Here is a 57,671-nt window from a genome sequence, read left to right as displayed (position 1 = left end):
CATCGACCTGGATCCACAGTTCTGGAGCGAAAAAGAGCCCACCATCGGCGTCGCGATCACCACCCTGCCTGCCTCGCAGCTGGTATTGGGTGGCAACCAAGGCTTGCTCGACCTCGCCATCAACACGGGCATCAACAGCAAGCTCAGCGCACAGGTTGCCAGCTGGAAGCTGCAGGACGCCGCCACATTGCCCGACGAGATCGTCGCCAAGCTGCAGGCCAAGGGCTACAAGGCGAAGAAGATCGACGACGTGATCGACCTTGCGCAGTACAAGGAGGCCAAGTTCCACGAAGGCTTCTACGCACGTGACCTGACCCCGCTGCAAGCCAAATATGGCGTGGATCGCCTGCTGCTGATTTCCTACACCGCCAGCGGCGCATACCGCACCTACTACAGCGTAATTCCTACCAGCGTACCCACGCCGCAAGTCGGCGGGATCGGTGTGATGGTCGATCTGCGGGACAATCACCTGCTGTGGTACAAACCGTTCGCCGTGACCCAACCGGCTCAGGGCGAGTGGGACCAGCCCAACTACGCGAACCTGTCCAACGCCTACTACCAGGCCGTGGACAGCAGTCGGCAGATGGTCATTACGCCTTTTTCGAAATGAAGCTCAGGTGCTCGATAGCGCTATTGACCGCGCTGACCTTGACCGGCTGCGCGCAAAGTCCGCCGCCCGAAGCCAGTTTCAATGATCCGACTGCATTGCCTTATGTCACTGCCCACGGCGTGCAAGTTCAGGTGCAGGTGCCAAAGGACGGTTTTGTCAGCGCGCAGATGGTGATCGATGCCAAGGCGGCCGAGGCTGCTGCGCTCACCACCAATAATGTCACCCGCAGTTCGGTGCAGGCGGGTGGGGTAGTGGGGCTGCTGGTGGCCAGCGCAATCAATACCCAGACCGGCACCGGCGTGCTGGAGCGAGACGCCCGCGCCGCAGCGCAAAAAGATGCCCGGCCAATGGCGGCGCTACTGAGCAACCAGGCGGCGGACGACAAGCTGACCCAGCGCTTCCGGCAGGCAGGCATGACCGCAGGGCTGCCTTTGGGGCAAGGCGCCGTCACCGCGCATTTGATCGTGGAGCCGCAACTGGTGCTTTCGGCCGACCGGGGTAGCTTCACCCTGGTGAGCCGCGTGCAGGTGCAGGACATCGCCGGTAGCGCCTTGTACCGCCGGCATATCGAGGTCGTCGGCCAGCCGTTCCGCCGCTGCGGTACGCAGTGCGTTGATGATGGCCAACTGGATATGGCGTTGGTGGATGGGCAACTGCAGCAGTGCATCGACGAAACCCTGCGCGTGCTCGCCCAAGACCTGCACGCCGGTGACGGGCAAGCGCTCGGACAGGAGCAGACGGTACGCTATGTGCTCGACGGGCAGCGGCAGGTAGAGCGTGGGCGGCTGCTGCCGGGAGGAGGGATTTATCACCGGTATCGGAATCTGAATGGGGCGGTGAAGTCAGTGCCGGTGCCGTTCGAGGGGATGGCCGTGCAATCCGTAAATACGCTTGGACAGTTTATAAAAGCCGAGGATTAGAAAAGCGTACGCAAGGGTTTCTTCTGGCCGAGCGAGTTACGCGTCCGCGATGGCAACCCCGACGGGGAGGGGCGGCTCCAAGCGCCCCCCTCCGGCACATCAGACGATATCGTCGACCACGCCGCCGTCGACCCGCAGCGAGGCGCCGGTGGTCGCGCTGGCTTGAGGCGAGCAGACGTAGACGACCATGTTGGCCACTTCGTCAGTCGAAGCGGCGCGCTGGATAATCGAACTCGGGCGATGTTCCTTCACGAAGTCGGCCGCGACCGCTTCCAAGGATTTGCCGCTACGCTCCATTTCGCCTTGCAGCATACCGGCCATGCCTTCGGACAAGGTCGGGCCTGGCAACACGCTGTTGACGGTCACGCCGCTGCCGGCAACGCGTTTGGCCAAGCCACGGGCCAAGCCCAGCTGAGCCGTTTTGGAAACGCCGTAATGGATCATGTCCGCCGGAATATTACGGGCCGACTCCGAGGCGATGAATACCACCCGACCCCAGCCCTTGGCGACCATGGCCGGCAACAGTGCGCGGCTCAGGCGCACCCCCGACATGACGTTGGTGTCCCAGTACTGGTCCCAGACGTCGTCGGCGGTTTCAAAAAAATCCTGGACGCCATAGACGCCGGCGTTGTTGACCAGCACATCGATCGCCCCCGCACCGCTGACCAGCGCAGCAACGCCTTGCGCATTGCCCAGGTCGGCGACGACGCCCGAGATCGACGCGTCAGGCACTTCGGCTTGCAGACGGGCGACGGCGCCATTGACGGACTTGTCGCTGCGGCCGTTGACGACGACCGTGGCGCCGGCCTCAGCGAGGCCTTTGGCAATGGCGTAGCCGATACCGCCGGTAGAGGCGGTGACCAGGGCGCGCTTACCGCTCAAATCGATTTTCATGGTGACTCCTGAAAAATGGGTGGGAAAGGTTCGAACCCTATTCATACAAGCCGTTCCTTCCCGACTGATGCTGGGGAAACCTCTCAGGCGTGCCACCTGACAGCTCGGCGGCGCCTGCCCAGTCAGACGGGGCGATGTCTTCGAAGCGTACCACGGGACTCCAGTGTGGCCGCACGTCTCGCATTTTCAGCTCAAGGTTCGCTACGTAGTCAATGAGCGGGGCAAGGTATGCCAGGGCGGGGCCTGGTGCAATCGGTTCCCGGCGCAATGTTGGGTGGTTCGCGTATTGCTCTCGACGCCAATGCCGTACATGATGCTCGTCTTTATAGGGTAGGGGGGTATGCCATGTCGCACACCAAGGTGGGAAAAGAGGCGTTGCTTCAGCGGGTCAAGCGCATTGCGGGTCAGGTTCAGGCGATCGAGCGGGCCTTGGAAGGCGACGCAGATTGTGCCAAGACCTTGCACTTGGTGGCCGCCACTCGTGGCGCCATGAACGGCTTGCTGGATGAAATCATCGAAGACCACGCCTGGGAGCACGTCGCCAAGGCGGGCTTGTCCGATGAAGAGCGAGCCCAAGGTACCCGCGAGCTGCTCGAAGCCATTCGCCGCTATGGGAAATGAGACCGCTATGAAAACCACAGCGTTACACCACGTCCATAGCCACAACTTTCTGGGCATCGATCACGATCAAAATGCGCGCCGCACCCTGTGGGTCGTCGTATTGACGGTGGTCATGATGGTCGGTGAGATTGCTGCCGGGTACATCACCGGCTCCATGGCGCTGCTCGCTGATGGCTTCCATATGGCCACCCATGCTGCGGCCTTGGGCATCACCGCGGCGGCCTATGGATTTGCGCGTAAACATGCGACCAGCGACGCCTACAGCTTCGGGACCGGCAAGGTCGGTGATCTCGGGGGATTCGCCTCCGCGCTCATCCTTGGCTTGATCTCAGCGGGCATAGGCGTGGAGTCGGTCATGCGCTTGCTCGAGCCGACGGCGGTTCAGTTCGGCACCGCCACGCTTATCGCCATTGTTGGCTTGATCGTGAATATCGTCAGCGCGTTGCTGCTATCCGGTGGTGGGCATGCGCATGGGCATGCACACAATCATGATCATCATCACGACCACACCCATGGCGCGGATAACAACCTGCGGTCGGCGTACGTGCACGTCCTGGCGGATGCGGTCACTTCCGTGCTGGCCATCGCCGCGTTGCTGGCAGGCAAGTTCCTGGGCTGGGTCTGGCTTGATCCGGTGATCGGCATCGTCGGTGCTGTGGTAATCGCCCGGTGGGCGTGGTCGCTTATGAAGGACACGTCTGCGGTGCTGCTGGACAGGACCGACGAGCACGTGGCCAAAGAAATCCGCGAGTTGCTGGATCAAAGCGGAACACTCGCCATCACCGACTTGCACGTGTGGCGCGTTGGCCCGCAGGCCCGAGCTGCCATCGTCAGTGTGTATGGCAGTGCCGAACTCTCGGCGGATGACGTGCGGGCAGTCTTGAAGCCGGTGCATGAGGTCACTCACCTGACGGTAGAATACCGGGCAGCATGATCACTCGGATTGATCCACCGTGCGCACGAAACTGATCGTCTCGGGTGCCGCCAAGAACAAATAGTCCTTTTGCGCCGCTCATAACATGGGATTGGTGTTGATTATAGAGCGGCCCAGGTAATAAGTATTTGTAGGAAGCGCAACAATCGAAACTGTGATTTTTACCGAAGGGCGTGGCAAACTATTACGTCAATATTAAAAGTCCAATGTTGATGTCTGGGATGTTTAGATCAAGCCCTGACGCCAGCATCACTGTTGCTCAGGTGCTTATCGCCTGCAGGTCGATAACTAAAAAAGGATTGATTGTTTATGCCATATGGCTCTCGCGCCGCCGCTCGTCCGCGCCCCGCGTTTCTGGCAATTCTTTCATTGTGCGCCGCCACCGGTTGCTCGCTTGATGTCCAGGCGGCGGATGCATTCGCTGCCGACTCTCCATGGATGACCGGGGATTGGGGCGGATTGCGAACTGAGTGGCTGAACAAGGGTATCGACATTCAGATGGGCTACCTCGGCGAGTCTGCTTCCAACGTCCACGGAGGCTACAAGAAGCACGATAAGGTGACCCGCTACGCGGACCAGTTCAATCTGGGCGCGAATATCGATCTGCAAAAACTCATGGGGTGGAGCGACACGGCTTTCAGTATCTCGCTGACCAATCGTAACGGCGACAACATCAACGACAAGATTGCCGATCCCCGCGCCACGGGCATGAGTTCGACTCAGCAAATCCAAGGTCGCGGCAGTGTGACCCGACTGAGCGAGCTGTGGTTGAGCAAAGGCTGGTTCGACGATCGTATCAACATCAAGGCGGGTCGGTTCGCGGTCAGTGACGAATTCGCGGTCGAGGATTGCGTGTTTCAAAGCCTGGCATTCTGCGGCTCCCAGCCGGGCAACTATGTCGACAGCATTTATAACTCGCCCATCAGCCAATGGGCGGCACGCATTCGTTATCGCGTGACCAATGAGGTTTACGCACAAATCGGCGCATTCAACGTCAATCCGTCCGACCTCGATAATGACAATGGCTTCAAGCTGAATGGCTCCGGCACTTCCGGTACCTTCGTGCCCGTCGAACTGATCTGGACACCAAAGGTTAACCAGCTGCCTGGGGAATATCGCCTGGGTTATTACCACAGTTCCGCCAATGGCACCGACGTCTACAAGGACGACAACAACCGTGTGGCGGCCATCACCGGCGACGCGTATCGCAGCGATTCGAGCCGGCACGGTTTCTGGCTGATCGGCAAGCAGCAACTGACCTCAGTGGGCGGTGATACCTCCCGCGGCCTGACGTTGTCGGCGAGCGCCACGTTCCAGGACAAGGCCACCACTGCGGTCGACAGCTACCAAAAGGTCGCATTGACCTACAAAGGTCCGTTCGACGCGCGTCCGACGGATACTCTGGGGCTGGGTATCGCGCGCATTCACGCCAGCTCGCGATTCTTGCGCAATGCCAAAACAGCCAATGACCAGAGCGGCGCCAGCTACGACGATGCAGCCTACGTGCCTGAGCAGCACACGGAATATGCGGCAGAGCTCAACTACGGGATTCAGGCGACCAAGTGGCTAAACATCATGCCGAACGTGCAGTTCGTCAAGAACCCGGATGGCGTGCGCCAAGTGGATAATGCGTTGGTACTGGGACTGCAAGTGCAGTCGCAGTTCTAATCGCTCGTTCTGCAACTTGCCTGATGGCGCCATGTGCCGCGAGGTGGAGGCAAAGGAGGCTTAACTGGCCCAGGGTTTGTTGACCCTTATTCCCTGGCCAAGGATTGGCCCGGCGGTCGAGACTCCAGCGCCAGGTCCTGATCAGTCTGGTGCCTAGACCGCCGCTGTCACGATGATCTCCACCAGCAAGTCCGGATCGTCGAAGGCCACCTGGCAGGTCGCGCGCGCGGGGCGGCCGGCATCGCCGAGCCATTCTACCCAAGCGCTGTTCATGGCCTCCAGGTCGCGCGCCATGTGCCCCATCCATATTTGCACCGACAGCAAGCGGCTGCGGTCGGTACCGGCATCCTTCAATAATTCGTCGATACGCGCCAGCACCTGGCGCGTCTGACCGGCGGCGTCCTGACTACAGTCGCCGGGGGCGACGCCGGCCAGCCAAACGACGTTGTTGTGAATGACCGCGCGGCTGAGGCGGGCGTTGGGTTGCTGGCGGATGATATCGGTCATGGTGTGTGTCCTTCGCAGTCGATGGGAGATGGCAGGTAAGGGCAATTCATTGTTCGTTGGCCAGGTCGCCCAAGGTGATGGGCTTGAGGGGAGGGCGGATGCGGTAGTAACCCACTTCGGCCGGGCTGACGCCGAGGGCGTCGGCCAGCAGGCGCGTCACTGACAAGCCGCATTGACGACCCTGGCAAGGCCCCATGCCGCAGCGTCCATAGGCTTTGGTCTGGTTCGGCCCCTGGCAGCCGAGCGCCGCGTACTGACGGATGGCGCCTGCGGTAACGTCTTCACAGCGGCATACGATGGTCTCGTCGGCGGGGGCCAGGTAGTCGCGCTGCGGTGGGTACAGGGCGTCCAGAAACGGCCGCGCGCTGCGCACCTGGGCCAGGCGCTTGCGCTCGGGCCCTGCCAGGCTCTGCGCTTGCTCGGGTGTGAGCCGTTGCAACGCCAGGGCAATACCGATCGCGGTGATCCTGCCCTGTATCGCTGCCGCTTCGGCACCTTCGATACCACCGCCATCGCCGGCTACAAAGCAGCCGGCCACGCTCAGTTCTCCCCAGTCGCTCTGCTCTGCGACCCAGCATTGACGTTGCTCATCCCAGCGATGGGCCGCGCGCAGTGCCAAGGTCGGCTGAGTATTGGGTACGACGCCTTGATGAAGCAGCACCAGTCGGCTGGAGAAACGATGAGACCGGCCGCCACTGACAAAGCTGACCCCTTCGGCGTGGGCCTGACCTTCGATCCGCACGCCACTGGCCGCACGAAACCAGGGCACCGCAGCCCGGCGCAGGGCGTACAACAATTTCAGGCCCTTGCCCAGTTGCCGCAGATTGCCCAGCGCCCGAGGCAAATGGCGCAGCGCCCGCAAAAGGTCCAGGGGGCTGGCGGTGTCGACCAGTGCTTCGATGCGCACCCCGGCGCGCAAGAATTGCCACGCCAGCAGGTAGAACAATGGGCCGCTGCCCACCATCACCACGGGGCAGGCCGGGATCTGGCCCGCGCCCTTGAGTTGGATCTGCGCAGCGCCTGCGGTCATCACCCCCGGCAGCGTCCAGCCTGGCAACGGCATCGGCCGTTCATAAGCGCCGCTGCACAGCAAGACCTTCTGCGCCTTGACCCGGCGCAGTTGACCGTCCACGCGGTAGTGCACCTCCCGTTCTGGCGTGATCAACCACACCGAGGCAAGTGCAACATAGTCGATGCCGCTGGCCAGAAACCGGCGCACCTGGCCGATCCCTTCCTGGTAGTCCGCACCCAGTACGGCACTGCGTTTGCCCGAGGCTTGATGGACACCGCGATAGATTTGCCCGCCCGGACCGGCCTGGTCGTCCAGCACGCGCACCTGCACGCCCAATGCGTGCAACTGCAGCGCTGCCGCCATGCCCGCCGGACCGGCACCGACGATCAGCACATCGATCGATTCACTCATCGCTTGCCTCCTCGGCCGGATGGATAGCGTACCGGCTGACGCACAGCCCGGAGCGCGTCGGGACCTGGCAAGCCTGCTGCAAAACCCCCTCGATCGACACCAGGCACTCGAAGCACACCCCCATCATGCAATAGGCGTTGCGCGGCGCGGCGCTGACCGGGTGGCGGCGGGTATATTCGACGCCAGCTTCGAGCAATGCACTGGCCAACGGCACGTTATCGAGCACGCTTATCGCTTGTCCGTCGAACTCGATGTTGACCCGCACCTGATCATCGCCATCGAGGCTGGTAAATAAAGGCTCAGCGCCCATGGCCATGCTCCTTGAACCGCTGGTCGTTGAAAGCCGCTATGGCGTGCGGAGCAGGCCCCCCGGCCAGCCACGGCGACAGCACGAATGCGTGCGCGGCGGCGAGGGTCACGCCGCTGTGGCACGTGGTGGCGAATACACCGGGTGCTTCGCGGGACTCTTGATAAATCGGAAAGCCATCGGGGCTCAGTACCCGCAATGCGCTCCAGGTGCGGACCACCTGAACCTTGGCCAGCAGGGGGAAACAGCGCACGGCCCGCTGCGCCAGATCGGCCATGACGCCTCGGCTCACACCGTCATCCAACCCCACGGCTTCATGGGAGTCGCCCAGCTGCACGCTGCCTTCGGCGGTCTGGCGGACGTAACTGGTGGGGTAGTGCAGGAACGGTGCAATCCGCTCGGTGACCAGGATCTGTCCGCGGTTGGGTTGCACCTCGATGTTCAGCCCTACCTGCGCCGCCAGTGCACGGTTGCCCAGCCCGGCGGCGAAGATCACGCGCTCGGCGGTCCACTCGCGCCCCTCGCCCGACAGCCGATAAGCGTCGCCAGCGCGTTCGATACGCTGCACGTTGGCATGGGTATGCAAGATCACTCCGCGCTTTTGCATGGCGGTGCTCAACGCCCGTAACAGCAGCAATGGATTGACGTGGCCATCGTCGGGGCAATAGCAGGCACCGGCCAAGGTGGGGCCTGCGCCGGGCAGGCGCTGGCGCAGTTGCACGGGGTCGAGGACCTCGAAGCGGTAGTCGCTGCCCACTGCTTCGCGCAGCCAGCTCAGGCGCCGTACTTCCTCTTCCAGCTCGGCGGCATCCAGGCATAGCTGAAAGCCGCCGGGTTGGTGCAGGTGTACGTCAATGCCGGTGTCCGCCATCAAGTCCTGGGCCAGCCGTGGCCACAGGGCGGCCGAGGTCCGCGTCCAGCGTGCGTAGGCAGGCAGGCCAAAGCCCTTGCCCTGTACCCATACCAGTCCGAAGTTGCCGCGCGCCGCACGCCAGGCGACATCGCCCTGATCCAGCAGGCACACCGACTCGCCGGCGCAGGCCAGGCCATACGCCAGGGCCATGCCCACCAGGCCGCCGCCAATGACACAAATCCTCGGCGTCGTCATCGAGCTGCGCTCCTGTTTCTTGCACAAGTGTTACTTGAGAGGAGTGACATCGAGCTTCAGCCATTTTTCGGAAAGTTTCTTCAGGCTGCCGTCAGCGATTTCTTCGCTGATGGCCTGGTCGAGACGCGCTTTGAGGGCGCTGTCATCCTTGCGCACACCTATGGCGATACCGGGCCCGAAGACCCCACCGGCGAAGATCGGCCCGGCCATTTTCGCGCCCTGCATCGATGCTTGCTCGGTGGCGAGCTTGAGCACCACCGCGTTGGCCAGCACCGCGTCGATGCGACCACTGACCAAATCGAGGTTGTGGGCGTCGACGGTTTTGTATTCACGCACGTCCATCAATCCGGAGAGGTATTTATCTGCGAACGCTGACGCCGTGGTCGAGCCCTGTACACCCAGTACCTTGCCTTTGAGCAGCGGTGTCATTTTCGTCACCCAGGCCTTGGCGCCGGCTTCGTCGCTGTCCAGATCAAAGGTGGCCTTTGCGTCGGGCAAGGCGGCCAGCGGGCCGTCGCCCATCACCAGCAAGCCATTGAGTGGCGCCGCGTACGGGCGGCTGAAGCCAATCACCTGCTGGCGTTTTTCAGTGATGCTCATGCCCGCCATGATCGCGTCGAACTTGCCGGCATTGAGTGAGGGGATCAGCCCGTCCCAGTCCTGCGCCACGACTTCGCATTTGGCCTTGATGCGCGCGCAGAGCTCATGGGCCAGGTCGATTTCAAAGCCGTCGAGCTGCCCACCGGGCTTGATGAAGTTCCAGGGGGCATAGGCGCCCTCGGTGGCGATTTTCAGCACCGGCGCGTCATCGGCGTGGGCCATCAAGCTACTGAGCGACAGCCCTAACACTGTGCCCAGCAAAGAGTTGCGGATCATTGGCGGTTCCTCGTTTCAGTGCGAATGGGTAGACACCACGCGGTCGCGGTGCAGACGACGTTCGAGCCACATCACCACACGGGTGATGGAAAAATTGATCAGCAGGTACAAGGCCCCGGCACACACGAACACTTCCACCGGCCGATAGCTTTGCGAGACCAGGCGGGCGGCGATGCCGGTGACTTCCATAAGCGTGACGATGGAGGCGAGCGAGGTCGCCTTGATCATCAGGATCACTTCGTTGCCGTAGGCGGGCAGCATCTGCCGCCAGGCCAGCGGCCAGATCACGTGGCGCCAGATTTGCCAGCGACTCAGGGCCAGGGCTGCGGCGGCTTCCTGTTGCCCCGCAGCGACGGCCTTGACGCCGCCGCGCAGGATTTCACTGGTGTAGGCTGCAGTGTTGAGGGTCAGCGCCAGCAGGGCGCACCAGTAGGCGTCGCGCAGGTAGGGCCAGGCGAAGCTGGCGCGCAGCCAGGCAGACTGGCTGAAGCCGTAGTAGATGATGAACAGCTGCACCAGCAAGGGCGTGCCACGGAACACTTCAACCAACAACCATGCCGGGACGTCCAGCCAGCGCTTGCCCGAGAGGCGCATGGCGCAAAGCAGCCAGGCCAGGGCAAAGCCCGCCAGGCAGGCGCACGCGGCCAGCCTGAGGGTCAGGGGCAACCCCTTGAGCAGTTGCAGGAAGCAGTCGAGCATGAACGACCCATCCATCACTGGCCCCCAGATGGCAGCGCCAGCCGCCGTTCCAGGCGGCCCAGGCACTGGCTGCTGCTGACACTGACCAGCAGATACAGCGCGCCCGCAGTGCCGTAGAACCAAAAGGGCTGGTGCGTCGCGCCCGCGCCGATCTGCGCCTGGCGCATCAACTCGACCATACCCACCACGCTGATCAAGGCCGACTCCTTGAGCACCAGCAACCAGACATTGGCCAGCCCCGGCAGGGCGAATCGCAACGCCTGCGGAGCGATGACCAGCAGCAACAACCTGGCACCGTCCAACCCCAGCGCACGTCCCGCTTCAAGGGTGCCGCGCGGTACGCAGCCCATGGCGCCGCGCAGGACTTCGATCTGATAGGCACCCGACACCACGGCGATCGCCACCACGCCCACTAGAAAGGGCGGTAAGCCGACGAAGCTTTCCAGCCCCAGTTCACGAGCCGCCTGGGTCAACACCATGCTGCTGCCGAAATAGAACAGGTAGATGATCAGCAGATCCGGGACGCCGCGCAGCACGGTGGTATAGAGGTCGGCCAGCGCCCGCAGTGATCTGAATCGCGAGCGTTTTGCCCAGCATCCGACGCCCCCGATCAGGCCGCCGCAGGCGAATCCGCAAAAGGCGATGGCACAGCTCATGAGCGTCGCCAATAACATGTCGGCCGCCCAGCCTTGCTCGCCAAAACCCATCGTTTGCCAAAACGTCATGGAGTGCCCCTGGTGGAGGACCGCTTGATCAAGGGCAGATAGAAACCGCAGTTGCCGCCTGGGTGACGCTCATGGCGCCATCTCGAAATAATCTGGAGTGAATCTCTCACGGCGCAGGCATAATCCATAATCAATTTATCTTGATTCAGAATGACTGGATGTTATGGAGGATGCATGCGGCTCACTCTTCGTCAGGTCGAAGCGTTTCGCGCGGTGATGCGCACCGGCAGCATGACCAGCGGGGCTCATCTCATGTCTGTCACGCAGCCGGCGGTCACACGGCTGGTGCGGGACATGGAAGAGGCCTTGGGTTTCGCCCTGTTCGAGCGCCGTGGCAATCATTTGCAGCCGACCGCGCAGGCCAGTGCATTGATTCCCGAGATCGAGCGCTCGTTTATCGGCCTGGAGCGCATAGCCCGCGTCGCCCGTGGCATCGATGAACAGACGGCGGGGTCGCTGCGTATCGCGGCGATGCCGGCGGTGGCCAATACCCTGTTGCCGGTGTTTCTCGCCCGCTTCCTGGCGCCCCGGCCGGAGCTGCAGGTCAGCCTGCTGGGGGTGCCATCCCACCTGGTGGCGGAAATGGTGGCATCCGGGCAGGCGGATATCGGTTATGCGGAGGGGCCGCTGAACCGTCATGGGCTGAACATCCAGGCGGTGCCCATGGATGCGGTGGTCGTGGTACCCGCCGAGCATCGACTGGCGGGGGTCGCCGTGGTAGAGCCTGCGGATCTCAGCGGTGAGTGCGTGATCGCCGTGGCGCCTGGTTCGCTATTCGCGGCCGGTGTGACCTTGGCGCTTGCCGAGGTACCGCGGCAGGCCCATCTGGAAACCGGCCTGTCCTACACCGCGTGCGCACTGGTTGCGCAGGGGCTGGGAGTGAGCATCGTCGACCCGCCCACGGCGCAGCAATTCATTGGCCGGGGCGTGGTCAGCAAGCCTCTGAGCGTGCGAGTGGATACCGGGTTTCTGGTGATTCGCTCGGAAAATGCACCGCGACAAGGATTGGTGCAAAGGTTCGCGGAAGAATTTCTGGTGTTTGCCGGCAACGGTGAACATCACACGCTGTGATCGAGCCCCCTAGGCGCCACGCCGAGAAGCCAGTTTTACGGCGCGAAATCCGAGGACGCGGTGTAAAGGCTTGACCGTCGCCTGCGGCGTTGGACGCCGCAGGCACACCATCAATGGTGGTGGCCTTCTTCGCCGTGCTCTGCGGCATGAAAGCCGTCATGTTCAAGCTGGATGGTGCAGTGATCGATCTCGAAACTGTGGCTGACGGATTCGGTGACCCTGCCCAGAATATCTTGGCCATCGGCGGCACTGGCGGCTATCACCACGTGTACGCTCATCACGTTTTTCGCGCTGGTCACCGACCACACGTGGAGATCGTGAACGGCTTTTACCCCATCCACCGCTAGAATCGCCTGCTCGACCTGTTCCAGGTCAATCCCGTTCGGGACACCTTCAAGCAACACGTTCATGCTTTCCCTCAACAGCGTCCAGGTGCGCGGAAGCACCCATAGGCCAATGCCTGCAGCCACCAGGGAATCGACCCATGTCCAGCCTGTGAAGCGAATCAGGATCGCGGCAACGATCACGCCCATGGAGCCGAGCATGTCGCTCCAGACCTCCAGGTAGGCGCCTTTCATGTTCAAGCTGTCACCGCTTGCCGAGGCTAATATCCGCATCGAAATAAGGTTCACCAAAAGGCCGAGCACTGCGATGATCAACATGCCTGTCGACTGGATCGGTGAAGGCTCTACCAACCGCTGGTAGGCCTCGTACAGAATGTAGAGCGCCACCAAAAACAGCAGAATCGCATTGAAGGCCGAGGCCAGAATCTCGAACCGTGCGTAGCCGAAAGTACGCATGCGATCAGCGGGTTTCTTGGCGATCTGGAAGGCGATCAGTGAAATCGCCAACGCCGCAGAGTCAGTGAACATGTGCGCAGCGTCCGAGAGGAGGGCGAGGCTGCCGGTCACCAGCCCGCCGACGATCTCGGCGATCATGAACGCTGTCGTCAGCAGTAGGGCCGCAAGCAGTTTTTTCTCGTGCCCCGCGCGGACTTGAGCATGATTGTGACCTGCACTCATAAGTGGATCCTTAGCGATTGTCGATGGGTTAGTGCAAGTCTGTGACCAGCCTGGCATCGGTGTGTTCAGGCTGCGATCAGGAATGCTTGGAAAGACCCCGGCGGAGTTCGCCATGGCGGTTATGGCGGATATCCTCCGGGTATCCAATGATATAGAGCGTCACACGCGGTAATCAGTCCTAGTTGCGGGACGTAAACACTTGCTTTAGCACCGGCACAGCGGACATCGCTTTGGGCCAGCCTACATAGAAAGCCAAATGTGTTACGACTTCGGCGGCCTGAGCTTGCGTGAGGCCGTTGTCCATCGCTCGATTGAGGTGGAAGGGCAGTTGAGCCGCCTGACCCTGTGAGATCAGCGCCGCAACCGTGACCAAGCTACGATCGCGAGCACTGAGACTGCTTTGCCGCCAAAGGTCACCGAACAACACATCATTGGTGTACCGCGCCAGTTCTGGTGCAACGTCACCTACACCTGCCTCTACAGCTGCACGGCGTTTAGTTTCACTCTCTGGGTCGAGCGTTAACGGTGCTGTGGTGGGCGGTACTATTTGATCTGCCGGAATGTTGCGCTCACTGAAGATCTGCTTGGCCACACCAGCGGCTGACATCGCGTTTGGCCAACCGGAATAGAACGCTAGATGAGTAATCAGTGCACTGATCTCACTGGCTTTGAGGCCATTATCGAGCCCCAGTTTCATGTGCCCGGTCAGTTGTGGAATCTGGCCGTTGGCAATCAGGGCGGATAGGGTGATGAGGCTGCGATCCCGAGGGATCAGCTCTTCGCGCTTCCAGACATCTCCAAACAATAAATCAGTGGTGTATTTGTAGAGCTGGGGGGTTACTTCCAGCACGTCGGGCGATGGCTTGGGATCCGGCCGTGGTTGTGCTTGGTCAGCATCAACTACAGCGGAAAACAAGAGGGTAGCGAAAGTCGTGGCGGTGAGCAGTTTCATCGGACGTTCCTGCTTGGGGAGTCGGTGTGTCCACAGGTTTTGATATTCAGTGCCTGTGGACGACGTGAGCGCTGCTTGATCAAGCCTGCTCTGGTGCCGGCAATGAACTCATGTCGATCACGAAGCGATGGCGCACATCGGCGCGCTCCATGCGATCGACTGGTCGCACGTCATACGGCATAGGGGAAGGGCGCGTTAGCGATTGACGTTCTTTTGCAGATGGGCCGGATAGCGGTCGCCCACTACCTTGATTTGCTCAAGTGCTTCGGCAATGGCTGTCAAATCGCTACTGCTGAGCAAGACGTTTGCAGACCCAACGTTTTCCTCTAGTCGATTCAGCTTGGTGGTACCTGGGATGGGTACGATCCAAGGTTTCTGTGCCAGCAGCCAGGCGATGGCGACTTGAGCTCGGGTCGCGTCTTTGCCCTCGGCAATTTGCCCCAGCACCTCGACCAGCTTGGCATTCGCCTTGCGATTTTCTTCAGTGAAGCGGGGGACTTGATTACGGAAGTCATCAGCGGCGAATTTCGTATCGGCATCGATGGCGCCGGTCAGAAAGCCTTTACCCAGTGGGCTGAAGGGGACGAAGCCAATACCCAGTTCTTCAAGCAAGGGAAAAATCTGCTCCTCTGGTTCGCGCCACCACAAGGAATATTCGCTCTGCAGGGCTGCGACTGGAAGCACCGCATGTGCACGTCGAATCGCATCAGGGCCCGCTTCTGACATCCCGAAATGCAAGACTTTCCCTTCTTCGACCAGCTGCTTGACTGTGCCTGCCACTTCTTCAATCGGCACCTGGGGGTCGACGCGGTGTTGGTAGAGCAGTTCGATACGGTCGGTTTTCAATCTCTTGAGGGAGGCCTCGACAACTGCTTTGATAGTTTCGGGGCGGCTATCCAGACCTTCGCTTGGCACACCATTTTTGAAGCCGAATTTTGTGGCGATGATCACCTGGTCTCGGATCGGCGCCAATGCTTCGCCCAGCAATTCTTCGTTGGTGTAGGGGCCATAGGCTTCAGCGCTGTCGAAGAAATTGACACCTTTGTCGAACGCATCTCGGAGCAGGGTGATGGCGGCTTTCTTTTCCAAGGCAGGGCCATAAGCGAAGCTCAGGCCCATGCAACCCAGACCCATTGAAGACACTTGCAAACCGCTTTTGCCCAGTTGTCGCTTCAACATGTTTCGTCTCCTTCGCAAAGTGATTATTGACAGTTACACTTTAAATTCCTGTGAGTGCTTCAACAATCGGCCTGGCGTTTCATGACTACATGAGAGGAATTCATCAATGATCCGTGCGGGTCTTCCGGAGCTCACAGCGTTCGTCGCCATTGCCGAACAGCGCAGCTTCAGCGGCGCGGCGAGAACACTGGGCGTATCGCCTTCTGCGCTCAGTCATTCGATGCGTGGACTCGAAGCGCGTCTTGAGCTGCGATTGTTCAACCGCACCACACGCTCCGTAGCGCTGACCGAAGCCGGAGAGCAGCTGTTCAATCGTGTCCAGCCCTTGCTCGGTGACTTGGAGTGCGCCGTCAACGATGTGACCTCCGAGCGCAATACGCCCTCGGGCACGATCAGGCTCAGCGCGTCGGAGTCGTCGTTCAAACCGCTGATCCGTCATGTGATGCCGAAGTTCTTCCAGGACAACCCGCAAATCCACATTGAATGCATCGCCGACAGCCGCCTGGTCGATATCGTCGCTGATGGGTTCGATGCGGGCATCCGCCTGTTGGATGACGTTCCGCGCGACATGATCGCCGTCCGTTTCGGCCCTGACATTCGCTTTGCTGCAGTGGCCTCTCCTGAATATCTCAGTCTGCACCCAGCACCCTTAGCGCCCCATGACCTCAAAGCCCATCGCTGTATCCGATTTCGTTTTGCGAGCGGTACCTTGTTCCGTTGGGATCTTGGCCACTTGGGCAGAACAGCCAGCATCGATGTCGATGGGCCGATGACGATGGACAACCTCAACTTGATGACGGAGGCAGCCCTGGCCGGAATCGGTATTGCGTGGCTGCCAGAGCACCAAGTCGATGATCACCTTCGTGAGGGGCGTTTGGTTCATCTGTTGCCGGATTGGGGCCCGTACTATCCGGGCGCATGTCTCTATTATCCTGCCAACCGGCACCCACCCATGGCGTTGAGGATGTTTGCCGACGCTGTAAGGCAGTGGGCACGAGATCAACAGGAGCTCGTTCAGCCTTGCACCGGTTGAGGTAACCATCTGTAAGGAAGCAAGGGTGCCGATATTTTGTTGATTTTCGGCAACTGCACTCTGGATAGGAATTGTATGTGGACGCTCCTTTCCAAGCACCGCCCCGTCAGTGCCCACTGGAGCCAGCTGAGTGGTCAGCGACTGCGATTTGAAAAGTCATATTGATGAGCTATGCATCACCCCTCAATGAGCAAAACTCATTAATCGACTATCGCCTGCTGAGTAAAATCCAGCAGCAGCCAGCTCAACGGACTGCTAATGATTACCCCAGGCTGAGATCCGTCCATGAACGTAAGCCGCGCCAACCTTGCCGACTTTGTCTATTTCCTCGCCATTGCTCGCCACCAAAGCTTCAGTCGCGCAGGTCAAGAAGTAGGGATCAGTGCTTCTGCGCTGAGTCACGCCATCAAAGGGCTAGAAACCCGAATTGGTGTTCGATTACTCAACCGAACGACCAGAAGTGTGACTTTGACCGATGCAGGCGAGAGGCTGCATCAGGTCATTAGCACCCCGATGAAAGAGATCGACGATGCCATGGATATCCTGAACAAATTCAGGGACGAGCCCACAGGCCGTATTCGTCTGAATCTCCTCAGTGACGCCGCCGACCTTTTGCTAGGCCCTGTGTTGCCGATCTTCAACGAGCGGTACCCGGAAATTCAGATCGACCTGACCGTGACGAACCTTATCGTCGATGTCATTGGGGGCGGTCACGATGCCGGTATCCGTTATGGAGGTACCGTTCCCGAAGACATGATTGCCCAACGCTTGTCCCCGGACATTCGCTGGGTTGTGGCGGGAACTCCTGAATATCTCAAGCGGTTCGGGATACCTGAACACCCCAACGATTTGCACAATCATCGCTGCCTGCGCATTCGTCTGGGCAACGGCGCCATGTATGACTGGGAGTTCGAGAAGGGCACCGAAAAGCTGTCGATTGCCGCACCCGGGATGATTACGATCGATGAGACTCGCGTAGGTCTTTCGCTCGTGCGCAATGGCGCTGGCCTGATGTATGCCCCAGAGCCTGCGATGCAAGCGCTGGTGGACAGCGGTGAGGTCGTCACTGTACTGGATGACTGGGCCAGCATAGCGCCTGGGTTTCACATGTATTTTTCCAGCCATCGCCAGCTGCCGACAGGGCTGCGTCTGTTGATAGACCTCATACGCGAAGTTCAGCCGTTGGGCGCGTAACCTTGGCGGCAGTAATCACCGATTCTGCCGCACAAGCGCATATCTGAAGAATATATTGGCCGCTGGCTTGCGCAGGGCGGACGTCGTGATCGGACCGTACCAGGCCGTACGAGCGGAAGCGAAGTTGATCATTAAACGGTAACGCACATCCTTGCCGATGACTCGTTCATAAGCCAGGTCGATCTGCTCGGGTTTGATGACGTCGATATTCTCCGATGGCTGACCGCTAGGAAGCAGGGGAGGTGCGATACCTGCTAGCCAAGCGATACCTGTTAGCCAAACTCACCGGGACGCCTCGTACTGCGCTTCACTGACTGGCTCCATCCACTCCACGTTTTTCCCGTCGACGGCTTCCTGGATGGCAATGTGGGTCATCCCTGTAGTCGCCGTAGCGCCATGCCAATGTTTGACGCCAGGCGGCGTCCAGATGACGTCGCCCGGTTTGATAACGGTTTTCTCACCACCCACTTGTTGTACCCAGCCGGCACCCGCCGTGACGATCAGGGTCTGACCTTTCGGGTGGGTATGCCAGGCCGATCGCGCGCCCGGCTGGAAAGTCACAGCGCCTGCAGAGACAGTCGACGGCGCGCGTGCGGCAAAGATTGGATCAATGCGTGCGTTCCCGACGAAGTTGGCTGGTGCTCCCATCATCGAAGCCTGTTCGCCATTTCTCGTGATAGCCATGGCCTGGTCTTTCGGGATATCGGCGCTATGGACTGACATGGCCGTAGACAACAGTACAGCCAGCGACGACGTTTTGATTATTCCTCTCATGGGCAAGCTCCTGCTCGGTAGGCGGTCGAGCGGACAACCTAGATCAGAATCCCCACCTGTACTACCGGCCAAATCCAACATGATCCGATGAGCAAAGCTCAGTAATCCTTAACCGCACGAGCGGACTCTCGGATCGCAGCGCTATCCCGGCCTTCCAAGCGATTGATGAGTGCTGCTCAGTAGCACATCCCGAATTTGCCCGGTATTCAAGGGCTCCCTCAATGATTAGCGTTAGCCCACATGAATTTTTCATCGCATATCAGCGCTCGCTGACCCTAGCCGCAGAGGACTCAAACGTGAGCACACGACTGCTTCCCGGATTTTGCCTGAAGCAACGCGCAGCGAGAGAGATCGCATTGGCTGAGTCTCGCCCCCGAGATACGCAAACGGGACACGATCCGCAGCACGGCACTCGCACTTTATTAATCCTCAGCGCCTTGCTGGCCTTCGCGTCGATTTCCACTGACCTCTATTTGCCAGCGATGCCGATCATGGCGAGCTCGTTGCACGCAGACGGCGGCACGATGGCGCTAACTGTGAGCGGATACCTTGCTGGGTTCAGTGCAGGACAGCTTTTTTGGGGGCCGTTCAGTGATCGATATGGCCGCAGGCTGCCTGTCGCGCTGGGCTGCCTGCTGTTTGTTGCGGGATCCGCCGGCTGTGCCCTGGCCAGTGATGGTACGACCATGATTGCCTGGCGCGTGGTGCAAGCGTTGGGCGCCTGTGCAAACGTGGTTCTTGCTCGGGCGATGGTTCGCGATCTGTATGAGGGTCGTCAAGCCGGGCAGAAAATGTCGACCTTGATGACCATCATGGCAATCGCACCGCTGGCAGGCCCCACAGTCGGCGGGCAGATTTTGCATCTGTTCTCATGGCAAGCCATCTTCTGGACCCTGGTATTGCTGGGACTGGCCACACTTGCCAGCCTGGTACTTTTACCCGAAACCTTGCCTGCTCATCGGCGCAGCCCTACTTCGCTACACACCATCGTGCAGCGCTATGGCGTGCTACTGCGCACGCCCAGGTTCCTGGCCTATGTCGCCACTGGCGGGTTCTTTTACGCCGGTACTTTTGCCTACATCGCGGGCTCGCCCTTTGCGTACATCGCTTACCACCATGTTGATCCGCAATGGTACGGCGCGCTATTCGGGGCCGGCATCGTTGGGCTGATGGTGACTAATCAGCTCAACGCTCGATTGCTCAATCGCCATGACGCCGATGCGGTGCTGTTGGTGGGTGGGATCATTTCGGCCATCGCTGGGGGCTTGATTGCATTCACCACCTGGGCCGATTGGGGCGGGCTGCCGCTGCTGATCTGTGGCTGTTTCGTATTCGTCACAGCCACAGGCTTTGTCCTGGCAAACGCCATCACTGGGGCCTTGAACTGCCTTCCCCAATTTTCCGGTACCGCATCGGCACTCGCTGGTGCAATGCAGTATGGCGCCGGCATTTTGGGCTCAGCTCTGGTAGCCGAGTTTGCCGATGGTACCCCCTGGCCTATGGGCCTGGTCGTGGGTGCCTGCGGACTTGGCTGTCTGCTCGCGGCAGTCTGTGTGCTGTGGGCACGACCTGAATCTGATCACCTGTAAAGTCGAGGATTTTTGATGAGCTTTTCGTTTGAAAACAAAGTTGCGCTGGTCACCGGTGCAGCCTCTGGTATTGGTCTGGCAACCGCCAAGGCGTTCGCCCAGGCTGGGGCAGCAGTTGCGCTTGTAGACGTCAATGGTGACGCCGCACGAGTACAGGCCGAGGCATTGGTCGCTGCCGGCCACAAGGCGATCGGCCTTCGCTGTGATGTTGCCGACATCGATCAGGTCGAGGCCATGGTCAAGGAGACCATCGCTACATTTGGGCGACTCGACGCGGCGTTCAACAACGCAGGTATCCAGAACATCCTGGCCGAAATCGCCGACGCAACCGTCGACGACTATGACCGCGTGATGTCCATCAACCTTCGCGGCGTCTGGGCGTGCATGAAGTTCGAGCTGGAACACATGCGTCGTCAAGGTAGCGGCGCCATCGTGAACTGTTCTTCGCTGGGAGGCTTGGTGGGAGGTGCAGAACGCGCCAATTATCACGCTGCCAAGCACGGTGTGATCGGCCTGACCAAGAGCGCCGCGCTTGAATATGCCGCCCGTAACATCCGCGTCAACGCGGTATGCCCGGGGCTGATCTGGACGCCCATGGTCGACAGCATGGTGGCCGCGGGGCAGGGCGAGGCGATGGAGGGAATGGTCAAGGCTATCCCCATGGGCCGTCATGGCAAGCCAGAGGAAATCGCCGACGCTGTGCTGTGGTTGAGTAGTAGCACTTCCAGCTACGTCACCGGGCAATCCATTTCGGTGGATGGCGGTTTCGTCATGCATTGACCCGTCTGGGCTGTGCGCTTTATCAGTTATGCCCAGGCAAGCCCAAGAGCACCCATGCTCAATAGCGTATCAAGGAAGTCATTTATGCCGGACACAAACCCATCCCGGATAGCCCGCGCGCTACTGATTGCGCTAGGTATGATCACTCTGCTTCCAGGGCTGTTCATGCTCATCGCTGGCGTCTATCTCATTACGCTAAGCGGTTCCTGGTACTTCGCGCTGGCGGGGTTGGGGATGACCGTAGCCGGGATCCTTCTGGTGCGCCGGAGCCTGTCAGGTGCCTTGCTATATCTAGCGGTATTCGTGGCGTCGATAGCCTGGGCTGTATGGGATGTGGGCCTGGCCTTCTGGCCGCTGTTTTCTCGATTGTTCGCGTTGGCAGTCCTCGCTCTGTTGGTGCTGCTGGCGATACCTACGCTGGCTCCTGGCCGCGAAACTGCAAAAGCCAGGCTTTCCTATATGTGCGCATTGGCGGTGGCCGTGGGCCTCGCAGCTACGTTTTACGCAGCGCTGCAACCACAGCCAATCCAGACAGCCGACGGAGCACCGACGCCTGTGCCTGGCAAAGCCGTTGGCACCGTCGAGCCGGCTGCCGATTGGCGCTACTTCGGGCATACCCCATCAGGCACTCGGCACGCCGTCCTGGACAAGATCACTGCGCAAAACGTCTCTGACCTCAAGGTCGCCTGGACGTATCGGACGGGAGAAATCCCAAAGGGTAGCAGCGAAGGCCATGTGGTCACGCCGCTGCACGTTGGTGGCGTGCTCTACGGTTGTACTCAGTCCAGTCAGCTCTTTGCCCTGGACGACGAGACCGGGAAGGAGATCTGGCACCACGATCCCAAAGTGCAAACCAACAACGTCTACCCGCGCTGTCGCGGCGTGGGTTATCACGATTCGACTGCGCAAACATCGGATTCCGGGAACTCCGTGCCCGCAGCCGCTTGCACTCGTCGAATCATTGCCACCACCGTCGATGCGCGCCTGATAGCCGTTGACGCGCAAACAGGGGAGGCTTGTACCGACTTTGGCGACCACGGCAGTGTGAGCCTGCGGATCGGTATGGGAAGCCCTTACAAGGAGCTTTATTTTCCGACAGCAGCCCCCACCGTTGTGCGCGATCTGGTCGTCGTTGGGGGTTTGGTCTGGGATAACCAGAAAACCGGTGAGCCTTCCGGAGTCGTACGCGCATTCAATGTCCGCACAGGCGCGCTTGTCTGGGCATGGGACTTGGGTAACCCTGCGATTACCCGTGAGCCCCCAGAAGGACAGGGCTACACGCCGGGTACGCCCAACGTCTGGTCGACACCTGCCTTTGACGACGCGTTGGGGCTGATCTATTTGCCCACAGGTAATGCGACCCCCGACTTCTGGGGCGGCGAGAGATCTGCAGCTGACGACCGCTATTCCTCTTCCATTGTCGCGTTGGATATCGCCACGGGGCGCGAGCGCTGGCACTTCCAGACCGTGCATCACGACCGGTGGGACTACGACGTGCCTTCTCAACCAGCCCTTTATGATGTTCCGGATGGACACGGCGGTATCTTGCCAGCCCTGATCCAGACGACCAAGCGGGGGCAGATCTTCATGCTCGACCGCCGCACGGGCACGCCGATCGCCAAGGTCGAAGAGCGTCAGGTTCCCCAGGGTGGCGTGGCCGACGACCGCAGTTCGCCGACCCAACCTTACTCGGTAGGCATGCCCGCTATCGGCACAGAGCCCCTCAGCGAGAAGCGCATGTGGGGACTCACGCCAATCGACCAGTTGATCTGCCGTATCGATTTTCGCAAGGCTCGCTACGAGGGTGAATTCACACCTCCCAGTGAGCGCCTGACCATCCAGTACCCAAGCTGGTTGGGCGGCATGAATTGGGGCTCGGCTTCCGTCGCGGAAAACCTCGGTTACCTGATCGTGAACGACACCCGTGTCGCCATCTGGAATCGCATGATTCCTCGCAAAGCCTATGACGAGGCCGGTGTCAAAGGGGGCGGCCATGAGGGCAATGCACCGCAGGCAGGTACGCCATGGGGGATCGAGATGGGACGTTTCCTGTCGCCATTGGGGATCCCCTGCCAGGAGCCGCCGTACGGAACCATCAGCGCTATCGACTTGGCAACACGCAAGGTCGCATGGTCGATGCCGCTTGGAACGACGCAAGACACTGGCCCACTGGGTGTAGCCACCCATCTGCCGATGCCTATCGGCATGCCGACGCGGGGAGGGCCAGTCACCACGTCAACCGGCCTGGTGTTTATTGCCGCGTCGCAGGACTTCTATATCCGGGCACTGGATGTGCGCACCGGCAAGGAACTGTGGAAAGGGCGCCTGCCTGTTGGTGCGGAAGCTACGCCGATGACTTACATCTCGCCTAAAAGCGGCAGGCAGTTTGTTGTCATCAGCGCGGGCGGAAACTCCGCTACGACGATGAAGGGAGACTACGTAGTAGCGTACGCGCTGCCTCAGTAATGGACGAACTTGGGTGGCGGGTACGGGGAGGATTGCGTTACTCGATTGCAATCCAGGTAGGCGTTTTATCAAAACCCGGGCTGTAGCTCAGCCCGGCAGCAAGGAACCCCCAGTTCATGAGTAATTTTCACGGAACAGATATTGATTGATCAGAAAGCATGTCCGGGGCTGAATCAGCGGGTTACGTGGAGCTGCGTTACGGATGACCAGACTTTTTACTCGTATCGCGAACGTCTCAGTAAGGCGAGGGGCTGACTTTGCACCATGCGGGGTTTTGAGCAAAACCGAACGGGGGTTAGTGACATTGGACAACAACCACAGGCCACACCCAAATACGCCATTTAACGATTGAACGCGCTTGTCCCAGTCATGCTGCACCGACTCATTTCACTCCGGGGTGATCGAATCCGCTTGCTCTTGATACCCTTTGCGGAGTTTCTCCGCGATCAGCTTGTCTGCTTCACGCAAAGCGCGCTCGGGACTGTCGAGGGACTTGATCAGGGTCTGACCCTTGGTGCCGATACGACCAAAATTCACCGTGAGCTCGACATCCGCCACGCCAATCCGCCAGAACTTGTTGGAATTGCCTTCTCCAAAGGTGAACTCGCGCATCAAGGGTGACGCTTGCGTGGTGACTGGTACGTCGGCCTCAATCTCGAAGGTTCCCTCTGTCTGTTGTGGTTCTAGTTCTGGTAGCGCAGGCGTTTCCTCATTCCTTAGCAGCCCTTCGATACGATTGAGCACGTCTTCCGGGTCTCGCAGCCAATCATGGCTGAGCACGTCGATAATCTTCCAACCGAAACTGCGCAGTACCGTCGGACGGAAGATATAACGCTCACGCACGTCAGTTGCAGCCGCCGTATCACCGTCCAACAGCACGCCGAGGCTGAAGTGTTCGCCGCTGGCGTCACTGATCGCCAGGTCACAGCGGAACTGTGAACGCCCGACACACTCCTGAACAGAATGGCCGCGTTTGCGCAACGCAGCGGCGAGGGTACTGCGCAGGTGGTCCTTTGGCAGGCTTACGGCAAAGGACTGCCTGGCGCCTGGATTAAGGTTGGCGAGGATACCTTGGGAGCGCGGCGCATCCCCACTGGCACTGGCATGCGCAAACTGCAGGAACGCGCGCAGTGCAGCAGCGCCGTCGTTGTGGGTGTTGGTGATGGCCTCGGATTCGATGCTGGATACGATCGCCATGCGCTTGCGGGCGCGACTGAAGATCACATTGAGGCGTTTTTCGCCGCCACGCTGGTTGATCGGGCCGAAGTTCATCAGCATTTTGCCGTTCGGTCCGGGCGCGTAGCAGATGCTCAGGATGATCACATCCCGCTCGTCCCCCTGAACGTTCTCCAGGTTCTTGACGAACAGCCCATTGAATTGCCCGGCATCTTCACGCACGTACTCGCGCTCAAGCCGCGTAGCAAAGGCCGAGTCACTGCTGGCCAGGTCTTCCAGGGCCTGGTCGATGGCACCTTGCTGGGCCTCGGAAAACGCCACGATACCCAGGCTCAGGCCGGTATCGCGTTGCAGCAGCTCGCGCACCAGGTTGGCGATATAGCGTGCTTCGGCCACGTTGCTGCGGCTGAGGTAGACACCGTCGCTCATCTTCAAGAAGCTGATCGGGCTTTCCAACAGCGTGTCGGCGCCCTGGATCACTGCCTGGGCGTCCGTGGAGTCAAGGGCCGCGTGAGCCGGGGCAGGGCGCTCGATACGACGATCAGGAATGGTGATCAACCGCCCTTCGTAGAATGCTGCATTGGAGAAACTGATCAAGGCTTCGTGGCGACTACGGTAGTGCCAGGCCAAGAGGGTCGCCGGTAAGTTACGCGCGGCTTGGCTGAGCAGGCTATCGGCATCAAGGTTGATTGCGATCTGCTCGCCGTCCTCCATGGCAATCAGTTCGTTGTCGTCCTGTTCTCCGGCACTGGAGAAGAAGTTGGTCGGTGGCAACTGCATCTCGTCACCCACCACAATCACCTGCTGCGCACGGCTCAGGGCCGGCACGGCTTCTTCGCTGGGGATCTGGCTGGCTTCGTCGAAAATCACCACGTCAAACAGGTCCGGCGTCAATGGCAGGGTGTCGGATACCGACAGCGGGCTCATCAACCAGATGGGCTTGAGATCGTTGATCACCCGGCCACTGTCGCCACTCGCCATTTCGCGGATGGAGCGATAGCGCATTGTCTTGCCCAGCTCGTGTTCGAGCTCACGGCGGCCCTTGGCGTAGGCTTTCTTGAACTCACGGGCTTGGGCGTCCAGTTGAGTCACCGACATTGCTGATTGCTTCACATGCTCCAGAAAACGCTGGTGCAACGTAGCGCTGAGCACGTGAGCATTACTTTTGAGCAGGCCGCTTTCAGCCTGGCTGACCTGACGTGCAGCCAAACTCAAGGCAAGGCCATCGAAGCGCGCCAGTTTCGGGTTAGCGCGGTACAGGCGAGTCAGGTTTTCCTGAGCAATCAAACCGTCCAGTGCACGTTGCGCCAAGGCGTACTTTTGCACGACCGCCAAGCAGACAGGATCGGCTTGGTGCAACTCGTTGAGTAGGGGCAGGGTGTCGGGCAGTTCGTCGAGTTCTTCACGCAGATCGCGCAGATATTCGGCCAGCTCGGCCAGGCTCGGCGCCTGGTCGAACACACAATGTTGCGCGACCAGTTCGGCCAAGCGCGCCACTGGCTGGCGCAGGTTGGCTTGCTGGCGCACGCGGGGCAGGGAATCCGAATTACCCCGCAGGCCTTCCAACCACTGGCGCAATAGCGGTGATGCGCTCAGTTGCTGAAGCAGCGCTTGCAGGTTGTGCACGAACAGGTCGATATCCGGGATGCCATAGCGACCTTGCAGGCGCTGCTGCTCGGCGTGCAGCTCGGCAGTGGCCCGGTGCTCGCCGGCCAGGCTGTCGAGCACGCTGATGAAACTCGGGCGAATCGCGTGCTGGTTGAAATCGTAGCGTCGGTGCAATTCGCCGCGCAATCGCCACCAAGCAGGTTGCAGCCACCTCAGCGGCGAGCCTTCCAGCCGCTGCGCCAGGTTGAGTGCAGCCTGAGTGTCCTGGGGCGCGAGTTTTTCCCGCCAGTGATGGGTCGATTCACGGGCGTTGTGTTGCTGTACGGTCAATGCCTGCAACGCCACCTGTTCGGCGTGCAGCGCCTGGAAGCCCGGCGAGCCAGGCTCCAACAGGTCGAGGTGCGTTGCCAGGTTGGCGGTGGTCAGTTGTTCCGCGGCCTGGGTCAGTACACACGCATCCGTCAGGCCGGTGTCCCCGGACAGCAGGCTCGACGATGACTCCAGGTACTGCTCGACGCTGTCCATCAGCCCACTGGCTTCATCCAGAAACGCCTTGAGTTGGCCATAAGCATGTTCGTGGATAATCAGGCTTGAGGCCAAATGGCTAAAAGGATGACGTGCAAAACTGTCGAGACCGAAACTTTCTTTGAACGCCTGATACACGCGGCCGGTCAGCTCGCTTTGTGCCTGCCAATGACGCCATTCGGGCAAGCGCTCCAAGGCTTCGGGTGGCTGCTTGGCAGCGACGGAAGGCAGCTGGATCAGATGGCGCACCAACTCGCGCACCGAGCATGCCAAGGACTCCGGCACCCCAGCCATTGCCTGTTCAAAACCCTCTATCAAGCCCAGTTGTTGGCTCAGGCCAGCCAGGAGGGTTTCGCGCCGGGCTTGCAACTGCGGCGACTGCGCATCGCCGGCGATCCAACGCTCATAACACTCGCGCAGGTTTCCCACGAAGGCTTTTTTATCAGTCTGGGAGTCGTGAATCAGACAGCACAATTCGCCCAGTTCACTTTGTTGCAGGCGATGGAACACGACGTCCAGCGCCGCACGTTTTTCACAGACGAACAGCACCCGCAGACCGCGACCTGCGTAGTCCGCGATCAGGTTGGTGATGGTCTGGGACTTGCCGGTACCCGGCGGTCCCTGAATGATGAAATTACGCCCGGTACGGGCCAGGCTGACGGCAGCATTTTGCGTAGCGTCACCGGCGACCACGTTCCACTGTTTGGGCAACGGGATCGGGTCTGGAGTTTGGACCTCGACGTCCCGAGGTTCGATGGAGAACATCCGGTCAAACGCTTCGTTCTGCGCCGGTTCGTCGATCAACTGCGCATAGTCACGCACCAGCGACATCTTGCGATAGTTGAAGTTGGCCAGGGTCACCTGCGTCAGGTCGATGTCCCAGGCGTAGCGATGCCCCTGGTTCTGGGGCAATGCGAAAGTACTGTTTTCGGCGCTGCTGGCGACCATCTGAGGGTGTTGATTGCGCAGCACGGGTTTGGCGCCTACGGCCAGGCGCAGCGGCAACTCACTGGGTAGTACCTTTTGCTGGAACAGTTGGAGGCCCAGCGGACGGAAATCTTCGCGGTCGTAGCTGAAATCCGGCTTCACCAAAGGCATCGCCGAACGCTGACGGGCGCGACGGCGCTGGAAGTGATGCAGATGCTGCACAGCCTTCTGGTGGATCAGCTCGATTTGCGGTTTGCTTTGCAGGCGTAACTCAACGCCGGGCTCGGTCAGTTTGATCTGGCGCGCAATATCGGCATGGATGTCTTCCAGAGAAGTCTTTTGCAGGTCGACGATTTCCGGCAACTGGATATCGTAGAGCTGACGCAGCTGATGACGCATTACCGGGTTGAATTCCGCCTCGGTTTCGTCGCATTGCAACACGAACTGGTCACGCACACCTTTTTTGCGACTCAACTCCACTGGAAGCCACAGCAGCGGGGTGACGATGCGTTCTTCCGGTGTGTCCTTGAGGTTGTGCCAGCGCATGAAGGCTACTACCAGGCGCAAGTTGCTGAAGCCGAACTCGGCACGGTCGCGTCGGGTTTCCTGGATGATGCGTTCCAGCGACGCCTGCAACCACGTCTGGTCTTCAAACCGCAGCCATTGCTGCAGCCCAACAGGTTTGCCACTCAGCACTTGTTCGGAGAAACCACCGAAGGTGGACTGCCAGGTGCACAGCGCTTCGGGCCGGATACTTTCAATGCGCATCACCAACGGCACACTGGCCACGGTCAAGTTGACGTTGGCCTGGGTAGGCCGGAAGTACAGCAGGCGATTGCGACGCGAAAGGTCAAACAAACGGTTGCGCAGATGTTCCAGGACCACCGTGCGCCGCGACGCTGGCCCTTCGGCCTGGGCCAACACACGCTCGACATCCAGACTGGCCGGCTGCTCGCGCCAAGACTCCAGGCGGCGCGCTAGCGAGGCCACATCCGTGGCGCGGTCGTGGCGGTTGAGCTCGGTCATCTCGACGATCAGGTTGGCCAACACCGGGTTGAGCCGACCATTGACCTGAAACAGGTTGCGCCGGTGCCGGGCAAACGTCTTTAGGTCATTGATATCGGCGAAATCCAATCCGCATGCCAGACACGCCAACAACTGACCGAGCTGGAATATGTCGGTGATCTCATCGTGGTGCCCGAGGCGATGCTCCCAACTGTGCATGTCTGGGAGGAATACCGGGTGGTCGATGGCTTGATGCAGGTCCTCCTGGACTTGCAGGTCGGTAATTGCCACGCCGCTTTCCGAGTCCCGAGTCAGGCGGACTTTGCCGACGACATTCAGCGCCGATTCCGGATTGGGCTGCACCTGCTTGACTGCTTCCAGCGCCAGCCGCGGCGGGACACCTTCAGGATTACGCAGTTGCAACGTGCGTTCCGGCCCTTGCACCACATCGAGATAACTGATCTGCGCGACTCGTCCCGACTCATGCAGCTGTGCCACCTGGAGCAGCAATGGCAGCGCCAGGAACAACACATCGTCAATGGGCACGGCGGCACCATCGTGGTTTTGCAGCAATTGAGTGAACGTGACGGGTTGGATTACTGGGTCCATGTGTCGCCCTCCACTTTGAGCGCGCTAACGATCGGGTCGAGCTGACGTTTGGGTAGTTTGATATCGCGCTTGAGCACGCTGATAAAGTCATCGATGCTGCCGAGTTTCTTCGCGGTGCGCGCGGCGTGCAGCAGGGCTTCATCCCGCAAGTCGCGGTCCACCAGACTCAGGTCGAGCATGATGAAGTGCAGGTATTCATGGATGCTGGTGTCGATGCGCTCGGCATTCAGTGTAACGAGGTCGAGTGGCTTTTCGTTGTTCTTCCAATCGGGAAAGAAGCTGCGCACCTGATTCAGCACGACCTCTGATTGCAACGCGGGGTAGCCGATGAAATGGGCAATAAAGCTGCGGGTGAGGGCGGTCAACTCAATCTGGTCGATCACGTCCAGGCGATTGAGCGACAACGGCCCGCGCAACCGGCGATCCAGCCAGCTATCGGCATCCGGGAGTTGTTGCCACCAGCTATCCACAGCCTGGGAGCGCAGAAACGTCTCGGGATGAGAAACGCCCTGGGACAATGGCGCATCCTTGCCATCCAGCTCGCGGGCCTGCTTCAAGTAGCTGGCCGCATCGACGCTGACAATGCCGGTGTGAATCTTGACCAGCGAGGTAATCGACGCTTCTGATCCGTTAGCCACCAGTGCAGCGCCGCGGTCGGCATAAATTTCGGTGTGCAGGCTATATAGACGTGCAGTCTGTTCAAGACTGGACGGCGTATTCACGTCGGCCATGGCGTGATTGAGAATCCGCTCGGCAGTGAGAAAGTCGCCACTGTGCTCCGACCATAAGCGGTAGTGGGCCAACTCGTGCCCGAGCAATGCCAGCAATTCCTGGGCGTCCAGCCGCTCAAGAATCGGCCCGTAAAACACCACATGCACTTCACCGGTCAGGTAATAGAGGCTCGCATTCATCGCGCCGTCGCCAGCCTGGTAAAGGGTGGCGGGTGCCGCGATCTGCAAGCACTGCAATGCTGTTTCACAGGACTGATAGGCCTGCGGATGGGTCTCGGGACTTAAGCGATAGGTGTCGCGTAGCAATTGCGCACGTACATCCTGGGCGTGTTCCTGCTGGACGCCTAAGGACGAGGCCCATTCCCACACGACAGGTTCATGGGCTTTCAGGTAGTCGACGACACTCTGGTGATAAGGCAGTGGCGTCAGGCTGCTGATATCCAGCACGGGGGTACTCATCGTATTCAAACGTCCTTGAGAGGATACGGCTCCATGCACTGCGTGGGCAGCAAAGACTGGGCTGGCATCCCCGTATCAGTGATCGGTTATAACGCGGAGCATACCTAGAGGGTTGGAAAAATACTTGTGAAAGTACAAACAACGGCCTCATTCGCAAAGGTGTCGAGTCCAGCGGGTTTCGTCTTATCCATCGAAGGGCCTTGGGGGAGCGGGAAAAGTTCGACGCTTGCGATGATCTAGGTCTTGCTTGATAAAGAGGAACCTAACGCCGCACCCGTGGTCGTTCACTTCAACCTGTGGCTGAACTGATTGATTTTCAGCGAGGATGGTCTTTACAGACAAAGTCTCGTTTTCAGGTACCGATGACAACAGCTGTGACCAGCCCTTAAAAACCGATCCCCCCGAAAGCCCCGCATTCCCTAGCCCACACCTTCCTCAGAGTCAAAAAGAAGAAAATACACCGTGTTTTTTCTTCTTTTCATTTCTATGACAATGTAAAGATTTCTGACTCAACTCACTGAATCTCTTGACCTAATTGAAAAGACGAATTTCATACGTTTGACGGCTTACGTTTGCCTGCTAGACCTCAAAGACGGTTATGACATTTGCATAAGCTATGGCGCAATGCCATTAGTGGTTAAGCATACATAGCCTAATTCGGAAGTGCTGCCTAAGTCGAAAGTGTGTTGGATGCCAAAACTAGGCAAACCCTTCCTCTACTCACTAGCAAAACTACCAAAATGAGGCTAGTCATGGCTAATGACAAACCACCTAAGTTAAGGCTCATTAAAACCGGTGCGATCCCAAGCACCTACAGCCCTCGCACGTTGATTCAGGGCAATGGGTTTTTCCCCGCCATACCGGGGTCGTGTGAGCTGCTGCCTAAGCTCCGATTCATGAGGATCAAAGCTTCCCTGATCCTTTGCATTCAGTATCCAGGGGATCGGGACTTCAAACCGGTGTCTTTCACCAATCATCCTGCCAAGGTGGTTATCGCGCCTGCGCCAGTAAAGCTGCCAATGGATGCTGATGAGTTCAACGCCAGCGAAATCTGGCCTCATGAAAATCCGTTCGACATGCAGTCCCTTGACGCCCGGTCGCTACGCGGAATCGCGGAACTGGCTCAAGAGTCGTCAACGCTCCCGGCGCTCCCTGAGAAGACGGCAGAGATTGTTGAGCAAGCTATCCGAGTCGGTTGGTTCGACGGACGCAGCACCAAGCAAGGTGTATGGGCAGACGTCAGGGCCAAGTGCGGAGAAGCGGGCATCAAGCCGCCATCCTATAAGACGGTCGCCACACAAATTGATCGCCTGTTCTCTCGTGAGGTGCTGCGTTTCCACCCGGTGACTCGCGAGGCGTTTACGGATAAACCAGCGGGCTACCCTTCGGAATAGCCCAAAACCTTATTTCCTTTGAAGCGCCAGTGTCATCGGCGCCACAAGGACTATTGACCAGTGCGGTGCTTGCGCCTCAGCGGCGCCGGCTGGTCGCTTGGAGGTGTGCCATGGGCACATACAGCAATCCAGACGGCAGCAAACAGCTTGTAAATTTTGAAGGGGATATCTGGGTCGTCGAGGATATCGACGAGACCACCCGGAAACTGCACCTCAAAAACATCCGTAACGACACACTTCGTCTTGTGAGCTCCGCACAGGTAGAGTCAGTCGATCATGAGACGTTACTTCAGGCGGCAGCTGCGAAGATTGCAGATAAAACCGCGAAGCGGGCCCTAATTTTGGGTGATGATTTCACTCCAGAGCAGAAAGAGCAGGCACGCCATCGCTTCGAGATCATAGAGAAGCAGTTTGCTGAGAAGTTGTCAGTCGATGAGGCCGCCAAGGAATGCGGTTTGAGTGTCCAGCGCTATTACGAAGTGCGTAAGCTTTTTAATGTCGAAGTGGGCCCTATTAGCTTGCTCGGTAAAAAGCGCGGACGCAAAAAAGGAACTAAGGCCATCTCACCAGAAGTCGAAAAAATCATCGCTGAGCAGGTATGGTTCTATCGGGGGGAGGGTGCATCTTACCGAACAGTTTGGAAGGGTGTTCAGGCAGCGTGCTTTGACTTAAAAATCGACAACGTGCCTTCGTATGAAACTGTATGCGATCGGATGAATAACCTTCCTGAGTACGTGAAAGATCTTCAGGTACACGGGAAGAACCATGCTGACGATGCTTTCAAGCTTCGGGACGGATTCCGAGAACTCAGTCGGGCGCTCGAACAGGTACAAATGGATCACACCATAGCGGACGTTTTCCTCGCAAGCCGGCATGACCGAAAAAACCCTGTTGGGCGTCCTTGGATCACTGTCGCTGTCTGCGCGAAGACGAAAGTCATCCTCGGCTTCTATATCAGCTTTCGGTATCCCAGCCTGGCCAGTGTGGCTCACACTTTGAAACATGCGGTGATGAGCAAGGAAGCGTTCATGAAGAACGTTGACCTCAAGGATCATGAGTACGAGTTCTACGGCGTGTTCGATGAGCTATTAACCGACAATGCTCGTGAGTTCCGTTCGGGCAACCTTGTCGCTGCCTGCGCTTTGGAGGGGATCAAGCTGCGGCATCGTCGTCAGAAACAAGACGGTGGTATTTGCGAGCGCGTTCTTGGGACTTTGAACGTCGGGTTTGTCCATATGCTTCCGGGAGGAACGGGATCGCGGTCGCGTAAGGATCGTGATTTCAACCCGCAAAAGCATGCGGTAATGACGCTGGATGAGTTCACCCGGTACTTCACACTGGCTGTGTGTGAATATCACGACACGGCCGGAGAGGACGGCAAGACTCCACGTGATCGCTGGCGTCAAGCGCTTCGGGACGCGAAAGGCCGTCCTGTGGCTCCTCGGCGCGTGCACGATGTGAAGAATTTTATCATCGAGGTGTTGCCTGAGAAGCACCCCGTGATGTCGAAAACCGGCCTCAAGGTGAACGGCTTTCGCTATTCGAACGATGTGCTCCGCCACATGATCGGCAAGCAGATTCGGGTGAAATACGATGCGGCCAACCTGTCCATGGTGTTGGCCCGGTTCGAGGGGCAGTGGATCGAAGTACCGTGCTGCGAGAAAACCCCCGGCACGCTCACCGCGAAAGCAATCCTGCAGAAGTACCTTAAACGCGCTGGCAAGCTGGGTGAGCGCGCCGTGAAGGCATTCCTCGCCCGCGCGGATCAGCTTCGCCAGTCGATCCTGCTTGACACTCCAGCCATGCGTAAACAGCTTGAGATCAATGACGCTGATAAGGAAATCGGGCTCGTGACCCACCACGAGCGCCCTGGCAAAAAAAACAAGCTGGTTACTCGCAACTTTGCTCTTGATGTCGAACCTTTCGAGGCCGAATAACTATGGACTTTCCACATCTCGCTCAGAAGGTTCAGCAGGTAGCAATGCTCGATGGCCCTGAGCGCATCATGTATTGCGATAACCCGGTCTGGATCAAGACTAACACTAGTCAAACATTCATCACGGGGATCGAGCGAATGATCCACGCTACACGGATTGGCAGCCGATCCTGTATGGGGCTCATAGGCATCAGTGGTATCGGAAAGACAAAAATGATTGAGCATGCTGCAACACGGTTCAATACCCCAGACGCCACATCGATTCTCACCATCGATCTGTCTGAATACGGCAGGCACATCGACTTGCAGCAGGTTTTCCTCAGCCATTTGGGATTCACGCAGTCGGTGAAATCCCTTTGTACCGCGTCCGGCATCAATCGCATTTCCGAGCGTATCAAAGAGATGAAGTTGGCTATCTGCATTCTCGATGAAGGCAATGCTCTCGCAGGTGTGAAAAACATGCTGATCCAGTCCAATTACACATACCTGCGTGCGATGGCGAATCGTGACTTTGGGGTCAGCTTAGTGGTCGCGGGTACCGATGAATTGAAGGTCTTCTTGGGCATTGATCCTCAACTGCGATCGCGTTTCGGCGTGTGGGAAATCCCTCAGTGGGAGGCAGCTGGGGAGGACTTGTCTCGTTTCCTGAAGGCGTTCGTGCGGTTCATGCCGTTGCGCAAGCCATCAACCCTGGATACCGTCGAGATCCAACAAAGCCTGGTGTCGAACTGTCGTGGTAGCACCCGCGATATCGTTTGGGTCTTGATCACCTCTGCCAAGCTGGCTATCGAGACCGGACATGAATGCATCGACGAAGCGTTGCTGGATGCCTGTTTTGAGGCCCGCCTTCCAGCTTTCCTGGAGTAGCCTTCAACATGAGGCGGCGCTGGATTGGGAGCTCTGCAAATCAAGCGCCGCTTGAAAGCGTAGTTGAGTCGATCGGGCACTATGGAGGGGGTACCCACGGCAAGCTGATTGTCGTCAGAGGAGAGGCTGGAGCGGGGGCTAGCGCTTTCGCTTCACGTCTCCACTCCATACTGTTACGCAAAAACATCCGATCTGTCTTTGTCCCCCGAGCGCCCTTTAACGCAGACTTTGTTTTTACTGCTCACGTCTTGAAGTCGCTGGGGTTACCCAGCTCCACTGTTGATATGATCTCAGGCCGGAAAGTAAGGCTGCATTACGAAGCAGCGATCCACCTGCGACGATATCAGGCCGTTATCTGCGAAGATGCTCACGATTTCTTTCATAAGCACCAGGTGAAAGTCCACAATATTTATGGCTCCATCCAACAACTAACTCAACCACCTTACGGGCACTGCGTGGTGCTTTGCGGCCTAAGAGATCCATTGACTGAGGTGGGGCACGTTGCGCAAGCAATGGAGATGGATGTCGAGTACGTCGATCTGGAGCCAATGCCTTGCGACCAGCACTACTTGGGCTTCGTCCGTGACATTGCGACGGTCGTGCAGCTGGGCGCTCACGGCAACCGTATCAACCCATTCTTACTTTCTGCCACCGCCAAGGGATGGGTGGACGTACCGCTGCCAGCTAGCGGGCCACAAGAGGTGCTAGTTCCACAATCCAAGCCGGGCTCCGTGGCAGCAGCTTTCGATCTCTCGGCTGAGCAGACCCACCTGGGTGCGTCGTCCTTCCTAGCGCTAAACCCTTGCCCTTTGACCTGCGGCGGGCTCGACGTTGGCATCCTGCACGCACACACGAAGGGCTTGATCGGAAACACCGTGACGGTGGTCAGGGGGCTTATGGCGGCCTCAGTGACAACTGGTGCTTCCACCAACCACCGCACGTTTGACTCCTCCCCACGGCAATCAAATGACGCATCGCCGAGTTCACCTCCGAGCTCCAAACGAGCAAGGCATCAGGAGGTAGTACGGGAGAAAAATGGAGCAGACGTAACTGAACAAGCCCAACAAACCAGCGGAGCAGGAGCCGCCATTTCATCAGTTAGCCTAATCGTCGATCAACTCAGTTACTCGAGCGACTCTACGGTTGCACAACCGGCAGGATCAGAAGCGTTTTTCAGCCCTAGAAGCGAATCCGGGGGCGATGACTTATTTCCGTCCCGGGCCGACGCATCTGGTACTCCACGCGGCATGCAAATCCGTCTGCCGTTTGAGTTGGCCGAGGATCGGCAGATAGAGGTGCAGCTGGAGCTTAGCTTTGGCCTCTCGATCACACGAACAGATGAGCCTGTCGTTGCGCCGATTCTCGCTACTGGAGGAGCTACAGAAAGGGGTTTCTCTCTGAGTCCTGTGTCGGGCAGCTCAAGCTATCCGGGTGACAAGTGCGCAGCTTCAATCGATCCGCTCCCGAGCGGCAGTCGCAAGCAACGCAGGGCATTTTCAGGCTACTTGACGCCACTCCATGACGAAACTTTGGGCTCATGGTTATCACGAAATGCGGCATCGAGCGCGGTCACGGTCATTCATGATGGGTTTATGGATTGGTGCATCGCGCTGCTGCAGCCTTCGGCCATCCCTTTTGCGCGAGCTACCCCTCACAATTTTAGCCAGTTCGCCAGTCCCAAGAATGCCGCGGCGCAGGTTGACGGTGCAGATGAACACAACCGTTGGAATCCTGATGTGTTGCTTGGCAATCCTCGATCCCAAGAGCATTGCCAAGATGCCAAGGATCTTGAGTGCGATGACCTCTACAGATCCGAGTTCTTCCTGGAAGCGTTCTCTGATCCGACAGGCATCCATCTAACGGAGCGCTTCCGCCTGCCGAGCAATTCAGTATCTCAACATGATAACCGCCGATTCTGCGCACAATGCCTAGAGGATGATGTATCAGCGATGAGAGCTCCTGGATTGCGGCGTGCATGGCGTAACCGAGGTTCAGCTCTTTGTGCCGCGCATCGCCAGCCAGTCTTGCTTCAGCAGTTGGAGAAGGGGCACCTGAGCAATTTCACTGGAGGCTGGCAGGCCTATATGCAACAAACAACGCGAGGGCATTTCGATCATGGGGTAGGCCTGGTCTCTTGCGAGAGGTCGGGATACCAAACTGCATCAGTCGAAACTAGGATTTGTCGAATAGTGTTGCGGGTTCAGACTTGGGTGGAATATGCGCCTGCGATTCCTTCGTCGCTGCGGCCATCCAAGTACTCACTGTACTTCTTGCTTGGCATATTCCTCTACCAAGGCAACCTGGTCAGCGATGGCGGTGCTGCTCGATGGTTCCTGAAAGCTGCTCGAGGTTCGAAGATAAATTCCCATGAGTATGACAAGCCATCTGTTGCCCAGATGGTTAAAAATATCGAGTCGGCGCCGCCACGGTCGTTAGCAATTGCTTACTTGCTTCTTGGTTTAGCATTTGATCTCGTCTCCAAAGAAGAGCTGTGTTTAATTCGCCAAGCTTTGATATTCACTGACAGTTCTTTTCCCATGACTCGCGAAGAACTTAAGTCATTAACACGGTGCTTCCAACCCTATCACCTCGATGCTATCTGGAACAGCGCACTTCAGAACCTACCAGTTGACGAGCTCGCTCACCTGGCTTGGTTGCTAAAGTATCACTGATGATGCAGAAACATGAACCAGCCTATAGGACGTCAGTTAGATGCATACTAGAACCTCGGAGCGCAACGGTGGCAGGCTAGCAAGGTGAATCCGCTGGTGGTGGTCACGATAACTACGTGGGTAAGCTCTAGTGCTTAAAAGAAATCTAGATCCCTAACCATACAAGCGCTCAACCAGCATGGAGAGACTGGTGTGGGGAGTTAGGCGATGAGACCCTCCCTCCTGGCTGCGCCCACGGAGGCATCGAAGCTCGGAGGGCTATTGACGCCCAGTGTGGGTCGGTCTGGTCGCCATTCGCTCCCGTTCTCCTCAAAAATCAGAGCAGATCGTGCACATTCGTGAGCCAAGAATGTACGACCCTGCTGTCAATATATGGGAAATGTGAGTTTTGGAAGGGCACTGAAACCTCCGAGATAGAGCCTTCGCCTTTGGCGCAGGCAGCAGAGCGAGGCTATGCGCCGCTATCCAAAAACGGTCGCGAAAGCGGGATTCCACAAAATGTTAAATTTGGCGCTCGCATTGAGCGTCTTTTAGCCTAAATTGACAACATGCCATTCACGCATGGCTGGCACGTTCATGATTGCGCCATTTTCACATCCGAAAACGGCTCAAACGATTGTTGCAGGTTGGTGGTGTAATACCTATAAGCTTATGTTTTATAACGAAAAATACGGAAGGAGCTCTACGATCATCATTTGTGGGATTGCCAATGAATGACGGAACTTCCATCCGTCGCGTCATGAATTCCTCAAATACCCTTCCAACAAGTTAATTTATTGATTATACAGGTTTTTCTGTTTTGCGACGCGCATGCTAAACGCTAGCATCGGCTTTAAGCCGTGCATTTCATGCGCTACACTCAAGGCATGTCCGCGCGGGTAGGCAGCTATGAATCGACCCCATACATTTGTAAGGCACCTACAGATTAAAAGTTTGCTAGCACGAATTGACAGCGAAATGCACGCGCTTGAGGCCAGCGACGTCAACTATCAGCTGGATCGGGAGTTCAGTGCCGAGCTTGATCAGCTAATCCGTCGCTACGGTTACACGGATCAAGAAGTCGTGGAGCTGGTAGAGCTCGTTGAGGCCCATGAGACTCACGGGGCTGATGACATCAGAATCCTCATAGATCGCATCCCTTCGGACAGTGACACAAGCGCGGGTGATAATAAATGAGGTACATTACTATCAATGGCACCCTGTCAGTTTTCGTAGATATCCTATGTTCCCTGTGTATCTGTGTGACTGAGTATAATCAACGAGTCAGTGCCCGTTTTATGGGAGGTTGCTGATGACTGCGATCATGGATTACTTGGCGCTCATGGGGAAGATCAAGAAAATCGAAAATGACTCTTCTCTAGATAGGGATGCACGGTTTTATCACGAATTTGTAGCCTTAAAAGCTCGGTACAATTTTAGTGCTACAGATGTTCTAAGGTTGTTGAGACCGGCGGCGTCGGTTGCTGCGCCTTCACTGGTTCAAGATCTGTTTGAAGCACTTCTGTCAGATGAGAAATTAGCGGCCGCTGCGAATTCAACTACAAAACCGCTTCGCCGGTATCGAAATCCGCACACCGGAGAAGTCGTGGAAACTCGGGGCTCTAACCATGGCCGCCTTAAAGAGTGGAAGGCACAATATGGAGCAGATGTTCTGCCTACTTGGAGAGAGTTATGATGAACTGGCTGGAGTCTGCTCTAGTCACCCTTAGTCTTATCACTAATAGGGACAGCTCTTCAGAGGTTGATATTTGCTGGTCTTTAGCCATCTTTTGCAGCCTTGAGCGTGTATAGCCAAAACCGCCGTGGCTATACATAACGTCCTGCATTGCCTTCGACGTTCTCCTGAACACGAGCCTCTCTAGCGAAGAGGGCCGGCCTACTCGGCTTTATAAGATCATCTGCGGTCAAGCCGGGCTTATGCGCGACGCCCAGTTGCAGAAGCCGGGGGAGGGCCCGCCGGAGGATCACTCAGAATCGCGCCAGTAACGGCTCACAGTCATCTTATTCACCCCAAGACTCTGGGATGCTTGAGCTTGAGTCAGCCCCTGAGCTTTGCATTCCTGGATCGACGCCTTAAGCATCCTATCGATAACACGGCCGGCTGGACGACTGAGCAACTCGTTCCCATTCACCTCTGCACGGGCAGCGTCGAGGATGCCATCGGATTCTAGTAGCCGCATCTGCGTGGCAAATTTCTCGATGAGCTCCTCGACCGTGACGCCTTCCTGGATCAGGGTGGCTGCGCCGACCAGCAATAGGGGAGACGCCCCGTAGGCTTCCGACAAGTCCTGCAGCTTGTCCAAGGTAGGGCTCGACTTGCCGTGCTCAAGCTGACTCAGGTACTGACGATTGCTCCCTTCGGGAATTGACTCCTGGGTCAACCCTTTGTGAGCTCGCAGCGCGCGAAGGATCGCGGCTAAAGGTACCTTCATCGACACAGGCATTCCTCAAAACCGAGGATGTAGCCATGTTGTGCCGTAACACTCTACCGTATATAGTAGTCGTACAGTTACGGCGTGAGCGCGTGGCTCGAACTACCGCTGCGTGGGTTCAGGCAGGCGGGTGAGGGCAGCAGCTCAGGGCGACATCTCTCTACCAGATATCAATTTAGCCCTAAACCGTCGATTCTGATTTTTATCCTCTAGCCCTAGGCGAGCTGCAGAGCCCAGGTCAGCAGAGGTTACGTCCGGGAGTTGGCGAACAGCTGCAGAGGCGGCTCGAGACTAGATGAGCGGCTGAGAGGGTGAAGCCGGTAGTGCTGACCTCTCGTAAGCAGCAACAGAACGGGGTCGCGTGCCGAGAGGCCTGGATTGATGTGAGGAACCACCAGTGAACAACCCAGCATTCCCACATCCTTCGGCATTCATGATCAAGACCTTCGGGTCGACGATAAGAGACCTCTCCTTCAACAGGCTGCCGACGGTCATCCAAAGGGCGAAGGCGGCCATACCTGAGGATGACGTGGTGGGATTTCTCTTATGCGCGCTGTATAGGCCGCCGCGGATGACTGGGCTGATCTTCTGCAATTGCATGAGTCTCTTACCCCCAGGTCTGCCAGCGCATACGCCACCAGTAGTGAGGCGGTTTCACCGCAACGGTTATCTGGTGGTAGAGGCGGACACGGGCGGATTGTTCGTGGTGGCCCACCAGTACTTCGAAAACGGTGCGATCAGGCCTTTTTTCGAAGTGCATTGAAGGACATCAACACAGGACATCACGCCTGGACAGATCGAGTGAATTGCCATGCCTACAGACTATGAATCCTTGAACAGCTTGCAGACCGCCGCGGAGGTCAAGCCGACCTCAACGCCCGCAAGCGTCGAACGTGCTATGGGTGTTCGGTTCGAGTTCCCTGCCACCGCTTACATGTGCTGTGCGAGGGTGGATCAGGAAATCAACTGCCTGGTAGGTGTGGTTTACCAAGAACAACGTGGGCGCTTTCGAGATGGTGCGACCATTAGGACGTCCACCCTACGTCGACAGTTCGAGAGCCACGGATATCACGTCTTCGAGACGAGCAATGGCAGTGCATATGTCGTTTGCGAATGGGCGCCGGATGGATTGAGCCCACGCTTTTCTGGCGTACGCCACTAGCCATCCGGCATACGGATCCACACAGGTGAAGCTGTTATGGCCCCATGGATTTTCAAACGCACTCGAAACCAGCAGCTCATAACGGTGCTCGTGCGAAGGTCAAACAGGTGTGGAAGCACTGAAACCGTACAACCTGTGAATCACATCGAAACACAGCAAATTCCCAAGTGACCGACTGATGAAGCTACGAATTTACTCAGACCTGCATAACGAATTTCACCGCTTCGACCCGCCAGCCCTCGATCCTAGCGTCGACTTGGTCATCCTCGCTGGCGACATCGACAAAAAAGCCCGCGGCGTGAAGTGGGCAAATGACGCATTCCAGTGCAAGGTAGCTTATGTATGCGGCAATCACGAGTATTACGACGGCCATATCGACAGGACACTGCGCAAAATGCGAGATATCGCAGAAAGCCACGTGCATGTCCTAGAAAATGATTCCCTCATCCTCAATGGCACCCGCATCTTGGGCACCGCCGCGTGGACGGATTTTTCCTCAACGGGCGACCAAGTAGCCGCCAGCAGGATGGCTTGGCAGTGGATGAATGACTTCAACTACATCCGCGCTGATGCGGGATATCGACGCCTGAGACCCGATGACCTCGTCACTCGCAACCATGCCGCCAAGGCCTGGCTGGCCGAGCAGCTTGCCCAGCCTTTTGCAGGCAAAACGATCGTCATAACCCATCACTCACCATCGCCCGTGGTCGTTGGGACGAAGCATGATGGACACCTCAACGCGGCTTACACCAACGATTGGCCTAGCCTCATCGAGAAAGCGGATCTGTGGGTCTTTGGCCATACCCACCAAGCTGTGGACGTCGAGTTGGCAGGCTGCAGAGTCGTCTCCAATCCCCGGGGTTATCCCAAAGAGCAGACTGGCTTTGACCCATTTTTTGAGATTTCGATTTGATGACCAATTTTGCCCATAAGCGTGTCGCGGAGAAGGAAGCCGTCGAGCGTCAGAGTCAGGGGATTCCTGGTGCGGTCATCCGAGCGCAATCCATGGATTGGGGTGTGACCATTGATGCGTACCTTTACAACGCGGCAAGGGTAGGGCTGCGATATGCAGCGATCGTGTATGGGGACAAATCTGGGGCGAGCCTTGACGGCATGACCGTTGCCACCCCACCGCTGGAACTTGTGACAGCTCAGTCGGGATTTAAGCTGATGCGTACTCCACGCGGGGATCATCACTTTCTGATTGTGAGCGAGCTCGGCGCCGAAGGGCATCATGAAGACATCTAGCATTGAGATTCCTAGCGAACTTGCTCAAGCTGCATCGCTGCGCTTCAAATCTAGGATCAGCGGATTTCTACGGCGAGCGTTTCCTCATGGGGCGTGCCTGGCTGGTGAGATCCATGGGGATTTGAGCGAGCGCTTCTTGGAGGGTGGTCTGATACAGACCTCAGTCATCATGCAACTGACCAGGGAGCATGGGTATTTGCTTGCCCATACGTTTACGGGTAGCTGCTATGTGCTCATCCAGCCGGCCGGCGCCGTGGAACAGAATTTTGGACACCTCTATAAGCACGAGGTACCACAGGGATTGGAGGATTGATGCATCTACTACATATTGCGGAAGCCATCGCACTCGACGGCGATCCGCTGTCTGGGGCGTCCGAAGCGGAAGCCGAGCTCATCAAGACACGTGTCGCAGAACGGGCAAAGCATACTGTGCAGCGGTTGCTTGGGTCATTATTGATGTAACCGATGTGGATGCCGAGCCGTTGGCTGCCATAGGATGGTTGCCCATTGTCTTGTTCACCCATAGCGTGCTGCTTCACAGTACCGGCGATTATGAGAACAACGAGCGCATCAAGACCGGCTACGCGACCAGCTACGATGGGCGGGGCATCTTTGAAACCAGTGACACGATCTTTGTGCTCGTGGGCCAAGGCTTCAGAAAGTCTGTCTCGATCAAGCTTCTGAATCAGGTGCCCTCACGATCTTGGGCACCATGAGCCGCGGTTGAAGGTCATGTAGCTTATGGAGGCTGCGACTAGCAAGGGTTCAGGTCGTCCTTCACTTGATCAGAGCTGCCGCTTCACAACGATTCCGACCGGCCTTTTATTTCGATGACGCAAGCTACGCTCGTTGAAGCTCAAAATAGTAAGAACCTACAAGCAGCTCCTTCGTAATGGCACGCAGCAAGGCCCAGCGTCGTCCGCTTCTGCGGTATGTGCAGTGATGGCTCAAGCTAGCGTTACTCTGGTGCCTCTAGCGTGTTATGGCACCATACATAGTTGACCCCATAGCCCTTCGTTTCATCCTCAGCATTGGCCATGATGTGAAAAGCAGCGGAGAGTTCTGGGGCTGGTTCGACGTTGTAAACAAGCCGGTCTTGGGCATAGCGCACGATAAACCCCGTAAGAATATCTGCAGCTTGGACGCCGACGGAGTCCTCAGAACGCGCGATCGATAGCTCTGCTTGCTGCAGGAAACGATAGTTAGCGATGGGAGAGACATCTCGCTTAGGAGTCGCGTCCTCAGCAGCTTTCTTGGCGGAAAATAAGATGTCGTCAAACTGAGTTTGAACGTCATGAACCAATTTTACCCGCTTTACTTGGCCATCATGAGCATGGTTAATGCGTGCGTACATATTGGTGAGCGAGGAGTAATTCGGCAGTATCCATACCTCCTTTCCTTTCTTTCCAGGATCAGGCAAAGGTAAAAAACGGCGCACCGCCTTTTCTTCCGTCGACTCCTGAGCCAGCATGATCCGAAAGTCATCCATTGTTTCAAGGACTGACTCTACCATTCCTGCGTGTTGGGGCGTCGGCCCAGAGCGAGCGAATACGAGAATACATTCGAAGGCTCGAAGTAGATCGTCCTTGCTCTGGCTCTGGCAGGCTTTGAAATACGTGGTGAAAAGTTCGTTTGGCGCCTCTTTGGTCAGTATCTGCGCGAATACCGTACGGATGAAATCGGTCTGTTTGCTGTCAGGGCCGGAAAAATAAGGTGGCCAAACAAGGTAGTGAGCTAGGTTGGTCGCGACAAAGAATTTCTTCTCCACCAGCTCGATGAAAAATGGAATTTTGTCGTTCGCAATCAGCTTTACTAGGTCAAGTATGAAGGCTGGCTTATGTTTGTAGATCTTCGTCGATTTCAGATCATTGCTTTGTATCCGATGCTTGAGCTTCAGTGCGCTGATGTCAGCCTCGAACTGCGTTAGGTCTTTGATGCCCAGGCATCCCAGTCCAAAGTAGGGCTGCCCGCCGTAGCTCAGGGTTTCGCCCCCTAGAATTAGATCCCCCGTGTTGCCAGATTCGTCAATGAAGTACGTTATTTCAGTGTTGTCTTGGATCATCTGATCGCTCATGTCGTCTCCCCCCGCTTTGTGGCTGTCTAGCCAAAATGGTCACTACGTTCTCGACATGCGCATCACGCGCTCGGCTTGAAGTGGAACGCCGGCCCGGAGGGTAGAGCTATGCTGGGAGTTCGACTATGCCCAATTGGTCTGACGTCCACGCGGCTTTCCTTGCAGCCTCGCCAACCTTATGGCTGGAGCAGGCTGAACATTTGACCAGTCGTCGCAGTATGGGGGCACTTGCCGTCGGCCTTCATCGCGGGATGTTGTGCTGTGGAAAATCGGACGTGAATTGCTGGAGCTCGGCCGACAGGCATAGCGGTTTGGAGGCGCTTAAACCTTGGTTGGCGTTAATGGGTGGCACTTATGCATCTGATCCGTGCCATAAGGGCCGTTAGAGGGCGCCAAAAGTGGGCGGGAAGGATCGAACCCTGCATCGCTGGAAAGGGCATGCTCTACGAAACAATTCAAGCTTTATGAGCCCCCCAATATGATTCAGACTCGCCGCACCAGTTCTGCCCACTGTTGATGATTGAGTCGCTATTCATGGATGACGCCGCCACCCCTTCAGATATTTTGTCCCGCCTTCAATCGGAGGTACAGCGCAAGCTTGGGCGTTGCCTCCTGCAATTGCAGCAGTACGAAAAGCTGCTGAAAGCCATAGTCTCCCGTCACGAGTTGAATGGCCCGATAGATCAACTGGAAGCTATCCGAGAGAAGATGGCGAATGCTGTCCAGCAGAAGACCCTGGGCCCACTGATGGGGATGCTGACTGATACCTATATGACCTCGCCTACGGTTGGTGATCGACCGCAGTCAACGCAAGTCGAAACAGACGACCAGACCTGGTTCAGCTATCGGCACGAGCTTCAGATGCCATCTGAAAACTACGAGATGACGAAGGTTGCCCTGCGGGAGCTGGTGGGTCTGCGCAATCAGCTGGTTCATCACTTTATTGATCGGTTCGATCTCTGGTCAGTGGATGGCTGCTCGGCAGCGGATGAGTTCTTGGAGGAGAGCTATAAGATCACTCACCAGCACTACCTGAACCTACGTGACTGGGCCAAGGGCATGAATGAGGCTCAAGAGACCTTGGCCTTGTGGCTCCAAAGCCCAGCCGCTGAGGCGATATTCGATGCCGGCTCGATCCATGGATCGGTGGATGGCTCAGATCACGGCATATACGCCTGCTTGAAAGAGGCTGAGGCGAAGTTTGCCGAGGGCGGTTGGACTCACCTGGGTTGTGCCATTCGCTGGATCGCCAGTTGCTACCCGGAACAAACTCCGAAACGGTATGGCTATAGCAGTTGGCGACAGATCCTCCACGAGTCAAAGCAATTCGAGACACGTATAGACCGAGCAGGACGTGAGCCTGCAGTCGTCTGGTATCGTGGGGCCCTCGAAGTCGTTGCGCCAAGCAGTAAATGTCTTGAGCCAGAGCCTGCAGTGCGGACGACAAAGCGGATCCCCGATTGAGTTAAGATCCCAACTGACTCTCATGTGCGACCGAGGTCTGGTGCGACATAACCATGCGTAATTGCCCGTGAGTCAATTTGGAAGCCAAGCCGCGGAGGCGCTGCCCGGCACAGATGGGGACAATGATTTGGACATGGATGTGGATACTAGAGTTAGCGAAGCTATGGACGCCATCTGGGCCGTAGGCACAACGCCAGTGGGGGGGCTTTGGAAAGCTCCTGAATTCGACGAGCTACAAAAGGCCTGCGCCGCAAGGTATCAAGAGGGCAGGGTCACGTTTGGACTTACGTTTGCGCTGGATCATGCGCTCAAATCTCTGGGGCTCCCTTGTCTGTCCTCAGGTGGCTCTCAGACCATCTCCATCAGTTCGAAACAGGCCTACACGTTGCTGGACGCGGCCTTCACCCGAACGACCACGCGGCGCAGATACATTTGCCCTCTTGATCTGGCCGAAGACATTCCGACGTTAAATTTTGGTGACGCGAGAACCGGTTACTTCACGGCTGCGCAATTGGATGAGTTGTTCGATAAGCCACGGCTCACCAGGTACTACCCAAACCTTTCATTCGACTCAAGCCGCTTCTCACAATTTCACTGGCTGGTGGTGGAGGAGGACGTCCCGGTAGTGGAGAGCGTGGGAGGCCGCTCGACCCCGGGTCTTTCGATGATGATGAGTCGTGATCTAGGCGAGATCGACCCCCATGAAAGCCGTTTCCCTACGGCGGTCGAGCATGCTTTGTTCTTCCTGCTCTTGGCTCCTTGGGAGGACTGGTCATCCATGACTGAGGTGGACTGGCGGGGCTTTCGGATTCCGTGGATTTACCAGCTCGATGATGACTTGTTTGTTGCGCCTTCAGAGCCTCGTAACCCCGACTCCCTCTCGTGGGAGCCTAAGTTTCGCCACGACGAATGGGGCGAGGTCGAAGAAACAGAGGGCCCTGTGTTGCTGACGCTTACAGATGAGGCGAGTGAACAATTGTTGAGTCGAAACCAAGAGCACTGGTCGGAGTTCAGATATGCCTCCGACACCAGCCTGTTCGACACACCGGTGATTCATTTCCTGGTGCGTGCATTTTTGGCGAACGGTATCGATGAGTTCATGGCACACCTCACCGTCGTGGAGGCAGCCCTTGGACTCCAAGCGGACTACAGACGCAGACAGCGTGGAAACCACGTTGATAAGGGGCCTACCGAAAGGGTGGCGCTTCGCTTGGCTGCGGCCCTGGATGATCCAGGTGCAGCAGAAGTCTATGAAGAGCTGTTTGAACTCAGAAGCGCATTTATTCATGGCCGCGGAGGTTTGGAGAAGATCTCGACCAACCAACGTGTCCAAGCCAGAAGGCTTGCAGCTAGGGCTGCTGCAGCTCTGGTCAGGCTGGGGGGAGAATCCGGTCTATCGCGCGATGTGGTGCTAGCTGAACTGCTTGATAAGGGGGTACGGCTTGCCGGTGGTGATGGACAACAAACCGATGACCGCAGCAGTGGGCAACTTGCGGATTTATAGATTACCGAAGGCCATCGAGCGGGCGCGATCGGCTGTATCCCCAGAGGGGATCACAGGGTATTTGCTGTGTGCCAGGGAGCAGCGAATTGGTGTGACCGGCTTGCTGTTCTGCGGTGAGGATCAAGGCCTACCTGACGGGGTAGCGATCAGTACGTCTCCTGTTCAGGATAGAGCTTGGGTTGAGGAGTACGAGTTGGTCATTACGATGGATGGGGTTTACGTAATCGCGCACCGGCAACAGGAGAATGGTGCTTTTGACCCGCTTGAATCCCTCCACTAATCCCGCTGTTGATTGCTGATTAACGGGCAGCCTGGCGCTGCTCGCGTGCTGCCAAGGAGTTTGACATGGATGTAACCAAACACATCACAGACCTCGAAGTGATGGCAAAAATTTCCGCGCAAAGCAGTGGTACCTACCGCACTGCGCTCGAAGTTCTGACGCTTTACCCAGATTACGCGTTGACCACGTTTCGTAAGCTTCTTGAGCTAATGGTCTCACTGGTGGGCGACAAGCTAAGCCTGCCTTTCGGGAACCAAGACCTTTGCTGGCGTATCAACTATCTCCACGACTGCCAGCTGATAAGCCACGCCACCAAACGCGATTGTCACAGCATTCGTTTGTGGGGGAACCAGGCCGTGCATGCGTCACCTCAGGCGCTGGCACCGCTGCGGGAGAATGAGCAACCCTCATCGCAAACGGGCGACATTGAGCAAGCTAGAAAGGCTCGAGAGCTCTTCATGTCGGCGCTCTACGAATTTCACGGGCTGCTGATCGGCAACGCGCCCAAGCTGATAATCGTCCCTGCCGAGGTACCTGATCTCGTACCTGGGCAAGTAGTAGGCAAGGCCATTGCGAGTGAGGATTCCTTTGACGCAAAGATGCAAGCCGGGCTCGTCCTCGAAGCTGAATGGCTAAGCGCTTGCGGCCGGGGTGGTCTGATTTCCACTCGAGTCAGCGCAGAACATGCGACATCGCTCAAAACCATGGCTGTTGAGATGTATCGGTGCGCATGCGAGATCAGTGCACGTTTGGACGTACTGTCCATGGCGTACATTCAGATCCACGGTGGCTCTGAGACCTTGTGGATGCAGCGTGCAGATACAGAGGCCCTTTATCGCTTCGGGAGTCTGGCCTACACCACCGAGCCGGCCACGGACATGGAGCGGCTCGCAACGAACGCGCTCAAGGAAGCCGCCACGCGTCAACATCCACAAGCGAGCGTCTACTACGGTGACCATCTACGGCAGATCGGGCAGTTTGGCCAAGCTGAAGAAATGCTGACCTTTGCCGCGACGTCAGAGCAGTCGAAAGCCTACCTTGGTCTCTTTTTTCTCTACAGCGCACAAGAGTCTCCCTGCTATTCCCCTGAGCGTGCTGTGGCAATCCTTGAGCAGGGTGTATCGCGAGACGATGCTGACTGTAAGTTTCAGCTCGGGGTGGTGCTTAACGAAGGGGAGCTCATTGATCAGGATAAAAAACGAGCGCGCCAACTGCTGACTGCCGCAGCGCAGCAGGGGATCAGGAGAGCAAGTGTGTATCTCAACTTGGTCGTCGACGACAGCTTCCAGAAGCACTTCCAGATGATTGGGCTCAGTATGTTGGCGGATCTGAATGCGGAACGTGAACAGTACAAGTCGTTGGATATTGGTCGTAACGATCCGTGTCCATGTTCGTCGGGGAAAAAGTACAAAAAATGCCATGGTGTTTGAGCTATGGCGCCCCCTAGGTGCTGCCGCAATTACGCCGTGTTTTGCCATCGAGACGACTGCAGAGAGCAGTCCCCGTGGAGGTCACGTGCTTTCACAACGACGGATGTGAACGCCAGGTAGGTCGTGCCAACACCTTCCCTGGCCCCCTTCGGTAGAGCTGCATGGCTTCGAAATGATGACCACGCGAGCTTGATTCCACCCATCTGCCCATAGCTCCAGCCGGGGAAGGGCTGGGCAACACGAACCACTCAATTTCAGGACACGTGACACATGCAAAAAACACCAGAGGATCGGGAGCCATTATCAGTGACGGTCTGCAATCCCTACATCCCGGCGAACGAGTATCGCCAAGGTGTGGTGGAGGCCTTGGAATGCATTGGGCCATTTCTGAGTAAGTCGGATTTTGAAGCCCTGGTGCTAAAAAAGCTCCGGCTTGAAGATCCCGAACCGTCTGAAAAGCAGTATCTGCAGGCTGCGGTTGAGCTCACAGTTTGCACCCACTACGCGCGCTTCTTCCCAGAAGGGTTTGTGTACGAAGACAGGGTAATGCCGCCGCGGGACGTAGATTGCTCCTTCAAGAGTGAAGGGTACAAGTTCAACGTCGAAGTGAAGTGCGCCGACTACACCGCAAAGCAGAAAATTGACGAGAGCGGCGCCTTCATCATGCGAGCAGTGGGGCGGATGGATGACTATGGCGACGCGGCCACCATGTTGCAGGAAGTCTTTGCGAGCGGTGGTAATCAGCTGCTAAAGGGCCTGCACATGGACAATAAGCTGAAAGACTATCTGATGGACGCCCATGGCAAGTTCCCGGATGCGTCACGTGAGGGTGAGTACAACGTACTGGTCGTTGGCTGCGATGATCCGCTCGACATCATGCAATGGGAGGGGTATCTGATCGGCTCCCAAGGGCTGTTCACCGATCAATCCTACGCCCCAACGGATGAGTACTCCAACGTCGACATGGTCGTCCTGACCAACCTTTACCACCGCCATAAGGCAGTGGAAGAGAAGGACAAATTGACCGCTCATTGGTGGTTTGGCGAGTCATTTTCGCTGTTGTATAAAAATCCTCGTTCCACCAAACCAGATTCGATGGCGCAGGCCTTCGCCAAAACCTTGCAGTTCTACAACAACGATCTGGTGCAGTACCGCATGGCGGGTGACGCCCCCGAGCGCGATCTGCAGAGCCTGGCAATCCCGCATTTCGTGGGTAAGGTATTGCTGGCCAAAGGGCGTTACCTCTTCCAACCGGGTAAACCCAGAAAGCTCGAGTCAGATGAGGAAACGGTGCAAGCCGAAACCTGAGGGCCTCGTAATCCGGACTAGGACGTGGTTGACGCCAAGCTGACTTGCCTGCCATCAACCGTTCCTTGACTCAGTGCCTGTGGTGATGTCGCGTTGAACATCACCATCAAGGCCGAAGCGATTGCCGAATCTCAGAACCCCGGTGCTCCGTCCTGCACCCATTTGCAGACCCAGCCATCCAGCCTGGTCAAGGACACACTGTTCTTCAGCAACTGCAGGCTCACCTTGCGCTCATCGTCAGACAGCCCTCTGAGCGCCAGGATCAGGGCCCGACGATCCCACGAAGCTGTACCCGATACCCGCTGCTTTGCCTCCTTTGACCACGCACGGTTTCCTCTGGAAAGCTCGGCAGCAGTTGCAATGGCGGTGCCGCACCGTTGGACGTACTGCTTCAACACTGGCGTGTTCGCCCTCACATGCCTTGCAAGGTACCAGCCCATCCAAACCTTCGCGCTTTGGCTCTCCAGATGACCCTGACGACATGCATGGGTAAGAGCTGGCGCCAGCACAAAATGATCAGCAGGAGATAAGGCATCGAAATAGAGCGCTACGTCATTGATCACCGGCAGGTAGAACTCGAGATCTTCAGTCAGGAGAGGGGCAATCGTATAGTCCCGGGCATTCTTGGCTCGTCTGATGATGGCTCGCATCACACCCAGGTCGATCGCACCTGATTCCTTGGCGCGCATGAGGGCTTCAGAGAGGCGTTCCCCAAGGCTGGAGCCATCGTCGTCATCCTGATCCTCGCCCTCATCCCCATCTTGTTCTGCCTCTTCGTCATGGTACTCACCGTACTGATTGCCGGCCTCAATGCTGCGCATCAGGTCGAGTTTTTCCAGCTGGTAGGCGTTTCTTAGCTCCACATGGAGGAAGGTCGAAGAGTCCTGAATCTTGGTCTTTTCTGAGACCAAGCCAAGCCTGTGCTGCTGGTGCAGGTACACCACCAGGTCTTCCAGGATGGCCTTCAGCTCAGCCTCGTCGTCGCTGAATATCCGGTAATCATCCACGTAACGAACATGCTCCAGTCCCCTGTGTGCAATGAACTGATCGACGTCTATCAACGCCGCTTCAGCCAGGATGATCGAGGCCGCAGGGCCAACAGGCAGACCTTGGGAGGACTTGATATTGAGCCGCATCAGGAACGACTCGATTTCCTTGGCCAGGGCAGGGCCGGCGCCGATTTCCTCCAGTCCATTACGGATGCGGTGCAGGTAAATCTGGTTGTAAAAATCGCTGATGTCCGTGGACAGCACATAGCTATGTTGGCTGGCGAGCCGCTCACAGTTTTCACGGTAGGTGTCAAAGCCCGAACCCCGAGAGAAGAAACTGTTGGAACTGACCTCGATACGGTAGGCGCAGGACACCTCCGGCCCCATGCGCGCCCGCTCGACCTTTTCGGCCACCAGGGAAACCAGGGCGGTGTAGATCAACGCATCGAGTGGCTCGAGTTGATGGACGACTCGGCAGCCTCCCCGGGCCTTGTGCCACGGCAAGACGCGGGGCTGACTGCTCAAAACATCTTTCAGAGGCGTTGCGAGCAGGTAGGCTTTGACCTCATCCCAACAGTGCCAGACAGCCAGAAACTCGAAGGGCTTCGGGAAGAAGTCGGTGTCGTAGTAGGCACCGATGTGCCGGCGGGCGAATTCAAGCGCATCTTCCGTGAGCAGCATTTTATTGACCTTGAGTTTCGCTGGGAGGAGGTGACCCTCTACCGAGCATATTCGGGATTTCGCTAGTGGTCACCCATCCGGCCAGGTGTATGACCGAACTAGCCATGCGAGCCGCTGGATTTACCCACACTCCCGTAGTCTTGGAGCAAACAGCTGATCTGCCCGCAGCCGCAAGTCTCAACCACAAGCGTAGTTTCGGGCCACAGAACATGAGCCAAACTGAGTTCGCAAATGGATACCTGCGAATCGTGACTGTCTGACGCCGACGTTGCCTGCTTGGTGCTACGGTATGGTTCTCTAGCAACCCATTCGAGATATCCATATGACATCCAATCCGACAATCGATAACGAGTTACGCGTCGCGTTGGTTACGGGATCGACTTCCGGCATCGGCGCAGCCATTGCACGTGTACTCAGCCTGGCAGGCTATGCAGTGGTGCTCCATTCCCGAAATTCTGCGGATACGGGTCGCGCTATGGCTGCCGAAATGAAGCAGGCTATTTACGTGCAAGCGGATCTTGCTATCGAAGCTGACAGGGTCAGGCTTGTTAACGAGGCTATTGCCGCCTGGGGGCAGCTCGACGTATTGGTCAATAATGCTGGTATTAGCAGAGTCATACCGCACGGCGACCTTGCCTCTGCCAGTTCGCAGGTGTGGCACGAACTTAATGAGGTTAATGTCGTGGCGCCGTTTCACCTTGTCGCTTTGGCCGAGTCGGCATTGCGCGATGCCGCCCGTCTCCGCCGAGCAGGTTGCGTCGTAAATATCAGTTCGCATGCGGGTGTCCGTCCTAAGGGCGCCTCGATTCCCTATGCGGTAAGCAAAGCTGCGCTTAATCACATGACCCGCTTGCTCGCGGCATCGCTTGGGCCAGACGTTCGCGTCAACGCTGTGGCGCCTGGCTTGGTCGACACGCCCCTGACCGCAGGGTGGGCAGAGGCCCAAGAGTTGTGGCGAACGCGCGCTCCTATGCGCAGGGCCGCTACTAGAGAAACTGGACTCGCCCACAAACAACGTTGCCTCCATCGTCAGAGCAGCGGCATTGCGCGCTGGAGCTCCTGCTCCCGAAGAGGCATACGTTTTCGCCTAAGCAACCTTGGGGCAGTGAATCAGAAACCAAGCTCGACTCTGGTGATCCCCATCATGTACCAGCCAATCCCTAGCGTCGTGGTAGGTGCTCCTGGGGTCAGGCAATGTTTCAGAAGCCCATAAGCCCTTAAGCAACTGCCGACTTTGAATCGATCATGTGCGGAGGCTTGATGACGCTCATAGGTTGGCCATTAGTGGCTGATTGCCTGTATAAATGGTACTTCATGACCCAGATGCGAGGGATTGCGCAGTGTTTTTAAACGACCAGGAAACCGCAACTGATTTGCTGTACTACAACGCGATTTCCAAGACTGTAGTACGGCTTATCAAGGACACTCCCGACACCCCTATCACCATCGGGGTGCACGGTGATTGGGGGGCAGGAAAATCCAGTGTGCTGCGTATGACGCAGGCTGAGCTGGAATCAGATGGCCGCGTCCTGTGCATTTGGTTCAATGGCTGGACGTTTGAGGGGTTCGAGGACGCCAAAACCGTCGTCATTGAAACAATCGTCGATGAGCTTAAGCGCGCAAGACCTGGCTCGAAGAAAGTTGCAGATGCGGCCGCGAAAGTCCTCAAGCGGGTTGATTGGCTGAAGGTTGCCCGCAAGGCTGGTGGATTCGCATTCACGGCAATGACCGGGATACCTACAGTTGACCAGTTAAAGGGGGTGTACGACCTGGTGACCTCGGTTGTGACCAACCCATCAGACCACATCAGCAGGGAAGATCTAACCGGCGCCGCAGAGAAGATCGGCGAGTATCTGAAGGAGGGCAAGGAGGTTTCAGAACAGCTTCCTGAGCATATTCACAAATTCCGTGAAGAGTTCAAGGATCTGTTGGATGCCGCGGACATTGACCAATTGGTAGTCATCGTTGATGACCTTGACCGCTGCCTTCCCAAGACAGCCATTGAAACACTCGAAGCGATCCGTCTGTTCCTGTTCGTTGAGCGTACCGCGTTCGTGATCGGCGCCGATGAAGCCATGATTGAATACGCAGTGAGGGAACACTTCCCAGACCTTCCGCAAGCTTCCGGGCCCGCAAGCTATGCCCGCAACTACCTTGAGAAGCTGATCCAGGTTCCGTTTCGCATTCCAGCTCTGGGTTTGGCCGAGACCCGGGTGTACATCACGTTGCTACAGATCGAGAACGCCCTAACCTCGTCGAGTCCCCAATTTCAAAAGCTGCTAGCGATTGCTCGCGAAGACATGAAGAAGCCTTGGAAGAGCAAGGGCCTTGAGCGCAGTGTCGTGCAGGCTGCGATGGGAGGAAAACTTCCTGATGAGGTCAGCCAGGCCCTGGACATCAGCGCTCATGTGACAAAGATCCTGAGTGAGGGCACGCGAGGCAACCCGCGCCAGATCAAACGCTTCCTGAACTCCATGATGTTGCGTCAGGCGATCGCCGAAGAGCGTGGTTTCGGTGGCGACATACGCCGTCCTGTGTTGGCTAAAATCATGTTGGCCGAACGTTTCTACAGCGACTTCTATGAGCAGATCGCAAGGCTTGCGTCTCTTGCGCCTGACGGTATTCCAGAAGCGATAGCAGGGCTGGAGGCGCGGGCCAAGGCCGCTCCGAAGGATCTAGAAGATGATGAAGATGAAATCAAGCCAACTCGTAAAAGCAAGCCAAGGGCAGCTATTGCCATTGGCGCAGAGCTTCAGCAGTGGCTGAAGAGCGACTGGGCACTCAACTGGGCGAATATCGATCCACCGCTTGCTGGTGTCGATCTAAGGCCTTACGTTTTCGTCACGCGGGACAAACGTAGTTCTCTCGCAGGGTACGTCGCTACCAGCCATCTGGAAGCTCTGGTAGAAACCCTGATGGGCCCACGGCTCAAGATCAAGAGCGCTCCTGTGCTTGCGGCAGTGCGTGAGCTATCAGCCCCCGACTCCGAAGAAGTGTTCGATGCTATTCGTGACCGCATATTGCAGGGCGACAGCTTTGACAAGCCACCTCTAGGTCTGGATGGCTTGACCAGCATGGTCAAAGAGCATCCTGGGCTTCAGAGCAGGTTGGTCGAGTTTATTCGGGGACTTCCAGTCGACAAGCTTGGCGGATGGGCCGCCTCTAGCTGGGGCGAGTGCCTAGTCGAACCGACCGCTAAGGCCGCATTCAATGCGGTTCTAAAAGAGTGGGTCGCTCAGGTAGACAACAAACGGATCAAAGTGGTCGCAGAACAGGTGTTGGAGCTAGGCCAAAAAGGCTAAGGAATGCAGCATGGGAACTTCAAAAGGATATGGTGGGCCCGCTTCGGGGTTGGTTCCATCGTGGGTCGATGACGTAGCGCCATCGAGTGCCCCCACTCAATCAGGCAGTCCTGCTCCTTCAGATGGCACAGGCGCAAGTCCAGGCGGAAATGGCCAAAGTAATCAGCCAGCTCAGGGGCCTGTCAGCAACAATGGAACGTCAGGTCTAGGGCCGTCTCGTGCCCAGTTCACCCGTTTCGCAAGAACTGGCAGCTCAAGCGCTCTGGGTAGGGCACTGTCAACCTATGTCAGGAGCGGGACAGGTGGGGCCGCTCGGGCAGCGCGACGTATGGGCGCCTCGCGCGCAGCAGCCGGTCGACTACTCGGTGTGATTCGGGATGTGCAGCGATTCGGTGCAACCGAAGTACTGCGCCAACTGAACCTGAACGGCCTCGCGGGTCGACCCTCTTCTGAGGTGTTTCTCGCTCTTGTAGAGTTTGTGTGCCCACCCGGTGGCGCCATCGATGAAGCTGTAGCCCGGCAGGCGATGCTTGAGAATGTCATTGCGCTTGCGGAATCGGGTGAGACCAGTTTTGCCGACATGGCTCCAGAGATGATGAATGAGTTTTTCCTGAACTTCGTATCGCAGTCCATCGAAGGCATGGTGATGGCCGACCTTGGTCATCGGGGGATCACTGTTCCTGAGGACGTTGACTCAGTAGAGCAGATGCAGAGCGACCTTCATTCCTTCATTACTGGCGCAACACGCGGGCGATTATCAGACCGTTTGGATGGTCTGCCTCGGTTGACGGATCAGGAGATCCATGGGGTTATCAGCAGGATCTATGAGTCGGCCTTTGAAATCATCGCAGCAGCCGGGGAGGCCGCCCAATGAGACATCACAGTATCATTTGCCGTCTCGGCGGTACCGATACAGACACGATCGATATCCAACATCCCGGTAGTCATGAGACCGAGATTTCCTTCATTGATGGTCATCAGCGCCTGGGATTTGGCATCGGACAGGCAGTCGCCCAGCTATCGGCCATGGGGATGTCGCCCGGTGAGCTCGCTATTGATTTAGCGCTGGTGGCAGGTGCGTTAACCGCAGCAGACACGAGAGTCTCGAGAGCGTCAGAATCTCAAAACGCATGGACACGCGAGATCGATCTCTACGTGCCCGTTTCCGATCCTGCATTATGGTCTTCTCTGACTACGTTGCTCGAGTCGACATTGCACTTTCTCACCGGGGATCGGTGGGGTATTTTCTTCAGAGATCGTCCTAGCGGGCTTGAGGAGCTTTCCCCGCCTTGTGACCTGTTCCAGTCGGCTAACCCCACCAGCGTTTGTCTCTTCTCTGGGGGCATGGACAGTTTCATAGGTGCCATTGATCTGCTTGCCCGCGGTGAGTCCCCGCTGCTGGTCAGCCATTACTGGGATGCCAACAGCACAAGTACCTACCAAGACCAGTGTCTTGCCGCGCTGAAGCAGCGCTATCCCGATTCAGATATCAATCATGTCCAGGCTCGGGTCGGTTTTCCGCAAGGCATTGTGACCGTGTCTGATGGGGAGGATACGCTTCGAGGGAGGTCGTTTCTGTTCTTTGCGTTGGCCGCTCTTGCCGCGGATGCCATTGGTGAAGAGATGATCATCCATGTGCCTGAGAATGGCTTGATCTCATTGAATGTCCCCCTTGACCCCCTGCGTTTGGGGGCATTGAGTACGCGAACTACCCATCCCTATTACATGGCAAGGATGAATGAAATCTTTGCAGGCCTTGGTCTCGGAATGAGACTGCACAACATGTATGGACATCGCACGAAGGGCCAGATGGCCGAGGAGTGCGCTGACCGCCTGTTCTTGCAAGAAAACGTTCACAAGACCATGTCCTGCTCCTCGGCAGGGAAAGCCAGGTATCACAGGGATCCTGCCAATCGGCAGCCAAAGCACTGCGGCTACTGCGTACCATGCATCATTAGGCGGGCTGCGATAGCCCATGGATGTGGTGACGATATCACGCCCTATCTAATTCCAGATCTGCATGCTGAAATCCTGGATACGAACAAGGCAGATGGTGAGCACGTGCGATCTTTTCAGTTGGCCATACGCAGGATGCAGAACGTTCCTAGCAGCCCTACATTTGACATCCACGTGCCTGGCCCGTTGAGCGATCACCCCAATGACCTGCCCTCATACCAGCAGGTCTACATCGATGGGCTCAACGAGGTGGATAGATACCTGACGGGAGTGAGAGCCAAACCGTTATGAGCAGCGAACCCCGCGAGCGCCCCCGGTGGGTCGATTTTCATTGCCACCTCGATCTCTATCAGGAGCATGAGGCGCTCATCGGCCAATGTGATGCTGAAGCCGTCGCTACCCTGGCGGTTACAACTACGCCAAAGGCCTGGGCGAGAAACAGGGAGCTGACTCAAACCTCTCGGCATGTACGCGTGGCCTTGGGCCTGCATCCGCAATTGGTTGCACAGCGAGAGTCCGAGATTGTCTTGTTCGAAAGGCTGCTGGCCGACGCCAAGTATGTCGGGGAGATCGGTCTGGA

The 57,671-nt window shown here is 57.5% G+C and carries 44 protein-coding genes and 1 pseudogene (2 of these 45 only partly in view); 28 read left to right on the top strand and 17 right to left on the bottom strand.

Going from position 1 to position 57,671, the window contains the following annotated elements; translation table 11 throughout:
• Both LIX93_RS04175 and LIX93_RS04170 read left to right on the top strand, forming a co-directional pair.
• A protein-coding gene (locus LIX93_RS04175) for a hypothetical protein (protein WP_226502727.1) crosses the window boundary here: on the top strand, positions 1 to 610 show its 3' portion. The gene continues 92 nt to the left of window position 1, outside the view; only the last 610 of its 702 coding nucleotides appear in the window; the start codon falls outside the window, past its left edge; the stop codon is at positions 608 to 610.
• Positions 611 to 633: 23 nt separating this feature from the next.
• Positions 634 to 1,530, top strand: coding sequence for a hypothetical protein (locus LIX93_RS04170; RefSeq protein WP_346015213.1), 897 nt, complete (start codon positions 634 to 636; stop codon positions 1,528 to 1,530).
• Positions 1,531 to 1,629: 99 nt separating this feature from the next.
• On the opposite strand, the gene LIX93_RS04165 is transcribed toward LIX93_RS04170, so the two are convergent.
• Entirely contained in the window at positions 1,630 to 2,424 is a 795-nt protein-coding gene (locus LIX93_RS04165) for an SDR family oxidoreductase (RefSeq protein WP_226502725.1), read from the bottom strand.
• Positions 2,425 to 2,769: 345 nt separating this feature from the next.
• Between LIX93_RS04165 and LIX93_RS04160 the strand changes: the two genes are divergently transcribed.
• From LIX93_RS04160 to LIX93_RS04150, 3 genes are all read left to right on the top strand, one after another.
• Complete coding sequence (locus tag LIX93_RS04160; protein ID WP_226502724.1) at positions 2,770 to 3,045, top strand: metal/formaldehyde-sensitive transcriptional repressor; 276 nt, start codon at positions 2,770 to 2,772, stop codon at positions 3,043 to 3,045.
• Between the two features lie 7 nt (positions 3,046 to 3,052).
• On the top strand, positions 3,053 to 3,979 hold the full coding sequence (dmeF, locus tag LIX93_RS04155) for a CDF family Co(II)/Ni(II) efflux transporter DmeF (protein WP_226502723.1): 927 nt from the start codon (positions 3,053 to 3,055) through the stop codon (positions 3,977 to 3,979).
• A gap of 309 nt (positions 3,980 to 4,288) precedes the next feature.
• Positions 4,289 to 5,647 carry a carbohydrate porin gene (locus LIX93_RS04150; protein ID WP_226502722.1) on the top strand — a complete coding sequence of 453 codons (1,359 nt, stop codon included), beginning with the start codon at positions 4,289 to 4,291 and terminating at the stop codon, positions 5,645 to 5,647.
• 153 nt (positions 5,648 to 5,800) lie between these two features.
• Here LIX93_RS04150 and LIX93_RS04145 read toward each other — a convergent pair whose 3' ends face one another.
• The 7 genes from LIX93_RS04145 to LIX93_RS04115 are packed head-to-tail and all read right to left on the bottom strand — an operon-like array spanning position 5,801 to position 11,292.
• The gene (locus tag LIX93_RS04145; RefSeq protein ID WP_226502721.1) at positions 5,801 to 6,154 is read right to left on the bottom strand and encodes a RidA family protein; all 354 of its coding nucleotides are present in this window, start codon (positions 6,152 to 6,154) and stop codon (positions 5,801 to 5,803) included.
• 46 nt (positions 6,155 to 6,200) lie between these two features.
• Positions 6,201 to 7,577 carry an FAD/NAD(P)-binding oxidoreductase gene (locus tag LIX93_RS04140; RefSeq protein WP_226502720.1) on the bottom strand — a complete coding sequence of 459 codons (1,377 nt, stop codon included), beginning with the start codon at positions 7,575 to 7,577 and terminating at the stop codon, positions 6,201 to 6,203.
• Positions 7,570 to 7,887: a (2Fe-2S)-binding protein gene (locus tag LIX93_RS04135; protein WP_226502719.1), complete on the bottom strand. Its 318-nt coding sequence runs from the start codon at positions 7,885 to 7,887 to the stop codon at positions 7,570 to 7,572. The genes LIX93_RS04140 and LIX93_RS04135 overlap by 8 nt, the downstream gene beginning before the upstream one ends.
• Entirely contained in the window at positions 7,877 to 8,992 is a 1,116-nt protein-coding gene (locus LIX93_RS04130; RefSeq protein ID WP_226502718.1) for an FAD-dependent oxidoreductase, read from the bottom strand. The genes LIX93_RS04135 and LIX93_RS04130 overlap by 11 nt, the downstream gene beginning before the upstream one ends.
• Before the next feature lie 30 nt (positions 8,993 to 9,022).
• Positions 9,023 to 9,868, bottom strand: a complete 846-nt coding sequence (locus LIX93_RS04125; RefSeq protein WP_226502717.1) for a transporter substrate-binding domain-containing protein — start codon at positions 9,866 to 9,868, stop codon at positions 9,023 to 9,025.
• Positions 9,869 to 9,883: 15 nt separating this feature from the next.
• On the bottom strand, positions 9,884 to 10,567 hold the full coding sequence (locus LIX93_RS04120; RefSeq protein WP_226502716.1) for an ABC transporter permease subunit: 684 nt from the start codon (positions 10,565 to 10,567) through the stop codon (positions 9,884 to 9,886).
• A 14-nt stretch (positions 10,568 to 10,581) separates the two neighbouring features.
• A complete protein-coding gene (locus LIX93_RS04115; protein WP_226502715.1) occupies positions 10,582 to 11,292 on the bottom strand; it encodes an ABC transporter permease subunit in 711 nt (236 codons plus the stop codon).
• A 174-nt stretch (positions 11,293 to 11,466) separates the two neighbouring features.
• Here LIX93_RS04115 and LIX93_RS04110 point away from each other — a divergent pair, with 174 nt between their 5' ends.
• Entirely contained in the window at positions 11,467 to 12,363 is an 897-nt protein-coding gene (locus LIX93_RS04110) for a LysR substrate-binding domain-containing protein (protein WP_226502714.1), read from the top strand.
• A gap of 110 nt (positions 12,364 to 12,473) precedes the next feature.
• Here the strand turns inward: LIX93_RS04110 and LIX93_RS04105 are convergent, their stop codons facing one another.
• The 3 genes from LIX93_RS04105 to LIX93_RS04095 form a co-directional block, all read right to left on the bottom strand.
• Positions 12,474 to 13,385: a cation diffusion facilitator family transporter gene (locus LIX93_RS04105; protein WP_226502713.1), complete on the bottom strand. Its 912-nt coding sequence runs from the start codon at positions 13,383 to 13,385 to the stop codon at positions 12,474 to 12,476.
• A 178-nt stretch (positions 13,386 to 13,563) separates the two neighbouring features.
• The gene (locus tag LIX93_RS04100; RefSeq protein ID WP_226502712.1) at positions 13,564 to 14,337 is read right to left on the bottom strand and encodes a carboxymuconolactone decarboxylase family protein; all 774 of its coding nucleotides are present in this window, start codon (positions 14,335 to 14,337) and stop codon (positions 13,564 to 13,566) included.
• 195 nt (positions 14,338 to 14,532) lie between these two features.
• Entirely contained in the window at positions 14,533 to 15,516 is a 984-nt protein-coding gene (locus LIX93_RS04095; RefSeq protein ID WP_226502711.1) for an aldo/keto reductase, read from the bottom strand.
• A gap of 106 nt (positions 15,517 to 15,622) precedes the next feature.
• Between LIX93_RS04095 and LIX93_RS04090 the strand changes: the two genes are divergently transcribed.
• Positions 15,623 to 16,549: a LysR family transcriptional regulator gene (locus LIX93_RS04090; RefSeq protein WP_226502710.1), complete on the top strand. Its 927-nt coding sequence runs from the start codon at positions 15,623 to 15,625 to the stop codon at positions 16,547 to 16,549.
• A 285-nt stretch (positions 16,550 to 16,834) separates the two neighbouring features.
• Entirely contained in the window at positions 16,835 to 17,743 is a 909-nt protein-coding gene (locus LIX93_RS04085) for a LysR family transcriptional regulator (protein ID WP_226502709.1), read from the top strand.
• Between the two features lie 282 nt (positions 17,744 to 18,025).
• Here LIX93_RS04085 and LIX93_RS04080 read toward each other — a convergent pair whose 3' ends face one another.
• Positions 18,026 to 18,517, bottom strand: coding sequence for a cupin domain-containing protein (locus LIX93_RS04080; protein ID WP_226502708.1), 492 nt, complete (start codon positions 18,515 to 18,517; stop codon positions 18,026 to 18,028).
• A gap of 296 nt (positions 18,518 to 18,813) precedes the next feature.
• Between LIX93_RS04080 and LIX93_RS04075 the strand changes: the two genes are divergently transcribed.
• The 3 genes from LIX93_RS04075 to LIX93_RS04065 all read left to right on the top strand — a co-directional run bounded on the left by LIX93_RS04075 (position 18,814) and on the right by LIX93_RS04065 (position 23,352).
• Positions 18,814 to 20,106, top strand: a complete 1,293-nt coding sequence (locus LIX93_RS04075) for a multidrug effflux MFS transporter (RefSeq protein WP_226502707.1) — start codon at positions 18,814 to 18,816, stop codon at positions 20,104 to 20,106.
• 15 nt (positions 20,107 to 20,121) lie between these two features.
• Positions 20,122 to 20,886, top strand: coding sequence for a glucose 1-dehydrogenase (locus LIX93_RS04070; protein ID WP_226502706.1), 765 nt, complete (start codon positions 20,122 to 20,124; stop codon positions 20,884 to 20,886).
• A gap of 84 nt (positions 20,887 to 20,970) precedes the next feature.
• On the top strand, positions 20,971 to 23,352 hold the full coding sequence (locus LIX93_RS04065; protein WP_226502705.1) for a membrane-bound PQQ-dependent dehydrogenase, glucose/quinate/shikimate family: 2,382 nt from the start codon (positions 20,971 to 20,973) through the stop codon (positions 23,350 to 23,352).
• 387 nt (positions 23,353 to 23,739) lie between these two features.
• On the opposite strand, the gene LIX93_RS04060 is transcribed toward LIX93_RS04065, so the two are convergent.
• Together LIX93_RS04060 and LIX93_RS04055 are read right to left on the bottom strand one after the other, a co-directional pair.
• Positions 23,740 to 29,202, bottom strand: a complete 5,463-nt coding sequence (locus tag LIX93_RS04060) for a WGR domain-containing protein (RefSeq protein WP_226502704.1) — start codon at positions 29,200 to 29,202, stop codon at positions 23,740 to 23,742.
• Entirely contained in the window at positions 29,190 to 30,392 is a 1,203-nt protein-coding gene (locus LIX93_RS04055) for a M48 family metalloprotease (protein WP_226502703.1), read from the bottom strand. Before LIX93_RS04055 ends, LIX93_RS04060 begins: the two co-directional genes overlap by 13 nt.
• 752 nt (positions 30,393 to 31,144) lie before the next feature.
• Here LIX93_RS04055 and LIX93_RS04050 point away from each other — a divergent pair.
• The 5 genes from LIX93_RS04050 to LIX93_RS04030 all read left to right on the top strand — a co-directional run bounded on the left by LIX93_RS04050 (position 31,145) and on the right by LIX93_RS04030 (position 38,936).
• Positions 31,145 to 31,786, top strand: a complete 642-nt coding sequence (locus LIX93_RS04050; RefSeq protein WP_226502702.1) for a hypothetical protein — start codon at positions 31,145 to 31,147, stop codon at positions 31,784 to 31,786.
• Between the two features lie 110 nt (positions 31,787 to 31,896).
• Positions 31,897 to 33,723: a Mu transposase C-terminal domain-containing protein gene (locus LIX93_RS04045; RefSeq protein WP_226502701.1), complete on the top strand. Its 1,827-nt coding sequence runs from the start codon at positions 31,897 to 31,899 to the stop codon at positions 33,721 to 33,723.
• A 2-nt stretch (positions 33,724 to 33,725) separates the two neighbouring features.
• Positions 33,726 to 34,589 carry a TniB family NTP-binding protein gene (locus LIX93_RS04040; RefSeq protein WP_122677847.1) on the top strand — a complete coding sequence of 288 codons (864 nt, stop codon included), beginning with the start codon at positions 33,726 to 33,728 and terminating at the stop codon, positions 34,587 to 34,589.
• Positions 34,590 to 34,837: 248 nt separating this feature from the next.
• Positions 34,838 to 37,261: a TniQ family protein gene (locus LIX93_RS04035; protein ID WP_226502700.1), complete on the top strand. Its 2,424-nt coding sequence runs from the start codon at positions 34,838 to 34,840 to the stop codon at positions 37,259 to 37,261.
• A 1,291-nt stretch (positions 37,262 to 38,552) separates the two neighbouring features.
• On the top strand, positions 38,553 to 38,936 hold the full coding sequence (locus tag LIX93_RS04030; protein ID WP_163032302.1) for a histone-like nucleoid-structuring protein, MvaT/MvaU family: 384 nt from the start codon (positions 38,553 to 38,555) through the stop codon (positions 38,934 to 38,936).
• A gap of 289 nt (positions 38,937 to 39,225) precedes the next feature.
• Here LIX93_RS04030 and LIX93_RS04025 read toward each other — a convergent pair whose 3' ends face one another.
• Entirely contained in the window at positions 39,226 to 39,693 is a 468-nt protein-coding gene (locus tag LIX93_RS04025; RefSeq protein ID WP_122677844.1) for a transcriptional regulator, read from the bottom strand.
• 397 nt (positions 39,694 to 40,090) lie between these two features.
• Here LIX93_RS04025 and LIX93_RS04020 point away from each other — a divergent pair, with 397 nt between their 5' ends.
• The 3 genes from LIX93_RS04020 to LIX93_RS04010 all read left to right on the top strand — a co-directional run bounded on the left by LIX93_RS04020 (position 40,091) and on the right by LIX93_RS04010 (position 42,103).
• A complete protein-coding gene (locus LIX93_RS04020; protein WP_122677843.1) occupies positions 40,091 to 40,456 on the top strand; it encodes a hypothetical protein in 366 nt (121 codons plus the stop codon).
• Between the two features lie 577 nt (positions 40,457 to 41,033).
• The gene (locus tag LIX93_RS04015) at positions 41,034 to 41,768 is read left to right on the top strand and encodes a metallophosphoesterase (protein ID WP_226502699.1); all 735 of its coding nucleotides are present in this window, start codon (positions 41,034 to 41,036) and stop codon (positions 41,766 to 41,768) included.
• Positions 41,768 to 42,103, top strand: coding sequence for a hypothetical protein (locus tag LIX93_RS04010; protein ID WP_122677840.1), 336 nt, complete (start codon positions 41,768 to 41,770; stop codon positions 42,101 to 42,103). Before LIX93_RS04015 ends, LIX93_RS04010 begins: the two co-directional genes overlap by 1 nt.
• Before the next feature lie 958 nt (positions 42,104 to 43,061).
• Here LIX93_RS04010 and LIX93_RS04005 read toward each other — a convergent pair.
• Positions 43,062 to 44,177, bottom strand: a complete 1,116-nt coding sequence (locus LIX93_RS04005; protein WP_226502698.1) for a DUF3800 domain-containing protein — start codon at positions 44,175 to 44,177, stop codon at positions 43,062 to 43,064.
• A 534-nt stretch (positions 44,178 to 44,711) separates the two neighbouring features.
• Between LIX93_RS04005 and LIX93_RS04000 the strand changes: the two genes are divergently transcribed.
• From LIX93_RS04000 to LIX93_RS03985, 4 genes are all read left to right on the top strand, one after another.
• Positions 44,712 to 45,641 (top strand): OST-HTH/LOTUS domain-containing protein, encoded by a 930-nt coding sequence (locus LIX93_RS04000; protein ID WP_226502697.1) that lies wholly within the window; start codon positions 44,712 to 44,714, stop codon positions 45,639 to 45,641.
• Positions 45,642 to 45,804: 163 nt separating this feature from the next.
• Positions 45,805 to 47,145 carry a hypothetical protein gene (locus tag LIX93_RS03995; RefSeq protein ID WP_226502696.1) on the top strand — a complete coding sequence of 447 codons (1,341 nt, stop codon included), beginning with the start codon at positions 45,805 to 45,807 and terminating at the stop codon, positions 47,143 to 47,145.
• 345 nt (positions 47,146 to 47,490) lie between these two features.
• Positions 47,491 to 48,855: an SEC-C metal-binding domain-containing protein gene (locus tag LIX93_RS03990; protein WP_226502695.1), complete on the top strand. Its 1,365-nt coding sequence runs from the start codon at positions 47,491 to 47,493 to the stop codon at positions 48,853 to 48,855.
• 270 nt (positions 48,856 to 49,125) lie between these two features.
• Positions 49,126 to 50,163, top strand: coding sequence for a hypothetical protein (locus LIX93_RS03985; RefSeq protein WP_226502694.1), 1,038 nt, complete (start codon positions 49,126 to 49,128; stop codon positions 50,161 to 50,163).
• A 131-nt stretch (positions 50,164 to 50,294) separates the two neighbouring features.
• Here the strand turns inward: LIX93_RS03985 and LIX93_RS03980 are convergent, their stop codons facing one another.
• Positions 50,295 to 51,833, bottom strand: a complete 1,539-nt coding sequence (locus LIX93_RS03980) for an RNA-directed DNA polymerase (protein ID WP_226502693.1) — start codon at positions 51,831 to 51,833, stop codon at positions 50,295 to 50,297.
• Positions 51,834 to 52,155: 322 nt separating this feature from the next.
• Between LIX93_RS03980 and LIX93_RS03975 the strand changes: the two are divergent.
• The 5 genes and pseudogenes from LIX93_RS03975 to qatD form a co-directional block, all read left to right on the top strand.
• Positions 52,156 to 52,821: pseudogene (locus LIX93_RS03975) on the top strand (SDR family oxidoreductase); the annotation flags it as partial.
• Between the two features lie 352 nt (positions 52,822 to 53,173).
• The gene (gene qatA, locus LIX93_RS03970) at positions 53,174 to 55,135 is read left to right on the top strand and encodes a Qat anti-phage system ATPase QatA (RefSeq protein WP_226502692.1); all 1,962 of its coding nucleotides are present in this window, start codon (positions 53,174 to 53,176) and stop codon (positions 55,133 to 55,135) included.
• 10 nt (positions 55,136 to 55,145) lie between these two features.
• Entirely contained in the window at positions 55,146 to 56,009 is an 864-nt protein-coding gene (gene qatB, locus LIX93_RS29695; protein ID WP_341352715.1) for a Qat anti-phage system associated protein QatB, read from the top strand.
• Complete coding sequence (gene qatC, locus LIX93_RS03960) at positions 56,006 to 57,382, top strand: Qat anti-phage system QueC-like protein QatC (RefSeq protein WP_226502691.1); 1,377 nt, start codon at positions 56,006 to 56,008, stop codon at positions 57,380 to 57,382. The genes qatB and qatC overlap by 4 nt, the downstream gene beginning before the upstream one ends.
• Positions 57,379 to 57,671: the 5' portion of a Qat anti-phage system TatD family nuclease QatD gene (gene qatD, locus LIX93_RS03955; RefSeq protein ID WP_122677828.1), read on the top strand. 472 nt of this gene lie beyond the right edge of the window; 293 of the gene's 765 nt are visible here — the first part of the coding sequence; it begins with the start codon at positions 57,379 to 57,381; its stop codon lies off the right edge, out of view. The genes qatC and qatD overlap by 4 nt, the downstream gene beginning before the upstream one ends.

The organism is Pseudomonas sp. MWU16-30317, assembly GCF_020515695.1.
Taxonomy (GTDB): domain Bacteria; phylum Pseudomonadota; class Gammaproteobacteria; order Pseudomonadales; family Pseudomonadaceae; genus Aquipseudomonas.
This window is presented reverse-complemented; position numbering and strand designations above follow the sequence as displayed.

Excerpts from the sequence above, each read along its gene's own strand:
- LIX93_RS04090 (WP_226502710.1), top strand. The coding sequence starts at position 15,623 with ATGATCCGTGCGGGTCTTCCGGAGCTCACAGCGTTCGTCGCCATTGCC.
- LIX93_RS04125 (WP_226502717.1), bottom strand. The coding sequence starts at position 9,868 with ATGATCCGCAACTCTTTGCTGGGCACAGTGTTAGGGCTGTCGCTCAGT.
- LIX93_RS04110 (WP_226502714.1), top strand. The coding sequence starts at position 11,467 with ATGCGGCTCACTCTTCGTCAGGTCGAAGCGTTTCGCGCGGTGATGCGC.
- LIX93_RS04160 (WP_226502724.1), top strand. The coding sequence starts at position 2,770 with ATGTCGCACACCAAGGTGGGAAAAGAGGCGTTGCTTCAGCGGGTCAAG.
- LIX93_RS04100 (WP_226502712.1), bottom strand. The coding sequence starts at position 14,337 with ATGAAACTGCTCACCGCCACGACTTTCGCTACCCTCTTGTTTTCCGCT.
- LIX93_RS04115 (WP_226502715.1), bottom strand. The coding sequence starts at position 11,292 with ATGACGTTTTGGCAAACGATGGGTTTTGGCGAGCAAGGCTGGGCGGCC.
- LIX93_RS04165 (WP_226502725.1), bottom strand. The coding sequence starts at position 2,424 with ATGAAAATCGATTTGAGCGGTAAGCGCGCCCTGGTCACCGCCTCTACC.
- LIX93_RS04145 (WP_226502721.1), bottom strand. The coding sequence starts at position 6,154 with ATGACCGATATCATCCGCCAGCAACCCAACGCCCGCCTCAGCCGCGCG.
- LIX93_RS03995 (WP_226502696.1), top strand. The coding sequence starts at position 45,805 with ATGGACGCCATCTGGGCCGTAGGCACAACGCCAGTGGGGGGGCTTTGG.
- LIX93_RS04060 (WP_226502704.1), bottom strand. The coding sequence starts at position 29,202 with ATGGACCCAGTAATCCAACCCGTCACGTTCACTCAATTGCTGCAAAAC.
- LIX93_RS04095 (WP_226502711.1), bottom strand. The coding sequence starts at position 15,516 with ATGTTGAAGCGACAACTGGGCAAAAGCGGTTTGCAAGTGTCTTCAATG.
- LIX93_RS04010 (WP_122677840.1), top strand. The coding sequence starts at position 41,768 with ATGACCAATTTTGCCCATAAGCGTGTCGCGGAGAAGGAAGCCGTCGAG.
- LIX93_RS04015 (WP_226502699.1), top strand. The coding sequence starts at position 41,034 with ATGAAGCTACGAATTTACTCAGACCTGCATAACGAATTTCACCGCTTC.
- LIX93_RS04105 (WP_226502713.1), bottom strand. The coding sequence starts at position 13,385 with ATGAGTGCAGGTCACAATCATGCTCAAGTCCGCGCGGGGCACGAGAAA.
- LIX93_RS04005 (WP_226502698.1), bottom strand. The coding sequence starts at position 44,177 with ATGAGCGATCAGATGATCCAAGACAACACTGAAATAACGTACTTCATT.
- qatC (WP_226502691.1), top strand. The coding sequence starts at position 56,006 with ATGAGACATCACAGTATCATTTGCCGTCTCGGCGGTACCGATACAGAC.
- LIX93_RS04085 (WP_226502709.1), top strand. The coding sequence starts at position 16,835 with ATGAACGTAAGCCGCGCCAACCTTGCCGACTTTGTCTATTTCCTCGCC.
- LIX93_RS04120 (WP_226502716.1), bottom strand. The coding sequence starts at position 10,567 with ATGCTCGACTGCTTCCTGCAACTGCTCAAGGGGTTGCCCCTGACCCTC.
- LIX93_RS04080 (WP_226502708.1), bottom strand. The coding sequence starts at position 18,517 with ATGAGAGGAATAATCAAAACGTCGTCGCTGGCTGTACTGTTGTCTACG.
- LIX93_RS03985 (WP_226502694.1), top strand. The coding sequence starts at position 49,126 with ATGCAAAAAACACCAGAGGATCGGGAGCCATTATCAGTGACGGTCTGC.
- LIX93_RS04065 (WP_226502705.1), top strand. The coding sequence starts at position 20,971 with ATGCCGGACACAAACCCATCCCGGATAGCCCGCGCGCTACTGATTGCG.
- LIX93_RS03980 (WP_226502693.1), bottom strand. The coding sequence starts at position 51,833 with ATGCTGCTCACGGAAGATGCGCTTGAATTCGCCCGCCGGCACATCGGT.
- LIX93_RS04000 (WP_226502697.1), top strand. The coding sequence starts at position 44,712 with ATGGATGACGCCGCCACCCCTTCAGATATTTTGTCCCGCCTTCAATCG.
- LIX93_RS04040 (WP_122677847.1), top strand. The coding sequence starts at position 33,726 with ATGGACTTTCCACATCTCGCTCAGAAGGTTCAGCAGGTAGCAATGCTC.
- LIX93_RS04030 (WP_163032302.1), top strand. The coding sequence starts at position 38,553 with ATGACTGCGATCATGGATTACTTGGCGCTCATGGGGAAGATCAAGAAA.
- qatB (WP_341352715.1), top strand. The coding sequence starts at position 55,146 with ATGGGAACTTCAAAAGGATATGGTGGGCCCGCTTCGGGGTTGGTTCCA.
- LIX93_RS04055 (WP_226502703.1), bottom strand. The coding sequence starts at position 30,392 with ATGAGTACCCCCGTGCTGGATATCAGCAGCCTGACGCCACTGCCTTAT.
- LIX93_RS04150 (WP_226502722.1), top strand. The coding sequence starts at position 4,289 with ATGCCATATGGCTCTCGCGCCGCCGCTCGTCCGCGCCCCGCGTTTCTG.
- LIX93_RS04135 (WP_226502719.1), bottom strand. The coding sequence starts at position 7,887 with ATGGGCGCTGAGCCTTTATTTACCAGCCTCGATGGCGATGATCAGGTG.
- dmeF (WP_226502723.1), top strand. The coding sequence starts at position 3,053 with ATGAAAACCACAGCGTTACACCACGTCCATAGCCACAACTTTCTGGGC.
- LIX93_RS04050 (WP_226502702.1), top strand. The coding sequence starts at position 31,145 with ATGGCTAATGACAAACCACCTAAGTTAAGGCTCATTAAAACCGGTGCG.
- LIX93_RS03990 (WP_226502695.1), top strand. The coding sequence starts at position 47,491 with ATGGATGTAACCAAACACATCACAGACCTCGAAGTGATGGCAAAAATT.
- LIX93_RS04130 (WP_226502718.1), bottom strand. The coding sequence starts at position 8,992 with ATGACGACGCCGAGGATTTGTGTCATTGGCGGCGGCCTGGTGGGCATG.
- LIX93_RS04025 (WP_122677844.1), bottom strand. The coding sequence starts at position 39,693 with ATGAAGGTACCTTTAGCCGCGATCCTTCGCGCGCTGCGAGCTCACAAA.
- LIX93_RS04045 (WP_226502701.1), top strand. The coding sequence starts at position 31,897 with ATGGGCACATACAGCAATCCAGACGGCAGCAAACAGCTTGTAAATTTT.
- LIX93_RS04070 (WP_226502706.1), top strand. The coding sequence starts at position 20,122 with ATGAGCTTTTCGTTTGAAAACAAAGTTGCGCTGGTCACCGGTGCAGCC.
- LIX93_RS04140 (WP_226502720.1), bottom strand. The coding sequence starts at position 7,577 with ATGAGTGAATCGATCGATGTGCTGATCGTCGGTGCCGGTCCGGCGGGC.